This window comes from Streptomyces sp. NPDC003034 (genome assembly GCF_053591375.1).
Window position 1 is genome coordinate 167,691 of the sequence record NZ_JBSFTS010000001.1, and the last position, 57,671, is coordinate 225,361.

Sequence of the window (57,671 nt, forward strand, 5' to 3'; positions counted from 1 at the left end):
ATGTCGGCGGACTCCTCCCTGCCGGTCACGGAGCCGCACGTGCCGGGGGTCGCTCCCGCCGAGCCCCACGACCACGCCAACGCCAACGCCCACGGTCAGGGTCATGGGCACGGGCATGATCACGACCACGTGCACGAGCTGAGCAAGGACAACCTGTACTGATGAGCACGGTCGCGCTGATGTGGGAGGCCCGGGCCGCCGACGGCCGGGGCAACGAACTGCTGGAGTGGGCCCGCTCGCAGGTCCTCGCCCGGGAGCCGGTGCGCCGCGAGGTGTTCCGGGCCCCGCAGGACCGGGTGCTCGTGATCACCTGGTGGGATACGGACAAGGGGGTCCAGGCGGACCTGCCCGAACTGCCGGAGCCCTCGGCCGACTTGATCGCGCGGGCGGTGCACCGCTGGCGGTTCGAGTCGGTGGAGACGGGCCCGGACGCGGTCTAGACCGTTCGGACGGTCCCCTCCGGTCCGGACCGGTCCCAAGGGGACCGGTCCTGATCGGGATCACGGATGCTGCCCGGCCCCGTCCGCCCGCCTTGAGGTCCCGGCGGGGATTGCGGCATGCCCGGAAGGCGGGGCTATGGTCATGCCTGCGCCTGCGCCTGCTGCTGCGGGCGTGGGCCGGGGCGGACCGGGATCCGGCGGCCGACCGCCGGGTGCGCGCGCCGGGCGGAGCCTGCTCTGGCTGCCGGCTTCCCCGGGGCTGTGCGCGGCCGGGCTGTGGGTGGGCTTCGGGTTCCCGGAGCCGGCCCGGCCGGGCGAGGTGACGTACGGCGAACTCGCGTACCGCACGGGCCTCGGCCTGATCCTGTGCATCACCGGGCTGCTGGGCGCCGGGAAGGCGGGGTCGCGCTACCGCTGGGCGGTACGCGCCTTCCGCGGGCCTACGGCGTAGTGCCCGCATCGCAAGGCGGCGGGGCGCCCGGGTACGGGACGTACTCGGACGCAACGACAACCCGGGGGCCCTCCCTGCGGTAGCTGGGGGAGAGGTGGGGTGCCAGACGCCCGGGCCAGGCGGGACTGTGACGACAGGGCCTACGGGCTCGGACGCGCGGCCGCGGGCTCCGGCGCGGGAGCGGCCGCCGGTGAGCCGATCAGCATCGAGGGAGCCCCCGCCACCCGCGTCAGAAACACCGTCGCCGCGTTCGGCCCCTGCGGCTTGACCCTCCTGCGCAGCTCCTCCGGCTCGATCGCCGAGCCGCGCTTCTTCACGGTCAGGACGCCCACACCGCGTTCGCGCAGCAGCGCCTTGAGCTTCTTCAGCCCGAAGGGCAGCACGTCGGTGATCTCGTACGCGGTCGCGTACGGGGTCGCGCGCAGCTCGTCGGCGGTGATGTAGGCGATGGTCGGGTCGATCAGTCGGCCGCCCAGCCGCTCGGCCACCTCGGCGACGAGGTGGGCCCGGATGACGGCGCCGTCGGGCTCGTAGAGGTAGCGGCCGACCGGCCCGGCCTGCGGGTCGGGCAGTGGATCGGCGGTGTGCAGGGCGCGCGGACCGGGCAGCAGGGTGGCGCGGACCGTCCCCGGCGAGGTCCCGAACCAGAGCACGGCCTCCTTGACGTCCCCGTGGTCGGAGATCCACTCGGCCTCGGCCCGCGCGGGCACGGCCTCGTGCGGAATGCCCGGGGCGATCTTGATGGCGGCGTGCGGCACCGTCCCGGCGGTGCGGACGGCCCAGGACAGCGGCGGCGAGTACGACTCCGGGTCGAAGACGCGCCCGCGCCCGCCCCGCCGGGCCGGATCGATGAAGACGGCGTCGTAGGCGCAGACGTCCACCTGGGTCACATCAGCCTCCCGGACCTCGATCAGCTCAGCCAGCCCGAGGGCCTCGGCGTTGGCCCGTGCGACGGCGACCGTCAGCGGGTCGTGGTCCACCGCCAGCACCCGGATGCCGAGCCGTGCCATCGCGAGGGCGTCACCGCCGATACCGCAGCACAGGTCGGCGAGGGAGCGTACGCCGAGGGCCGCGAGCCGCTGCGCGCGGTACGAGGCCACGGAGGCGCGGGTGGCCATCTCGCCGCCGCCGGGGGTGAAGTACATCCGGAAGGCGTCTTCGGCGCCGAACTTCGCCACCGCGCGCTGCCGCAGGCGGGCCTGCCCGAGCGCGGCGGAGACCAGGCCGGCGGGGTGCTCGCGGCGCAGCCGGGTGGCGACGGCGATCTCCTGGGCGGGGTCGTAGGCGCGGAGCGAATCGAGGAGGGCGCGGCCCTCGGGGGTGAGGAGGGCGGCGAAGTCTTCGGGGGTCACGGGACCCATTGTCGGCGACCGGCGACCGGCGACCGGCGACCGGCGACCGGCGACCGGCGACCGGGCGGGGTGGTCGGGGCGGGGTGGTCGGGCGGTGGGCGGTGTGGGCCACTGGAGGGAAGGTCGGCGGCCGCTCGCGGTGTCGTCGGGGGTCCGGGGCGTGTCCGGTGCCAGGATCCGCAGTTATGCAGCTAGTACGACAAAAGGAAGATAAGAAGCAACACGGTCACCGGTACGCGGCGCGCCCGCGCGGCCGGTTCGGGGTGACGGGAACGGCAGTGGTCGCGACTCTGCTCGCGGCCCTCGGTACGGCCTGCGGCTCGGCGGAATCCGGAGCACCGGACAAGGCCGAGAAGGTGAAGGCAGAGCAGGCGAAGGCGGAGAAGGCCGGCAAGGGCGCGGCCGGCGCGCTCGGCACCAAGGCGGAGCGGCTGAAGGCGGCCCAGCAGGCCCGCGTCCTCGCCGCGAAGAAGTGGGGCCTGGCCAAACTGCCGCTCGCCGCCCCGCCCGCGCCGAAGGAGAAGCCCGAGATCACCACCCGGGAGGGCTTCGAGGTGGAGGACGGCGAGAACCTGCCGCCGATCTTCACCACCGTCCCCACGGAGGACAAGGTCGTCTTCCTGACGATCGACGACGGCGCGGAGAAGGACCCCGAGTTCCTGAAGATGATGCAGGAACTGCAACTGCCGTACACGGCGTTCATCAGTGACTACCTCGTGCGCGAGGACTACGCCTACTTCAAGAAGATGCAGGCGGCGGGCGTCACCCTGAACAACCACACCCTGAACCACCGCTACATGCCGGCGCTGTCGTACGAGAAGCAGCGCCAGGAGATCTGCGGCATGCAGGACGTGATCCAGAAGCGGTTCGGCAAGCGGCCGACGCTCTTCCGGCCGCCGTACGGGAACTACAACGAGGACACGCTGCGCGCGGCGAAGTCCTGCGGCATCAAGGCGGCTCCGCTGTGGAACGCCGAGGTGTTCCCGAACCGGATGGACTACCGCGAGTGGGACCGGGACCTGCACCCCGGCGACATCATCCTCACGCACTTCCGGGGACGGGAGGACTGGAAGGGCACGATGCCCGACATGATCCGCCATCTCATGAAGACCGTCACGGACAAGGGGTATGCCGTGGCCCGCTTGGAGGACTATCTGTGAAGCCCGCGCGCCGGGCGGTAGCCGGAACCCCGGCCGCCGGCGCGCTCGCGCTGTCCCCGACGGGGTACGGGGACAGCGCGGACCCCGTCGCCCTGCTCCCCGCCCGCCCCTGCTCCCCGCCCGCCGCTACGCCGCCCGCTCCTACGCCGCCCGCGCCGGGGCGTTCTCGGTCGCCGCCGGGCCGGGGGCGTCCGCCTCGCGTTGGCGTTCCGCGCTGTCGCTGAGGCGCAGCAGCAGGGCGATCATGATCCAGTTGGCCAGGAGGGACGAGCCGCCCTTCGCCAGGAAGGGCAGCGCCTTGCCGGTCAGCGGGATGAGGCCCGTGACGCCGCCCGCGACCACGAAGACCTGGAGGGCCAGCGCCGAGCCGAGGCCCACCGCGAGCAGCTTGCCGAAGGGGTCGCGGGCGCCGAGCGCCATGCGCAGGCACCGCTGCACGAGGAGTCCGTAGAGGATCAGGACGGCCATGACCCCGGCCAGCCCGAGCTCCTCGCCGACCGTGGTGAGGATGAAGTCGCTGCGGCCCGCGAACTTGATCAGCTCCGGGTGGCCCATGCCGAGACCCGTACCGGACAGGCCGCCCGTGCCGAAACTGAAGAGCGCCTGGGCCGCCTGGTCCGAGTTGACCCCGGGCGGGCGGTTCGGCCAGTAGTACGAGAGCGGCTCCAGCCAGGCGGCCACGCGGGCCTTGACGTGCGGCTGCGTCGAGCCGACCACGAAGGCGCCCACCGCTGCCATGAGCACGCCGAACACGATCCAGCTGGTGCGCTCCGTGGCGACGTACAGCATGACCACGAAGACGCCGAAGAAGATCAGCGAGGTGCCGAGGTCGCGCTCGAAGACCAGCACGAGCATCGACACGATCCACACGGTGATGATGGGGCCGAGCTGGCGCATGGGGGGCAGCCGCATGCCCAGGAACCTGCGGCCCGTCAGCGCCAGGGAGTCGCGGTGCACGACCAGGTAGCCGGCGAAGAAGACCGCGATCATGATCTTCACGAACTCGCCGGGCTGGAGCGAGAAGCCGAAGAGGATGATCCAGCGCTTGGCGCCGTAGGTGTCCGCGCCGAAGAACGCCGGCGCGATCAGGAGCACCAGCGCGACGGCCATCGTGATGTAGATGAACCGCTGCAGCAGCCGGTGATCGCGCAGCAGTGCCACCAGCAGGATGCAGGCGGCCACCCCGACCACCGTCCACATCAGCTGTCCGGGCGCGTTCGCGTCCGAGTTGTACCGCTCGATGTACCCCTGGTCGAGCCGGTGCAGCAGGACCAGCCCCAGCCCGGTCAGCAGCATGGCGAGGGGGAGGATCAGCGGATCCGCGTAGGGGGCGAAGCGGCGCACGCCCAAATGCGCCACCAGCGACAGCAGGGTCAGGCTGATCGCGAATCCGGCGAGGTCGGGCGGCAGCTCGTCGTTCATCGCGAGGCCCGCGCAGGCGTGGCCGAACACGGCGATGACGACGACGAAGGCCAGCAGCAGCGCTTCGGTCCGGCGCCGGGTGCCCGCCGAGGTCACGGGCCTCAGTCCGCGCACGGGCCGCCGCCGTCCGTGGGGACGGGGCAGGTCGGCGGTGGTGGAGAGGCCCGGGGCGCCCGCCGTGATGAGGAAGTGGCGCCCGCTGCGTCGGGGCTTGCGGAAGCCTTGAGTCCGATCTGCTCGGCAATGAGGCGCTTTATCTTCATATCAACTACGACGACGAGGCCCGGCCCGTGGTTCCTGCGGGGTCGCCGCGCGCCGCCGCCGCACCCGGTGCCGAAAAAGATCAAGACCCGCCGAAACCCCCGGAAACACGGGCTGCGGGCCCGCTCCGCGCAACGCCCGAGGGGCGGGAATTGGCACTCCGCTTGACCGAGTGCTAATCGCCGGAATAGTCTCGCACCTGGCACTCGCCCCTGGTGAGTGCCAATAGCGACAGGGCAGGTCCGGCACCCGCGACGACGGATCGACCTGGTCGCCCCCTCAGACAGTTAACCCCGCATCTCCGAAGGGGGAGGTCGGATCGTGACGACCGCCAGCTCCAAGGTTGCCATCAAGCCGCTTGAGGACCGCATTGTGGTCCAGCCGCTCGACGCCGAGCAGACCACGGCCTCCGGCCTGGTCATCCCGGACACCGCGAAGGAGAAGCCCCAGGAGGGCGTCGTCCTCGCGGTTGGCCCGGGCCGCTTCGAGGACGGCCAGCGTCTCCCGCTGGACGTCAGCGTCGGCGACGTCGTGCTGTACAGCAAGTACGGCGGCACTGAAGTGAAGTACAGCGGCGAGGAGTACCTCGTCCTCTCGGCTCGCGACGTGCTCGCGATCGTCGAGAAGTAATTCGCTTACCAGTTTTGTTTGAGCTACGCCCCTGGTCACCCTGCTGATGCCGGGCGGCGAGGGGCGTAGTTCGTTCTAGGCGGTGGCGGTCGCGGTGAGCGGCCGAGGATCGCAACGAGAGGACTGAACCGCTCCCATGCCGAAGATTCTGAAGTTCGACGAGGACGCCCGTCGCGCCCTTGAGCGCGGCGTCAACAAGCTTGCCGACACGGTGAAGGTGACGATCGGCCCCAAGGGCCGCAACGTCGTCATCGACAAGAAGTTCGGCGCGCCGACCATCACCAACGACGGTGTCACCATCGCTCGCGAAGTCGAGCTGGACGACCCGTACGAGAACCTCGGTGCCCAGCTCGTGAAGGAGGTGGCGACCAAGACCAACGACATCGCGGGTGACGGCACCACCACCGCCACCGTGCTGGCGCAGGCGCTGGTCCGCGAGGGTCTGCGCAACGTCGCCGCGGGTGCCTCCCCGGCCGCCCTGAAGAAGGGCATCGACGCGGCTGTCAAGGCCGTCTCCGCCGAGCTCCTCGCCACCGCCCGTCCGATCGAGGACAAGTCCGACATCGCCGCCGTGGCCGCGCTCTCCGCGCAGGACCAGCAGGTCGGCGAGCTCATCGCCGAGGCGATGGACAAGGTCGGCAAGGACGGTGTCATCACCGTCGAGGAGTCCAACACCTTCGGCCTGGAGCTGGAGTTCACCGAGGGCATGGCCTTCGACAAGGGCTACCTCTCCCCGTACATGGTCTCCGACCAGGAGCGTATGGAGGCCGTCCTCGACGACCCGTACATCCTGATCAACCAGGGCAAGATCTCCTCCATCCAGGACCTCCTGCCGCTGCTGGAGAAGGTCATCCAGGCCGGCAGCTCCAAGCCGCTGCTGATCATCGCCGAGGACGTCGAGGGCGAGGCGCTCTCCACCCTCGTCGTCAACAAGATCCGCGGCACCTTCAACGCGGTGGCCGTCAAGGCCCCCGGCTTCGGTGACCGCCGCAAGGCGATGCTCCAGGACATGGCCACCCTCACGGGTGCCACCGTCATCGCCGAGGAGGTCGGCCTCAAGCTCGACCAGGCCGGTCTGGACGTACTGGGCACCGCGCGCCGCGTGACCATCTCCAAGGACGACACCACCATCGTCGACGGTGGCGGCAAGTCCGAGGACGTCGCGGGCCGCGTCAACCAGATCAAGGCCGAGATCGAGTCCACGGACTCGGACTGGGACCGCGAGAAGCTGCAGGAGCGCCTGGCGAAGCTCGCCGGCGGCGTCTGCGTCATCAAGGTCGGCGCCGCCACCGAGGTGGAGCTCAAGGAGAAGAAGCACCGCCTTGAGGACGCCATCTCGGCGACCCGCGCCGCGGTCGAGGAGGGCATCGTCTCCGGCGGTGGCTCCTCGCTCGTCCACGCCGTCAAGGTCCTCGCGGACAACCTGGGCCTGACCGGCGACGAGGCCACCGGTGTCGCGGTCGTTCGCCGCGCCGCGGTCGAGCCGCTGCGCTGGATCGCCGAGAACGCCGGCCTGGAGGGTTACGTCATCACCTCCAAGGTCGCCGAGCTCGACAAGGGCCAGGGCTTCAACGCCGCCACCGGCGAGTACGGCGACCTGGTCAAGGCCGGCGTCATCGACCCGGTCAAGGTCACCCGTTCCGCGCTGGAGAACGCCGCCTCCATCGCCTCCCTGCTGCTCACGACCGAGACCCTGGTCGTCGAGAAGCCGGCGGAGGACGAGGGCGACGCCGGTCACGGCCACGGTCACGGCCACAGCCACTGACGCTGTCGCCCGCACACGAGAGGCCCCCGGTCCGCCGTTTCGTACGGCGGGCCGGGGGCCTTCCCGTTGCCCGTGGGGGAGGACGGGGTCAGGCCGTCATCCCATCTGCTCCATCAGGCCCAGCTGCCGCATCACGTTCATGATGTCGTAGTGCCACCAGCCCTCGGCGATCATGCCGTCCTTACAGCGGAAGGTCGTCGAGCCGGTCGTGGTCACCTTCTTGCCGGTCGGCGCTTGACCCATGAACTCGCCCGTGTGCGTGGCGTTCCAGGTCCACAGGGTGGTGACGAAGTCGCCTTCGGCGATCTGGTGGTCCTTGGTGAAGGACATGTCGTCGAAAGAGGACCGCCACATGGCGAGGTCCGCCATCAGGCCGTCGATGCCCTCGGCCGCGGGGTCCGCCTTGAGGATGTCGTGGTCGACGTAGTCGGAGGCGAAGAGTTCCTCGGCCATGGAGCGGTCCCCCGTGGCGGCCAGCTCGTCGAACATCCGGGCGGCGAGCATCTTGTTGAGGTTCTCGTCGCGGACCACGTCCAAGTTGGTGAAGGTCGGCATCCCCTCGCACAGCGCCACCATCTCCTGGAACATCCTGTCCGTCTCCGGGAGGTGGGAGTTCTTCATGGCGTCTTCGTACGAGGGGAATTCGACCACGTCCACGTAGTGGTTCTCCGCGTCGCGGTCCCTGGCCACGATGCTGTGGGTAACCGTGCGCCTGCCCTGGCTCTGCGAGACGTACCGGTCCAGCAGCTGGTTGAGGTCGTCCTGCCGACTGGTCTTGTAATCGATTATCTGTACGAATGTCATGGCACCTCCCGGACTGGATGGGGCATGTCCATTTTAGGAGGATTTCACTCGTGTGGGGGTTTACTCGCGAGTTACCGGGGCCCGTACTTGCGGCCCGTGCGGGAGGTCACGCCGCCCAGGAGCCCGCGCGGCGTCAGCTTCACGACGCCCATCAGCGCCTTGTACCGGGGGTCGGGGACCGACACCGTCTTGCCCCGGGCCAGGTCGGCCAGGGCCGCGGCGACGAGCTTGTCGGCGTCCAGCCACAGCCAGTTGGGGATGTTGTCCGTCCCCATGCCGGCGCGCTCGTGGAACTCCGTCCGTACGAAGCCCGGGCACAGCGCCATCAGCCGTACCCCGGACCCCGCCAGGTCCTTCGCCGCGCCCTGGGTGAACTGCACGACCCACGCCTTGCTCGCGCCGTACGTGCCGCGCGGCACGAAGGCCGCCACCGAGGCCACGTTGATCACGCCGCCGCGGCCGCGCGAGCGCATCGGCCCGGCCGCCGCCGAGGTCAGCCGCAGGACCGCCTCGACGTGCACCTTCAGCATGGTGAGCTCATCGGCCATCGGGACTTCGAGGTAGCGGCCCTTGTTGCCGAAGCCCGCGTTGTTGACCAGCAGGTCCACCGGGTGCGTGCGGTCGGCCAGGCGCCGCTCCACCGCCGCGATGCCCTCCTCTGTGGAGAGGTCGGCGGCCAGTGTCCCGGCCTCGATGCCGTGCCGGTCGTGCAGTTCGGTGGCCTGCTCGCCCAGGCGCTTGTGGTCGCGCGCCACCAGCACCAGGTTGTGGCCCTGGGCGGCGAGCCGCCGGGCGAAGGCGGCGCCGATGCCCGCCGTGGATCCCGTAATCAACGCAGTCGTCATAGGCGCAACCTAGCCGCCCGCGATGTCAGGTCAGCGCGTGCCCGTGCTGCCGCGCGTACGCCAGCGCCTTTTCCCGGACCTCCGGCGCCAGTGCTTCGCCCGCCGCCAGGACTTGGGGCAGCAGCGCGCGCTCGGTGGTCCAGGCGCGGAACAGGAAGGCCGAGGTCACCCCGTGCGCCGGGCGGTGGGTGACCTCGACCCGGTCGCCGGGGGAGATCCGGCCCTCGCGGACCACCCGCAGGTACGCGCCCGGCCGCACCTCCCGGGTGAACCGCTTGACCCAGCCCCTCTCGCCCAGGGCGCCCTGGAAGGTCCGGCACGGGATGCGGGTGGAGGAGACCTCCAGCTCCAGTTCGGGGCCCACCCGCCAGCGCTCGCCGAGCAGCGCGCCGCTCAGGTCCATGCCGCTGGTCGTGAGGTTCTCGCCGAACAGGCCGGGCGGCAGTTCGCGGCCGAGCTCGCTCTCCCACCAGTCCAGGTCCTCGCGGGCGTACGCGTAGACGGCCTGGTGGTCGCCCCCGTGATGGCGGCGGTCGCACACGGCGTCGCCCTCCAGGCCGCTGCCGTGGCCGGTGTCCTTCGGGCCCGGGGCGAAGACGCGGACCGGCCCCTGGACGGGGGTCTTGCCGATGCCGGTCAGCCCTCCCCGCGCGTCGGTGTAGTCGACGGCCGTCGCACGGCCGGTGTTCACGGAGACCAGATGTATGGGCGGCATGGGAGGACACGCTAGCCGAGCGGCCCGGCCTCAAAGAGGGGAAATAATCTTCGCGTCCCACTCAAAGCAAGCCTTATGATTCGAGGGTGATCGAGGCACGTCATCTCCGGGTCCTGCGCGCTGTCGCCGGGACCGGGTCCTTCTCCGCCGCCGCCCGTGAGCTGGGCTGCACGCAGCCGGCCGTCTCCCAGCAGATGAAGGCGCTGGAGCAGTCCGCCGGCACCCCGCTGCTCATCCGCAGCGGCCGCGAGATGCGGCTCACCCAGGCCGGCGAGGCCCTGGTCCGGCACGCCGCCGGGATCCTCGCGGGGCTGACGGCCGCCGAGGAGGAGGTCGCGGCCATCGCCGGGCTGCGCGCGGGCCGGGTGCGGCTCGTGTCCTTCCCCAGCGGCAGCTCCACCCTGGTGCCGACCGCGCTCGCGGCGATGCGCGCCGCTCACCCGGGCACCCGTATCTCGCTGGTCGAGGCGGAACCTCCGCGTTCGGTGGAGATGCTGCGCGAGGGCGACTGCGACGTGGCCCTGGCCTTCCGCTACGCCGGGGACGGCGGCTCGGAAACCGCCGCCGAGTGGGAGGACCTCGTGGTGCGCCCGCTGCTGACGGACCGGCTCGTGGGGCTGGTCCCCGAGGGGCACCGGCTGACGGGGGCCGAGCGGGTGCGCATGGCGGAACTGGCGGACGAGCCGTGGATTGCCGGCTGCCCGCGCTGCCGCCGCCATCTGGTGGAGGTGTGCGAGGCCGCGGGATTCACCCCCCGCATCGACTTCGCCACCGACGACTACCCGGCGGTGGTCGGTCTGGTGGGGGCGGGGCTGGGCGTCGCGGTGCTGCCGGAGCTGGCGGTGGAGTCCGTACGGGCCAAGGGCGTGAGCACGGTCGTCGTGGAACCGGCCGTCGAGCGGGAGGTCGTGGCGCTGACCCTGCCCGACCTGGCCCGGGTGCCGGCCGTGGCGGCGACCCTGGCCGAGCTGGAGCGGGCCGCCACGCGCTGAGGCCGGGGCTCCCCCGGGGCCCGGGGAGCCGGCGCAGCCGAGCGGCAGGTGCGGCCGAACGCGTGACGCCCCGGGCCCGGCTGCGACTCGCCCGGGCGGATTGGTCCATCCGTGTGTCGGTCAGTGCGTTGAGGAAACGTTCCTTCGGTCGTTTCCGAGCCGGTCGGTGCGGTGGTCGGCGCGGTGACGGGTGCGGCGATCGGTGCGGTGGTCGGCGGCGGTCAGTGCGGTGCGATCGGTCCGATCGCACTCGACGCGGGGATCAGGCGATGCCGGGCGCGGCCCATCAGTTCCTCGCGCTCGTCCTCGGTGAGGCCGCCCCACACCCCGTAGGGCTCGCGGACGGCGAGTGCGTGCGCAGCGCATTCCGAACGCACCGGGCAACGCATGCAGACCTCTTTAGCCGAGGCCTCGCGCGCGCTCCTGGCCGCGCCCCGCTCGCCTTCCGGGTGGAAGAAGAGGGAGCTGTCGACCCCCCGGCAGGCAGCCAGCAGCTGCCAGTCCCAGAGGTCGGCGTTCGGTCCGGGGAGGCGGGAGAAATCTGCCATTGGTAGTCCTCTTGGTGCCGGTACTGAGGCGGATACGGTCCATGTCTCCACACCTACTGTCCTAGTAGATGTAAATATGACTCATTCGGAATCTAGCCTCAGACACATGCCAAACGGAAGGAAAGCCGCCAAATAGGGCATAGCTCCAGATGGAGGACAGCTGGCTTGTGGCGCCTGCGCCGTGTTCGCTTCCTCACGTAGAGTGCTGAAGGTGTCCGTCCGACCCGTAACTCTTTCGAGTGACCATCGTTGAGTGTGCGAAGGCGGTTGAACCAAGAAGTTCTCGGACAGGTGTCCGGGGGCATCGACCGCACAGGTGACGATACGTACCAGCCTGGAGGCTCAAGGTGACGCGCATCAGCAGCTGCGGAGGGCGGTCATGACATCCGTCCTCGTCTGCGACGACTCCCCGCTTGCCCGAGAGGCGCTCCGTCGCGCGGTTGCCACCGTGCCCGGCGTCGAGCGTGTGACGACGGCTGCCAACGGCGAGGAAGTCCTCCGCCGCTGGGGTGCCGACCGCTCCGACCTCATTCTCATGGATGTACGGATGCCCGGGCTCGGCGGTGTGGAGACGGTCCGGCGGCTGCTCTCGGCCGACCCCGGGGCCCGCATCATCATGCTGACGGTCGCCGAGGACCTGGACGGCGTGGCCCTCGCGGTCGCCGCCGGCGCCCGGGGCTATCTGCACAAGGACGCCTCGCGTGCCGAACTGCGGGCCACGGTCACCCAGGCCCTCGCCGACCCGACCTGGCGACTGGCCCCGCGCCGGCTCCGCTCGGCCGAGATGGGCGCCGCGCCCACGCTCACCGCGCGTGAGATCCAGGTACTGGAGGGCATGAGTCACGGCCGGTCCAACGCGGAGATCGGGCGCGAGCTCTTCCTCTCGGAGGACACGGTCAAGACGCACGCCCGCAGGCTGTTCAAGAAGCTGGGCGCCTCCGACCGGGCCCACGCCGTGGCCCTCGGATTCCGCTGGGGCCTCGTCCGCTGACCTCCGGGCGACGGCCCGGGTCCGCCGGCGCGGCCACGGCATCGTCCGCCGCGACTCCGTCCACCGCGACCCCGTCCGGCGCGGCCGCCGGCCGCGCGGAGCGGTCCCGTCCGCCATCGGCGGGCGGGGCGGCGCGGCCCGGCCACGGCTGGGATGCGCCCGGCTCACGGGAGTACCGGGCCTTGCCCCGCCCCGGTGGGTGCCTTTCCCGTCCTGCCCGACCCGGTGCGCATCCGGGGATTGGCGGGGCACAATCCGGGGGACGTGTCGCTTCGCGGGCGATGCCGCATCCTTGAGGGTGTGCCGCATCCTTGGAGATGTGGAGTCCCCGGGGAATCCCCGGGGGCGATTCGGCCGAGCGGGAGGGGAGGGCGCAGACCATGAGCTCCGGCGCACCCGCTCATAACGCTTCGACGCACAACACGGGACACGGTGCCGCGGATGCCGCGGCGCCGAGGCACCATGGATCGATGCGCGAGGACGAGGCCCTGGGGTCACCTGCGGCCACGGGCCCCACAGGCCCCACAGCCAGCGGCGCCGCCAAAGGCGGCAGCCGCGGTGGCGGCAGTGGCAGCAGCGGTGGTCCCGGCACCGGGCCGGTCAGCGCGCTCGTACGCCGCGCGGTGGAGGGTGACGAGCAGGCCACGCACGATCTGCTCGCCTTCGTGCACCCGCTGGCCATCCGCTACTGCCGCACCCGGCTCTCACGGCTTCCCGGTGACGCTCGTCACTTCGTGGAGGACCTGGCGCAGGAGGTCTGCGTCGCCGTTCTGATGGCCCTGCCGCGCTACCGGGACACCGGGCGCCCCTTCGAGGCCTTCGTCTTCGCCATCGCCGCGCACAAGGTCGCCGACCTCCAGCGCGCCGCCATGAGGCATCCGGGCAGCACGGCCGTGCCCTCCGACGAAATGCCCGAGCGGCCCGACGACTCGCTGGGTCCGGAAGAGCGCGCACTGCTCAGCAGTGACGCCGCCTGGGCCAAGAAGCTGCTGGCCAACCTGCCGGAGAACCAGCGCGAGCTCCTCGTCCTGCGGGTGGCCGTCGGGCTGACGGCGGAGGAGACGGGGCAGATGCTCGGCATGTCCCCCGGCGCGGTCCGCGTGGCCCAGCACCGGGCGCTCAGCCGGCTGCGGGCGCTCGCCGAGCAGTAGGGGCGCGGTGGGAGCGTCGTAGGAGGAGGCGTGATCGTAGGAAGCGACGAAACTTCCCCCGCGCCTTAGTGGTGGAATGAGACGCTGCGGGATCCCGTTAGCATGGACATCCGCGCTGAGCAAGACCATTTGGGAAGGTGTCATGACTGACAGCGGTTCGACTGGAGTGCCCGACAAATTCGCCACGCTCGGACTGACCTACGACGACGTGCTGCTGCTGCCGGGCGCGTCGGACATGTCGCCGGAGGCGATCGACACCTCCTCCCTCATCTCGCGCAACATCCGGGTGAACGTCCCGCTGCTGTCCGCCGCCATGGACAAGGTCACCGAGGCCCGCATGGCCATTGCGATGGCCCGTCAGGGCGGCGTCGGCGTGCTGCACCGCAACCTCTCCATCGCCGACCAGGCCAATCAGGTCGACCTGGTCAAGCGCTCCGAGTCCGGCATGGTCACCGACCCGATCACGGTGCACCCGGACGCGACGCTGGGCGAGGCGGACCGGCTGTGCGCGAAGTTCCGTATCTCCGGTGTCCCGGTCACCGACGCGGCGGGCAAGCTGCTCGGCATCGTCACCAACCGCGACATGGCCTTCGAGTCGGACCGCAGTCGCCAGGTGCGCGAGGTCATGACGCCGATGCCGCTGGTCACGGGCAAGGTGGGCATCTCCGGTGTGGACGCGATGGAGCTGCTGCGCCGCCACAAGATCGAGAAGCTTCCGCTGGTCGATGACGCGGGCATCCTCAAGGGCCTCATCACGGTCAAGGACTTCGTCAAGGCCGAGCAGTACCCGAACGCCGCCAAGGACGGCGAAGGCCGCCTGCTGGTCGGCGCGGCCGTCGGCGTCGCCGGTGACGCCTACGACCGCGCCCAGGCCCTGATCGAGGCGGGCGCCGACTTCATCGTCGTGGACACGGCCCACGGGCACTCCCGGCTCGTCGGCGACATGGTCGCCAAGATCAAGTCGAACTCGGGCGTCGACGTCATCGGTGGCAACGTCGCCACCCGCGACGGCGCCCAGGCGCTCATCGACGCCGGCTGCGACGGCATCAAGGTCGGCGTCGGACCCGGCTCCATCTGCACCACCCGCGTGGTCGCCGGCATCGGCGTCCCGCAGGTCACCGCGATCTACGAGGCCGCGCTCGCAGCGAAGGCCGCCGGGGTCCCGGTCATCGGCGACGGCGGCCTCCAGTACTCGGGCGACATTGCCAAGGCCCTGGTCGCGGGCGCCGACACCGTGATGCTCGGCTCGCTGCTCGCGGGCTGCGAGGAGTCCCCGGGCGAGCTGCTCTTCATCAACGGCAAGCAGTTCAAGTCCTACCGCGGCATGGGCTCGCTCGGCGCGATGCAGTCCCGCGGCGAGCAGCGCTCGTTCTCCAAGGACCGCTACTTCCAGGAGGGCGTGGGCGGCGACGACAAGCTCATCCCCGAGGGCATCGAGGGCCAGGTGCCCTACCGCGGCCCGCTCTCGGCGGTCGTGCACCAGCTGGTCGGCGGCCTGCGCCAGTCGATGTTCTACGTCGGCGGGCGCACCGTCGCGGAGCTGCAGGAGCGGGGCCGCTTCGTCCGGATCACCTCGGCGGGGCTCAAGGAGAGCCACCCGCACGACATCCAGATGACGGTCGAGGCGCCGAACTACTCCCGCAAGGGCTGAGCGGACGGCGCAGTGCGACGGCGGTGAAGGGCGGTCCCGGGCGAACCGGGCCCGCCCTTCCCCCGTACGTGCCCGTCTTTCCCGTGCGGGCCCGCCGGGGCTACCGTCGGGGGCCGCCGGACCCGCCGTTCGCGGCCGCCCGTGGTGGGCCGTGACGGCCCGGCCGCGCGCGAGCGGCGTCCGTACAGCGGTCACCGGAACGCGGCCCCCCGGGGTTCGGGGATACTGGACGGGCAGACCCACAGGAAAGGCCACCACACGTGACTGAGATCGAGATCGGGCGCGGCAAGCGCGGCCGCAGGGCGTACGCGTTCGACGACATCGCCATCGTCCCGAGCCGGCGGACCCGGGACCCGAAGGAGGTCTCGATCGCCTGGCAGATCGACGCGTACCGCTTCGAGCTCCCCTTCCTGGCCGCCCCCATGGACTCGGTCGTCTCGCCGCAGACCGCGATCCGCATCGGCGAGCTCGGCGGCCTCGGCGTGCTGAACCTCGAAGGCCTGTGGACCCGGTACGAGGACCCGCAGCCGCTGCTCGACGAGATCGCGGAGCTGGACGAGGCGTCCGCCACCCGCCGTCTCCAGGAGATCTACGCCGCGCCGATCCAGGCGGACCTGATCCGCCGGCGCATCAAGGAGGTGCGGGACTCGGGCGTCGTGACGGCCGCCGCGCTCTCGCCGCAGCGCACCGCCGAGTTCTCCAAGGCCGTCGTGGACGCGGGTGTGGACATCTTCGTGATCCGCGGCACCACCGTGTCGGCCGAGCACGTCTCGGGCGCCGCTGAGCCGCTGAACCTCAAGCAGTTCATCTACGAGCTCGACGTCCCGGTGATCGTCGGCGGCTGCGCCACCTACACCGCGGCCCTGCACCTGATGCGGACCGGCGCCGCGGGCGTCCTGGTCGGCTTCGGCGGCGGCGCCGCGCACACCACGCGCAACGTGCTCGGCATCCAGGTCCCGATGGCGACGGCCGTCGCGGACGTGGCCGCGGCCCGCCGCGACTACATGGACGAGTCCGGCGGCCGCTACGTGCACGTCATCGCGGACGGCGGCGTGGGCTGGTCGGGCGACATCCCGAAGGCCGTCGCCTGCGGCGCGGACGCCGTCATGATCGGTTCCCCGCTGGCCCGCGCCACCGACGCGCCGGGCAAGGGCAACCACTGGGGCATGGAGGCCGTCCACGAGGACGTGCCGCGCGGCAAGAAGGTCGACCTCGGGACCGTGGGCACCACCGAGGAGATCCTCACCGGTCCCTCGCACAGCCCCGACGGCTCGATGAACATCTTCGGCGCGCTGCGCCGCTCGATGGCCACCACGGGCTACAGCGAGCTCAAGGAGTTCCAGCGGGTCGAGGTCACGATCGCGGACTCGCAGCACAGCCGCTGATCGCACGGACGCGCACGCCGGAGGGCCGGCACCCCGCTCGGGGTGCCGGCCCTCCGGCGTCGTCCGGGCGCACCGGCTCAGAGGCCCAGGTACAAGGTGACGGCGTGTTCCACTTCCGCCATCTCGAAGTGATGGAGGAAGTGCACCGGGTCGCCGTGGATGTATGACACGTCGACGGTGCGGATCTGATCGACGAGGAGGCGCGTCAGAACGCCTGCGAGTTCCAGTTGCGGCCGGAACGCGGCCTGCTGGGCGCTGGTCGAAGCGGGGATGACCGTCGCCACGTTCCAGCGCATGGAGCTCGGGCTGAGCACTAGTCCGTACCGCTTGCCGCGCTGTTCATGCCCGCGCTTGGCGTCCCCGAAGTCGACCCGGTAGACAGCACCCCGGATCACCAGGCGTCCGCTTCGTCGCTCAGATCCTCGTCGGCGAGACGCTCGGCGTCCGCGCGTGCTGTGGTGAGCCATGCTTCGCGCTCCAGCAGTCGCAGGGCCCGCCGGATCACGTCACTCGTACGCTCGCCCTCGCGCATGGCGGCAGCGATGATGCGCTCGTCCTCCTCGGTGGGCCGAAACCCTATGGTCGTCGCCATACCGCCAGCCTACCGCCGTGTGCAACATCCGTCCAACGTATGTTGCACAGCGGCGGTAGTGGTCAGAGGCGGTGGGCCGCGCCCGCCGGACTGGCTCCGCGGGTGTCGAGCAGCAGTTGGGCCTTGACCGCGAGGCCCTGCATGTCGTAGGTGCGGTGGTGCTGGAGCAGGATCGTGAGGTCGGCGTTGGCGGCGGCCTCGTACAGCGACTCGGCGCGCGGGACCGGCCGGTCCCGGACCCGCCAGCCCGCGATGTAGGGGTCGTGGTAGCTGACCAGCGCGCCGAGGTCGAGCAGGCGGCTGGCGATCTCGCAGGCCGGGGAACCCTCCTGGTCGGCGAGGTCGGGCTTGTACGTGACCCCCAGCAGCAGGACGCGGGCCCCGCGGGCCGATTTTCCGTGCTCGTTCAGCAGGGTGGCGGAACGCTGGATGACGTACTGGGGCATCCGCGTGTTGATCTCCTGCGCCAGGCCGACCATGCGCAGGGGGTGACCCGGGGTGCGCGTGGTGTGCGGGAGGTAGTTGGGGTCGAGGGGGACGCCGTGGCCGCCGACTCCCGGGCCGGGGCGGAAGGCCTGGAAACCGTACGGCTTGGTCTCGGCGCAGCGGATGACGTCCCACAGGTCCACGCCGAGGTCGTGGCAGAGCACCGCCATCTCGTTCATCAGGGCGATGTTGACGTGCCGGTAGTTGGTCTCCAGGAGCTGTACGGTCTCCGCCTCGCGCAGGCCGCGGGCGCGGACCACCTTCTCGGTGAGGCGGGCGTAGAAGGCGTGCGCGGACTCCGTGCAGGCGGGGGTGAGGCCGCCGATCACCTTGGGGGTGTTCGAGATGCCGTGCGTGCGGTTGCCCGGGTCGAGGCGGCTGGGGGAGTAGGCCAGATGGAAGTCCCGGCCGGCCCGCAGTCCGGAGCCCTCTTCGAGGATCGGGCGCAGGTAGTCCTCGGTGACACCCGGATGGGCGGCGGATTCGAGGATCACGGTGGTGTGCGCGCGCAGGCGGGCGGCGAGCGCGCGGCCGGCCTCGCCGACGGCGGTGAGGTCCAGCGCGCGATCGGCGCCGAGCTGCGTGGGGGCGCAGATGACGGCGGTGCGCACCCGGCCGAGCTCGGCGGGGTTGGTGGTGACCCGGAAGCCGGCCGCCGACATGCGGCGGATCTCGGCGGCGGTGAGGGTGGAGTCCGTGACCGGACCGCTGTCGTAGCCGACCGTCTCGATTCCGGCGGCCACGGCCGCCTGGGCGAGTGGCAGGCCGAGATGGCCGAGTCCGATGACGGCGAGATCTGCGGGCATGGGGGTGCCGTCCCTTCCCTGACATGAGGGGGCTGCCGCGCAAGTCCTCCGGGGTTCCTCCGGCCGAAGTGTGGGGGAACAGGGGAGCTGGCGCAATGTCAGACTAGGCGTATATATGACAGATATGTCGCATTCTGAGGCGGCGGTCGCCGTTGTGTTGTCCACAGGCGGTGGCTGATGTGGGTGCGGGCGGTCAGAATCATGAACGGGGAATGTGAGCGGGATCACCCGTGGACGCGGGGATCCGTCGCACGACGCGGGGATCACCCGCACCAACGGGAGGCAGCCGTGAGGACAGCGACACTGGGACCGGCGCAGCGCGCCGAGGCCCTCGCCCGGATGGCCGAGCGGGAGCTGGACGTACTGGTCGTGGGCGCGGGAGTGGTCGGTGCCGGCACCGCGCTCGACGCGGTGACCAGAGGCCTCGCCACCGGTCTGGTGGAAGCGCGCGACTGGGCCTCGGGCACCTCCAGCCGGTCGAGCAAGCTCATCCACGGCGGCCTCAGATACCTGGAGATGCTCGACTTCGCCCTCGTCAGGGAGGCGCTGAAGGAGCGCGGGCTGCTCCTGGAGCGGCTGGCGCCGCACCTCGTGAAGCCGGTGCCGTTCCTGTACCCGTTGCAGCACAGGGGCTGGGAGCGGCTCTATGCCGGCTCGGGCGTCGCCCTGTACGACGCGATGTCGGTCTCCAGCGGTCACGGGCGGGGGCTGCCCCTGCACCGGCACCTGTCGCGCAAACGGGCCCTGCGGGTGGCGCCGGCGCTGCGCAAGGACGCGCTGGTGGGCGCCCTGCAGTACTACGACGCCCAGATGGACGACGCCCGGTACGTCGCCACCCTGGTCCGCACGGCGGCGGCGTACGGGGCGCACTGCGCCAACCGGGCGAGGGTGATCGGCTTCCTGCGCGAGGGCGAACGGGTGGTCGGCGCGCGGGTGCGGGACGTGGAGGGCGGCGGCGAGTACGAGATCCGCGCGAAGCAGATCGTGAACGCGACGGGGGTGTGGACGGACGACACCCAGGCGCTGATCGGGGAGCGGGGGCAGTTCCACGTGCGGGCCTCGAAGGGCATCCACCTGGTCGTACCCAAGGACCGGATCCATTCGAGCACCGGACTGATCCTGCGGACCGAGAAGTCCGTGCTGTTCGTCATCCCGTGGGGGCGGCACTGGATCGTGGGCACCACCGACACCGACTGGGACCTGGACAAGGCGCACCCGGCGGCGTCGAGCGCGGACATCGACTACCTGCTGGAGCACGTGAACTCCGTGCTGGCCGTGCCGCTGACGCGCGACGACGTCCAGGGGGTCTACGCGGGCCTGCGGCCGCTCCTGGCCGGGGAATCGGACGCGACGAGCAAGCTCTCGCGCGAGCACACGGTGGCGCACCCGGTGCCCGGGCTGGTGGTCGTGGCGGGCGGCAAGTACACGACGTACCGGGTCATGGCGAAGGACGCGGTCGACGAGGCGGTGCACGGGCTGGACCAGCGGGTGGCGCAGTGCGTGACGGAGGACGTGCCGCTGGTGGGCGCGGAGGGCTACCGGGCGCTGTGGAACGCGCGGGCCCGGATCGCCGCGGGGACGGGGCTCCATGTGGCGCGGGTGGAGCACCTGTTGAACCGGTACGGGGCGCTGACGGAGGAACTGCTGGACCTGGTCGCGGCCGATTCCGGGCTGGGGGAGCCGGTGTCCGGGGCGGAGGACTACCTGAAGGCGGAGATCGTGTACGCGGCCTCGCACGAGGGCGCGCGGCACCTGGACGACGTGCTGACGCGGCGGACGCGGATCTCGATCGAGACCTTCGACCGGGGGACGCGGTCGGCGCGGGAGTGCGCGGAGTTGATGGCTCCGGTTCTGGGCTGGGACGAGCAGCAGATCGAGAAGGAGGTGGAGCACTACGAGAAGCGGGTACAAGCGGAACGTGAATCGCAGCGCCAGCCGGACGATCAGACGGCGGACGCGGCGCGGCTCGGAGCGCCCGACATCGTTCCGTTGTAAGTCCGGGATGCGGAAGGGGGAACCACGGACCCGGGGGGTCCGTCCGTTGCGTAGTGAGGAACAATGAGGGTTCTGCCGGGGAGGGTTACCGTGCACCCCGGCCGCTGCCGGGGCAGCCGGAACGGGCGGCACGATCGCAGAGGGGACGCATGTCGAAGCCGGAGCACATCGAGCCGCCTGTGGCGAAGCCCGAGGCCCAACCGCCTGCCGAACCGCCTGCGTCGAAGCCCGCGGTGGAGGGTGCGTCGCCCGTGACGGCTGATGCGGAGCCCGAGGGTGCGGAGCCCGGGGAGAAGTCTGGCGGGGCGATGGCCGGGTTGGAAAAGGCCGAGTCCGGCGTGGACGGTGCGTCGCCCGTGGCGGCTGATGCGGAGCCCGAGGACGCCAAGTCCGACGCCAAGGCCGGGGTGGGTGCGGTCAAGGATGAAGGGCGGCTGCTCGCCGGGCGGTACCGGTTGGGGGACGTGCTCGGCAAGGGCGGGATGGGCACGGTGTGGCGCGCCCAGGACGAGACCCTGGGGCGGACCGTCGCCGTCAAGGAGCTGCGCTTCACCGGCGGCGTCGACGAGGACGAGAAGCGCCGGCTCATCACCCGTACCCTCCGTGAGGCCAAGGCCATCGCCCGGATCCGCAGCAGCGGCGCGCTCACCGTCTACGACGTCGTGGACGAGGACAGCCGGCCGTGGATCGTGATGGAGCTCATCGAGGGCTCCTCGCTCGCCGAGTTCGTACGGGAGAACGGCCCCCTGACCCCGCGCCGCGCCGCCGAGGTCGGCCTCGCGGTGCTCGACGTACTGCGTGCGGCGCACAGCCAGGGCATCCTGCACCGGGACGTCAAACCCTCCAACGTGCTCATAGCCGGCAACGGCCGCGTCGTCCTCACCGACTTCGGCATCGCCCAGGTCGAGGGCGACCCCTCCGTCACCTCCACCGGCATGCTCGTCGGCGCCCCCTCCTACATCTCGCCCGAGCGGGCCCGCGGTTACAAGCCCGGTCCGCCGGCCGACATGTGGTCACTCGGCGGTCTGCTCTACGCCGCCGTCGAGGGCGTGCCCCCGTACGACAAGGGGTCCGCGCTCGCCACGCTCACCGCCGTGATGACCGAGCCGGTGGACCCCCCGAAGAACGCCGGTCCCCTGACCGAGGTCATCTACGGGCTGCTCGCGAAGGATCCCGCCCAGCGCCTCGACGACAAGAGGGCCCGGGCCATGCTCACGGCCGTGCTGAACGCGCCCGAGACGGCCACGGCCCCCGTCCTGGCCGCGGCCGCCGAGAAGACCCGGCAGGTCTCGCTGGCGGACGCCCAGGAGGCCGCCGAGAAGGCCGCCGCCAAGGCCGCCGCGGACAAGGCCGCCGAGAAGGCCGAGAAGGCGGAGAAGAAGGAACGCGAGCGGCGGGAGCGCGAGCAGCGCGAGCTGGCCCGCGCCGCGCTGAAGTCGGCCCGCAAGGCGGCGGCCGTCGCTGCCACGGCCGCCTCCACCGCGCAGGCGCCCCCGTCCAAGCGGGCGCCGGTCGCGGCCTCGCTCACCGATGTCGTGCCGCGCCGGACCATCGCACTGGCGATAGCCGGCGTCATCGTGGCCCTCGCGGTGATCGGCTCGCTCATCGCCTACGCGGTCAGCGGCGAGAAGACGGACGGCCGCAAGGACGAGGGCAAGGGCGGCCCGAGCCAGGGCGCCCCCTCCGTGTCCGGCAGTGCTTCGCCGGGCTCCCCGGGCGGAACCGGGCAGTCCCCGAACCCCGCCCAACCGGGCGCCAGCGCGGGCGGTGAGTCCGGCCAGGGCCAGCAGACGCCCGGCGCCGACCAGGGCCAGAACCAGGGTCAGGGACAGGGACAGAGCCAAGGTCAGGGCGTCCCTCCCGGCGCTCCGGGAGCCGGACTCCCGGCCGGATACGCCGTGGTGACGGACGCCGGGTTCCACTTCTCGATGGCGATGCCCGAGGGTTTCAAGCGGACCGGCACGGCGGGCAAGAACTCCGGCGGCATATACAGCAGGGACGGCGGTTTCCCGCGGATCCAGGTCGACCACACCAGCAAGCCGGGCGACGACGCCCGCGCCGCCTGGCTCGCCCTGGCCCCGGCCGTGGCCTCCAGCAGCACGGGCTACCGGCTCATCTCGATCGAGCCGAGGGACTACCGGGGCTATCCGACCGTCGCGGACTGGGAGTTCGAGCGCGAGCAGGACGGCATGAGGGTCCGGGTCCTCAACCGCGGCTTCAAGATGGACGCGACGCACGGCTACGCCATCATGATCAGCTGCGCCGCCGACCAGTGGGACGGCCCCGAATGCACGCAGATGCGCACCACGGCATTCGAGACCTTCCAGCCGCTGGGCTGACCCCGGGACGCGGGCGGCCCGGGAGACGTATCGTGTCAGCGGGGCCATGGGGGGCCCACCGCACTCGGGGGAGGCGATGTGGAGGACTACGCGGGCCGGATCCTGGCCCACCGCTACCGTCTGCCGCTGCCGCCCTCGGACGACTTCGAGCTGGTCGAGACGCGGGCCTTCGACACGCGCAGCGGGCAGGAAGTCCTGGTACGGCAGGTGCCGTTGCCGGAGGTCGTGGACGCCGAGCTGCTCGACGGTGACCGGGTCCCGGCGGCGGGGGGCCGCTCGGCGGCGGACCTGCCGGCCGTGCGCCGCGCGATCGAGGCGGCGCAGGCCGCGGCGTCGATCCCCGACCATCCCCGGCTGGACCAGGTCTTCGACGTGTTCGCCGAGGGCGGGTCCCTGTGGATAGTGAGCGAACTGGTCCCGGCCAGGCCGCTCGCGGCCCTGATCGCCGATCAGACGCTGACCCCGTACCGGGCGGCGGAGGTCGCGTCGGACGTGCTGACCGCGCTGCGCGTGCTGCACGCGCACGGCTGGACGCACCGCAACATCACCATCAGGACCGTCCTGGTCTGCGATGACGGGCGCGTCGTACTCACGGGCCTGGCGGCGGGAGCCGCCGAGGAAGCCTTGTGCGGTTACGACCCGCTCCCGCCGAGCGCGACCGGCGGCGAAGCGGCGGCGGGCTGGGGCGCCGTCCCCGGCCCCACGCCGCCGCCCTCCGGCCAGGAGCCGGGCGGCGGTCCGGGAGTCGACGCGGCTGCCGCGCCGGGCGGCAGGAGCGGTCCCGGCGCGGGCACGGCCGTACGGGATCCTGCCCTGCCCGCGGATACCGGCCGGGACGGCGGCGGCTTCGGCCCGGCCGGGCCGCACGGCGGCGGTGCGGCGGGCGCGGAAACCCCCGAGTACGCGCCGCTGGTGGCTCCCGGCTACGACACCGGGTCCCGGTACACCGACCACATCACCCCCGGGCGGCCCGAGGAGCGGCCCGACACCAAGGCCGCCGCGCGCGCCGGGGCCATCGCGGCCTACCGGGCCGGGGCGCGGGCCGCCGCCGCGCGGGTCACCGAGCAGCGCGGGGCCGGAGCCGATCCCGGGCCGGAGCCGCGGCCCGAGGGGTCGGCCCTCCCGCAGGGGTACTCGTACCCGTACGGCGGTCCGCGGACCGGCGGCGCCGCGCCCTGGCACGGGACGACCCCGCGCCGCCAGGCCGCCCTTCCGGCGGCGGACCAGCACCCGGAGCCCGAACCCGGGCCGGAGCCCCGTCCGGAGCAACACCGGGGACCCCGGCACCCGGAGCCGGTGAGCCCGCCGGCCCACTCCGCCCACCCGGCGCTGCCCGCCCAACTCGCCCTGCCCCGGGGCTACCGCCAGGCCGAGGCCCAGGGCACGGCCCCGGCTCAGGCCCCGGCTCCCGCCCCGGCTCAGGCTCAGGCTCCGGTTCCGGCTCCGGTTCCCGCCAGCGGCGGCTGGGCCGGCGGCCCCCGGACCGGCCTCGACGCCGAGCGCGCCCGGCAGACGCGCATGGCCGTCGTCGGGGCCGTCACCGAGCGCTGGGCTCCCGAACAGGCCGGCCCCGTGCGGGGGCACTGGCAGCTGGCGCCCCCGGTGGGGCCCGCCACCGACCTCTGGGCGCTCGGCGCGCTGCTGTTCCGCGCCGTGCAGGGCCATGCCCCGTATCCGGAGGACAGCGTCGCCGAGCTCGTCGAGATGGTGTGCGCCGAGCCCCCCGCCTTCGCGGAGGAATGCGGAGCACTGCGCCCGGTCGTGGAGTCGCTGCTGCGTCAGGACCCCACCGAGCGCCCGGACTTCGAGGAGCTCCGCGGCTGGCTGCGCTCGCTCGTACGCTCCGCCCCCGAGCCGGAGGGGGCCGGTTTCGTCATGCTCCCGATGGCGGACCCGGATCCGGCGCGGCTGCCCGTCGTCCGCAGGCGCGGCGATCTGCACGGGCGCCACCGCAATCCGACGTCACCCCGCAAGCCCCGCGCCCTCGGCCTGACCCTGCTCCTCGGCATCCTGGCCCTGCTCGCCGGGGCGGTGGCGTACGCGGTGCTGTTCATGCCCCGCTCCGCGCCCGAGGGTCCGGGCGGATCCGCCGGGACCCCGCAGGGGCAGAGCCCGGCGGGCAGCCCCAGCGCATCCGCCAACGCCCCCACCGGAACACCGGAGTCCAGGCCCGCGCCGCAGACGGCCTCCCCCGCCACCCTCCCGGCCGCCTCCTCACCCGCCGCCCCGGCTCCGCCCGGCTACACCGCCCAGCAGGATCCCGAGCACTTCGAGATCGTGGTCCCCAGCGGATGGGAGCGGCGCGGCATCAACGAAGCCGGTCAGGTGCGGTACACCGACGGGCAATTCGTGCTGACGGTCGTCCCCGGCCGGGACAAGGTCGAGGGGAACCCTGACCCGGCGGCCTACCAGAAGGACAAGGAGCAGGAGCTGAGCCCGTACCGCACCTCCACCTGGTCCACCGTCAGCGAGGTCAAGAGCACCAAGGTCGGCCAGCAACTGCGGGCCACCGGCAAGTACACGTGGATCGACGGCACCGGCCGCAACGTCGTGGCCCGCAACTACGTGGTCGCGCTCGGCGGCAGCTATCACGTCGTCATCGTCACCGGCCCGCAGGACGAGGACGGCAAGGTGACCGATGTCTTCGAGAGGGCCACGGCCAGTTACCGGGCGGGTGGTTGAGCAGCGGCTGACGGGTGCTCAGTACGGCAATTGCGTCACAGTGCTGTCTCACCGCGCCCGCTTGGTTCCGGCAGCACCCGAGGGCTCCGTAATCTGGCCCGAAGTGCACAGAGCGGCGGGGTTTCGTGGAACAGCAGACAGGTGCGGGCGCCGTGCTCGCGAGCCGGTACCGGCTCGTCGAGTCCATCGGCAGAGGCGGCATGGGCAGAGTGTGGCGCGCGCATGACGAGCTGCTGCACAGGACGGTCGCCGTCAAGGAACTGACGGCGGGCCTGTACGTGGCCCAGGCCGACCGGGAGGTCCTGCACGCCCGGACGCAGAAGGAGGCCCGGGCCGCGGCGCGGATCCAGCATCCGGCGGTCGTCACCGTGCACGACGTACTGGAGCACGACGACCGGCCGTGGATCGTCATGGAGTACATCGACGGCCCCTCGCTGGCGGACGCGGCCAAGGCGGCCGGGCGGATAGAGCCGCGCGAGGCGGCCCGGATCGGGCTCCACGTGCTCGGAGCGCTGCGTGCCGCCCACGCGGTCGGTGTCCTGCACCGGGACGTGAAGCCGGGCAACGTGCTGCTGGCCAAGGACGGCCGGGTGCTGCTCACGGACTTCGGGATCGCCGCGATCGAGGGCGACTCGTCCATCACGCGCACCGGCGAACTGGTCGGCTCCATCGACTACCTGGCGCCCGAGCGGGTCACCGGCGGGGCTCCCGACCCCGCCTCCGACCTGTGGTCGCTGGGCGCCACGCTCTACACGGCCGTGGAGGCCCGCTCGCCGTTCCGCCGCACCTCGCCCATCTCCAGCCTGCAGGCCGTGGTGAACGAGGAACTGCCGCCCCTGCGCCAGGCCGGCGTACTGGGCCCGGTCATCACGGCCCTGCTGCGCAAGGATCCCGCCCACCGGCCCTCGGCCGGGGAGGCCGAGCGGATGCTGCTGGAGGCGATGGAGGGGCGGGAGCCGAAGGCGGCGCAGGCGTACGTACCGACGCGGGCGCTGACCGCGCAGGAGCTCTCCCGGGCGCAGGGGCCGAGCGCTCCGCCCGCCGAGGCCGCGGAGCAGGTGCCTCCGGCGGCGTCCGCCCCGTCCGCGTCGGCGTCCGCGCAGACGCCCGCACCCGGGCCCGCGCATGCAGCCGATTCCGCGGACCACGCCCGGGGCCGGATCCGGCGGGCCGCCGCCGTGGCCCTGGTGGCGGCGCTGCTCGGTGGCGGCGGTGTCTTCGGGGTACTGAAGTACACCGGCGGGGCGGGCGCGAAGGGCTCCGACAAGAGCGCGAGCGCGCCGGACGGGCAGGCGGACGGTGGCGCCGGGCAGCAGCCGGGCGGTGCCGCCGACGCGCGTCCGGCGGCGGCGGCGCCGGCGGGCTGGCGGAAGGTCACCGACCCGGCGGGCTTTAGCCTCTTCGTCCCGGACGGCTGGACGCGCCAGATGGACGGCAATCAGATCGACTACACCCCGGACAACGGGAAGCACTTCATCCGGATCGCCGTCGACAAGCAGCCGGACTTCGAGAACCCGTACACGCACCTGCTCGATCTGGAGAAGCAGGTGCGCCTGCGGATGGACTACAAGCGGGAGCGGCTGAACCAGAACACCTTCCGGGACACCGAGAAGGGCGCGCTGTGGGAGTTCACCTGGACGGAGAAGGGGACCCACGCCGGCCCGCGACGGGCCATCGAGCAGATGTACATCGGCCCGGACGGCGCCGAGTACGCGGTGTACATGTCGAGTCCGGCCGCCGACTGGGCCACGACCCGCCAGCAGTTCGACATCGTGCTCAGCGGCTGGGAGCCGCCCGCGGGAGCCCACTGACCGCCGCGGCGTCCTGATCCGACGACCCACCTCGTCCGCGACCCACCTCGTCGGCGACCCGCCTGATCCCGCCAGCGATCACTGGCGGACATGGCAAAATCCGGTTACCCACGGGTACCCAAAGCCCCCTCCGGCGCAATACGCTCACCGCCATGACGGACTCGCAGGCCCCCGCCGCCCCCCTCCGCGCCACGCCACAGCCCACCAACCCGGTCGCCCCGGCCCCGGCCGGCGCCCGCACCGCCGCCGACGTGGTGACTCCCGACCTCGTCGCCCGGCTGACCCGCGGAGTGATCGGCTCCGGCCGCACCGCCAATCACGCGCCCTTCACCGGGGACGTACTGGCCGAGCTCCCCGAGGCCAACCCCGAAGACGTCGCCGAGGCCTTCGCGCGGGCCCGCGCCGCCCAGCCGGCCTGGGCGGCCGTCCCCGTACGCAAGCGGGCAGCGGTCCTGCTCCGCTTCCACGACCTGGTCCTGGCCCGGCAGGCGGAGGTCCTCGACCTCATCCAGCTGGAGACCGGCAAGGCCCGCCTGCACGCCCACGAAGAGGTCCAGGCGGTAGCCGTCGGCGCCCGCCACTACGGCCGCAAGGCCCCCTCCTACCTGCGCCCCAAGGGGCACACCGGCGCCATACCCACGCTCACCAAGGTCACCGAGCTGCGCCAGCCGCGCGGCGTCGTCGGCCAGATAGCCCCCTGGAACTACCCGCTGGAGCTGTCGGTCGGCGACGCGCTGCCCGCCTTCGTCTGCGGCAACGCGGTCGTCATGAAGCCCGACACCGAGACCGCGCTGACTGCCCTGTGGGCCCGGGAGCTGCTGATCGAGGCCGGGCTGCCCGCCGAGGTCTTCCAAGTCGTCCTCGGCGAGGGTCCGGTCGTCGGCCCCGAGGTCGTCCGCCACGCCGACTACGTCTCCTTCACCGGCTCCACCCGCACCGGCCGCGAGGTCGCCCAGGGCGCGGCCGCCCGCCTCGTCGGGGTCTCCCTGGAGCTCGGCGGCAAGAACGCCATGCTCGTCCTGCACGACGCCGACATCGAGAAGGCCGCGGCGGGCGCCGTCCGCGCCTGCTTCTCCTCCGCCGGCCAGCTGTGCATCTCCATCGAGCGGCTGTACGTCCACACCTCGATCGCCGACGCCTTCGTGGAGCGGTTCGCCGCCCGGACCAAGGCCATGCGCCTGGGCAGTTCCCTCGCCTACGGCGCGGACATGGGCTCGCTGGTCGGCGAGCGCCAGCTGGAGACCGTACAGCGGCACGTGGACGAGGCCATAGCCAAGGGCGCCACGCTCGTCGCGGGCGGGACCGCGCGCCCCGACATCGGCCCGCTCTTCTACGAACCCACCATCCTCGACGGCGTCGAGGCGCCGATGGCGGTGTGCGGCGAGGAGACCTTCGGCCCCGTCGTGTCCGTCTACCGCTTCACCGACGAGGACCAGGTGATCGCGGAGGCCAACGCCACCGCCTACGGCCTGAACTCCAGCGTGTGGACCAAGGACGCCCGCCGCGGCCACGCCGTCGCCGCCCGCCTGCGCACCGGCACCGTCAACATCAACGAGGGCTACGCCCCCGCCTACGGCAGCGCCCAGGCACCCATGGGCGGCATGAAGGACTCCGGCCTCGGCCGCCGCCACGGCTCCGAGGGCATCCTCAAGTACACCGAGGCGCAGACCGTCGCCCATCAGCGGCTGCTCCCGATGGCTCCCTCGCTGGGCATGGACGACGAGAAGTACGCCGCGTTCATGACCCGCAGCCTCCAGGTCATGAAGGCCCTCCGACTGCGCTAAGGGGTATCCGTGCCGCACGACGACGCATACGAGGACCCGCACGGCGACGCGTACGACTACGACGTGATCGTCGTCGGATCCGGCTTCGGAGGATCGGTCTCGGCGCTTCGCCTCACCGAGAAGGGCTACCGGGTCGGCGTCCTGGAGGCGGGACGCCGCTTCACCCGCGAGAGCCTGCCGAAGAACAGCTGGGACCTGCGCAACTACCTCTGGGCTCCGGCCCTCGGGCTCTACGGGATCCAGCGGATCCACCTGCTCGGCCAGGTGATGGTGCTCGCCGGCGCCGGGGTGGGCGGCGGCTCCCTCAACTACGCCAACACCCTCTACGTGCCGCCCGCCCCCTTCTTCGAGGACCGGCAGTGGGCGTCGATCACCGACTGGCGCGAGGAACTCGCCCCGTACTACGACCAGGCCAGGCGGATGCTCGGGGTCAGGCTCAACCCGACGATGACCCCCTCCGACGTCCACCTGAAGGCGGTCGCCGAGAAGATGGGCGTGGCGGACTCCTTCCACATGGCCCCGGTCGGCGTCTTCTTCGGCGACGGGAAGGACGCCGAGGGGCACGCGAAGGTCCGGCCCGGCGAGGAGGTCGCCGACCCGTACTTCGGCGGCGCGGGACCCGCCCGCACGGCGTGCACCGAATGCGGCGAGTGCATGACCGGCTGCCGGCACGGCGCGAAGAACACCCTGAACGAGAACTACCTGCACCTCGCCGAGCGCGCGGGCGCCGTCATCCACCCCATGACCACGGTCACCGCCGTCCGCGAACACCCCGACGGCGGCTACCGGGTCGCCACCGTCCCCACCGAAGCCCGCCGCAAGGGCCCGGTCAAGGTCCTGCGCGCCGCGTACGTGGTGCTCGCTGCGGGCACGTACGGCACCCAGACCCTGCTGCACACCATGAAGGACCGGGGCGACCTGCCCCGCCTCTCGGACCGGCTCGGCGACCTGACCCGTACGAACTCCGAGGGACTGGTCGGCGCCCTGACCGACGACCGCCGCTACCGCGCGCGGCACGGCGGTCAGGCGCGGGCGGACTTCACGCGGGGCGTGGCGATCACCTCCTCGGTGCATCCCAACGCCGACACCCACATCGAGCCCGTCCGCTACGGCAAGGGCTCCAACGCCATGGGGTTCATGACCGTCCCGCAGGTCCCCTACGGCAAGCACCGCGTCCGCGCCTGGCTGGCCAGGACCGTGCGGCACCCGGTGCAGCTGGTCCGGTCGCTGTCCAACCGGCGCTGGTCGGAGCGGACCATCATCGGCCTGGTCATGCAGTCGCTGGACAACTCACTGACGACCTACCGCAAGCCCGGCGGGATCGGGAAGGGCCTGCTGACCGCCCGCCAGGGCCACGGCGCCCCCAACCCGGTCCAGATCGCGGAGGCCACGCGGGCCGCGACCCTGCTGGCCGAGGAGATCAACGGCTTTGCGGGCAGTAACGTCGGCGAGCTGATGGGGACCCCGCTGACCGCGCACTTCCTCGGCGGCTGCCCGATCGGGGCCTCGGCGCGGGAGGGCGTGGTGGATCCGTACCACCGGCTCTACGGGTACCCCGGCATCTCGGTGGTGGACGGCTCGGCGGTTTCCGCGAACCTCGGCGTGAACCCGTCACTGACGATCACGGCGCAGGCCGAGCGGGCGATGTCGTACTGGCCGAACAAGGGCGAACGGGACCCGAGGCCTGATCAGGGCGGCGCCTACGTCCGCCTGGCCGCGGTCGCACCGGTCCGGCCGACGGTTCCGAAGGACGCCTTCGGCGCGCTGCGGCTGCCGTTCCTGGCGGTACCGGAGATCCCGCGGCGCGGTCCGCAGCCGGCGGAATGACGGCGGCGGGGTCTGCGCTCCCCCTCCGAGCGCAGAACCCGCCGCAGTACATACGTGACAGATGTTCAACCCCGATGGTTGTACCGGAATCCCGTCTGCCGGTCTGTGGTGTCGATCACATACCGAAAGGTGCAACGGTGACGGGCCGTCGGGGGACGGGGCTGCGGAGCACGGGGACGCGGCTGCGGTCGCGGGCGCGGTCGCGGGACGGCGGCGACGAGAACGGCCGGCCCGGGGCGTCCCCCGGTCCGGCCGTCTCTTTCAGGGGTGACCGGGCTGCTGTCCCCTGCCGTCCGGTCACGATGGAGCGAGGTCCCACGACGTACGCTCCGAAGGGGGGTGCACGTCTCATCGCTCCAGCGGAGCCACGCGTGGTGCTGCGGTCCCGCACCTGGCTGGCGCGGACACATGCACCAACGAAGCGCCCCGGGGGCGGTCACGGTCCGGACGAGTGACGAACGGCCGATCGTGTGCCGTGTGCCGTGTGCCGTGTGCCGTGTGCCGTGTGCCGGCTGCCGGGCCGAGGTCCGCGCCGGGCGCGAGGCGGCTCAGACTCGGCCGCGGCACAGTTCCAGCAGGGTCATGGCGAGGCTGGTTCCGGGCTTCCCGAGGGCGTCGCTCCAGTGCGACAGCACCTCCATCTCGCGCGACAGGTGCACCCGGCGGCCGCCGGAGGCGATCCTCGCGTCCTGGATGACCGCCGAGACGGCCATCCGCTCCTGGATCAGGCCGATGATGCGGTCGTCCAGGGCGTCGATGCGGGTGCGGGAGTCGGCGATCAGCTGCTCGGGGGTGGTGACGCTCATGGTGTTCGCTCCTGTGGTCGTGTCTGCGGGGTGGTGCCCGGGGCGGGGACCGACGGGAGCGGAAACGCGGAGCGCCCCGGTCCTGTCGGACCGGGGCGCTCTGGGAAGTCAGCGGCTCAAGCGAGCATCACGCGTACCCATGGCGACCGGACCGGCCGGTGCCATAGGTAAAGAGGAAGCTCAGCTGCTTGCGCATGGAGTGGATTATTGCCTTCCGTCCCGCTCCGTGCCAAGGCGGTTCGGATGGTGAGACGAAGGGGACCTGGCGTCCCCCGTTAGAATCGACAAAACAGCCACTCTTCCGCCGGAAGGCCGTCCCGTGCCAGAAGCACCCTCCGCCGCCCACGACAGCGCCCCGGACACGGTTCTCGTCGTTGACTTCGGCGCCCAGTACGCCCAGCTCATCGCCCGCCGCGTCCGCGAGGCACGGGTCTACAGCGAGATCGTCCCCAGCACGATGCCGGTGGCCGAGATGCTGGCCAAGAACCCCAAGGGGATCATCCTCTCCGGCGGTCCCTCCTCCGTGTACGAGGAGGGTGCGCCGAGCATGGACCCGGCGCTCTTCGAGGCCGGTGTCCCCGTCTTCGGCATGTGCTACGGCTTCCAGCTGATGGCGGTCACCCTCGGCGGCCAGGTCGACAACACCGGTGCGCGCGAGTACGGCCGCACTCCGCTGGCGGTCTCCAAGTCCGGCTCCACCCTCTTCGAGGGCACCCCCGACCAGCAGTCGGTGTGGATGTCCCACGGAGACGCCTGCTCCGCCGCCCCCGAGGGCTTCACCGTCACCGCCTCGACCGACGTCGTCCCGGTCGCCGCCTTCGAGAACGACGAGAAGAAGCTGTACGGCGTGCAGTACCACCCCGAGGTGATGCACTCCACGCACGGCCAGCAGGTCCTGGAGCACTTCCTCTACCGCGGCGCCGGCCTGGCCCCCGACTGGACCACCGGCAACATCGTGGAGGAGCAGATCGCGGCCATCCGCGAGCAGGTCGGCGACAAGCGCGCCATCTGCGGCCTCTCCGGCGGCGTGGACTCCGCGGTCGCCGCGGCGCTCGTGCAGAAGGCCATCGGCTCCCAGCTGACCTGCGTGTACGTGGACCACGGTCTGATGCGCAAGGGTGAGACCGAGCAGGTCGAGAAGGACTTCGTCGCCGCCACCGGCGTGCAGCTGAAGGTGGTCGACGCGCAGGAGCGCTTCCTGAACGCGCTGGCCGGCGTCTCCGACCCCGAGACCAAGCGGAAGATCATCGGCCGCGAGTTCATCCGCGTCTTCGAGCAGGCCCAGGCCGAGATCATCGCCGAGGGCGGCCCCGACGTGGCCTTCCTGGTGCAGGGCACCCTGTACCCGGACGTGGTCGAGTCCGGTGGCGGCACGGGCACCGCGAACATCAAGTCGCACCACAACGTCGGCGGGCTGCCCGACGACATCGAGTTCGAGCTCGTCGAGCCGCTGCGCCAGCTGTTCAAGGACGAGGTCCGCATGGTCGGACAGGAGCTGGGCCTGCCGGACGAGATCGTCCACCGCCAGCCCTTCCCGGGCCCCGGCCTCGGCATCCGCATCGTCGGCGAGGTCACCAAGGACCGCCTGGACCTGCTGCGCGAGGCCGATGCCATCGCCCGCCACGAGCTCACCGCGGCCGGCCTGGACCGCGAGATCTGGCAGTGCCCGGTCGTCCTGCTGGCGGACGTGCGCAGCGTCGGTGTCCAGGGCGACGGCCGGACCTACGGCCACCCGATCGTGCTGCGCCCCGTCTCCTCCGAGGACGCGATGACCGCGGACTGGACGCGCATGCCGTACGAGGTGCTCGCGCGGATCTCCACCCGCATCACCAACGAGGTGCCGGGCGTGAACCGCGTGGTCCTGGACTGCACGAGCAAGCCCCCGGGCACCATCGAGTGGGAGTAGCCCCCACCCGTACGTGACGAAGCCGCCCCCGGCCTCCACCGGGCGGCGGCTTCGCCGTTTCTCGGCCGTCGAAGGAGCGGCCATGGCCGAGGGGCCCGCGTCACCGTCATCGTCACCCCCGCGGCCCCGGCCGCAGCGGCGCCGCGAGGGGCGCCCCAGCGCGTGGCGTCAACATCATGAACCGTTAATCACCTGCTCTGACATCGTGCGCAATCCGGAGCACTGCCGCAGTGGTGCACAATTCGCTGGCATCGCACCGAAGTTCAGAGAGGCGGCACGCACGTGGCTGTCCAAGAGATCTCCCGAAGCACCCACGGCGGCGGCTGCACCTGCGAGGACTGCCCGCACGGAGCACAGGAGGGACACCGGCGCGCCGTCGCCGCGTTCCTTGAGAAGCGGGACGAGTTCGCCGCCGGGCAGGGGCTGCCGGCCGCGGTCGCCCGGTCCGCCGGGGCGTCCCGGCAGTGGGTTTCCGACGAGCTGACCCTGTCGGCCCGTACCGTCGCCGACCGGGGACGGGACGCCGGGATCTCCTGGCTGTACCTGTTCTCGCGGCGGGTCGTGCTCGCCGTGTGGATCGCCGCCGGGGTGCTGCTGCTGGTGCAGGTCGGCACCGCGCTGGGCACCGGCTGGTCCACCGCACGCACCGCCGGACTGCTCGCCGCCCTGGTCCTGGCCGGGCTGCTCACCGTCGCGGCCCGGGCCCAGTCGCTGCGCGGCGGGCTGCTGGCCCCGCTGGTCGGCGAGGACAACCGGCTCTCCACCTCCAAGGCGGTGCCGAGCGCCTGGGTGGTGCTCACCGCGTTCGCCGCGCTGCTGCCCGCGCTGCGGCTGGCCGCCTCGGCGCCCGGCCCGGACCGGCAGGCGCTGTACGCGGGCCTCGCGCTGGGCCGGGCGCTGCCCCTGCTGACGGTGGTCGCGCTGACCTCGGGCGTGGCGGTGCTGGTGCGCCGCGTGGTCTGCGTACGGATCATGGGCCAGCGGCTGCAGAAGCTGCCGGCGGATCGGCCGCGCGGGGTGGACCTGCTCACCGACGACGCGGGGCGCGGGAGTTTTCCGGACGCGCAGTACGTACTCGTCTCCACGGTGGTGCTGGGCTACGCGGCGGTGTCGCTGGCCCGGTTCCCGGACCGGCTGCCGCAGCTGCCGTGGGCGCTGGCCCTGCTGGTGGCGCTGTCGGCCACGGTGTACCTGGCGGCGAAGTACGCCGAGGGCACGCGCCCCCTGGTGCTGTCGGTGGTGCGCAGACGCGAGCCCGGGGACCTGGACGCGGCCGTCCGCCCCGGGGACGACATCGAGATCCGGGGCGTGGGCTTCGTACCGCCCGGGGCGCAGACGCCGGAGATGATGGCCCGGCTGGTGGTGCGGATCGGGACGCTGCACGTGCACGTACCGCTGGTTCCGGTGGCGGGCGGCTTCGCCAACCCCTCGGACGCGGTCCTGACCGTCCCCGTGCCGGCGGAGGTGGAACCGGGCCGCGTCGAGATCCAGGTGGTGACCGCCGCCGGAGTGGAATCCAACCGGTGCACCATCGAGGTCGCCGAGTGACGTGGGCACACGATGGGGGTACACATGGGGCGTGACCCGAACTGACGTCCCTTCCCCCGGCGCTCCGGGTGCCCCTGGTGCTGCCGGTCCCGGTGCCCCCGAGGCCGCCGTCACCCGCACCCGTACCGGCACCGGCACCGGCGGCCTGCGAGAACGCGCCGCCCGGTACGCGCTCCTGCCCCTGCGGATCTTCCTGGGCGTGACCTTCGTCTACGCGGGCCTGGACAAGCTGACCGACCCGGCGTTCCTCTCCGCCACCGGCGAGGGTTCCATCGGGGAGCTGATGCGCGGGGTACGGGACTCCTCGGCCCTCCCCGCCCTGGTGGACCTGGGGCTGAAGTCACCCGTCGGCTTCGCCGTGGTCCTGGCCGTCGGGGAGCTCCTCGTCGGGCTCGGAGTGCTGGCCGGGCTGCTGACGCGGATCGCGTCAGCAGGCGGAGCGCTGATCTCGCTCAGCCTGTGGCTGACGGTGTCCTGGGCCGTGACCCCGTACTACTACGGCAACGACCTGATCTACCTGATGGCTTGGACCCCGCTGCTCCTCGCCGGGGCGCCCTACCTGTCGCTGGACTCGCTGATCCGCTCGCGCCGGTCCCGGCGTACGGCGTAGACCACCATCCCCACCAGCGCGGCGAGACAGAGCCCGCCCATGGTGAGCGGGATGACCGCGAACCAGGCCACATCCGTCCCGCCGTTGCCGTCGAGCAGGTACAGCACGCCCGCCAGCAGCAGGAACAGCCCCGCGATCAGCCGTCCTGGCTGGAACTCATGACGCCGCACGGGCCACCTCCACCTGTCCCACACCCGCGGTCAGGTGCAGCTCGATCGTCCCGCCGGCCTCGGTGCCGGCGGCGGGGGGCAGGCTCGCCACCCGGTTCTGGTCGCGGACGCCCTCGATGCGGTCCGCGCGGTCGCCCGGCAGCTGTACGTCCCCCAGCCGGACCCGTACGTCGGCCCGCGCGGTGACCTCGCGGGGCACCACCACCTTGAGCCGGCCCGCGTCGAGGGAGACCCGGACGGCCACGGTGGTGCCCTTGGGCACGTCGAGGCGGCTGAGGTCCAAGGTGGCCAGCCCGGTGTCCGCCTCGTACACGGGCCGTACCGCCGCGACCGCCGCCGGCCGCCAGTCGACCCGCTGCCAGTCCGTACCGATCTCCCGGGGCAGCGCGGCCGCACCCGCGAGCAGCCCCGAGGCCAGCACCGCCAGCAGGACCGTACCCAGGCCGGTCCGGCCGAAGAGGGAGCTCACCGCGAGGCCCAGCCCGAAGACGACCAGGGCGGCGGCGAGCCCGGCCTGCAGGGCCTCGCCCAGGGGGCGGCCCTGCCAGTGCGCCGCCGCGCCGACGGCCCCCGCGAGCACCGCCAGCAGGAAGACCCGGCCGCCGATGCCACCGCGCGGACGGACCGGGGCGGCAGGGGGCGCCACCACCGCGGCCGCAGCGCCATCCGGCGCCGGGCCCGCCGCCGCGGCGCCGGCGGGACCCCACAGGTAGCCCGTCCCGCCCACCGGGCCCGTCGTGCCGTCCTTGACCAGCGGATCGCGCCACCAGGACGGGCCGCCGGGGGTGGGCGGAGCCTTCGTCTCCGGCGGGACGGGCGGGTGCGCGGGCCGCTGCGAGGCGGGCGCCTCGGCCTCCGGATCGAGGGTCCCGCGCCGCTGCCGCGACCAGTACGAGGCCCCGGCCAGCGCCAGGATCACCAGGACGGAGAAGGTCCCCAGCCCGCCGCTGCCCAGCATCGACAGGAACACCGCACAGCCGGCCAGCGCGGCGAACACCGCCGCCAGCGTGGCGCCCTCCACCCTGCCGGTCAGCAGCTTCTTGGCCTCGCTGTCCTCCTGGCCCTCCTGCGGCAGCAGCAGCCACGCGAAGCCGTAGAAGACCAGGCCGGCGCCACCGGTGACGGCCAGGACGCCGAAGGTGATCCGGAAGATCACCGGGTCCAGGCCGAAGTACCGGCCCAGGCCCCCGCACACGCCCGCGATCAGCTTGTCGCGCTTGCTCCGGCGCAGGGGCAGCCGGTCGTCGGCTGCCCCGAGGGCCGCCGGGTCCGCCGGCGGGGCGTCGTGTCCGTCCGTCATGGGTCCATGGTGACCTTCCGCGGTAGCCCGTGGCATCCGGCCCGACCCTGGCGCAACCCTGATATCCCCCGGGGCGGACTGGGGGGCTGCCCTGATGCCGCGGCGCCCCCGCGCGTGTGACCATCGGTGGCATGCCCGTAGCCGCCACCCAGCGCACCCCGCACCCAGCGGACCCCCCGCCCGAGCCCGTGCCGCAGCGCAAGCTCTACCGCAGCGCCGACGGCCGGATGCTCGGCGGGGTGGCGCGCGGACTCGCCGGGCACCTCGGGCTGCCGGTGATCTGGGTCCGGCTGGCCTTCCTCGGCCTGTTCCTCTTCGGGGACGGCCTCGGCGTGCTCCTGTACGCCGCGTTCTGGGTGTTCGTGCCGCTCGGCGTCGGCGGCCGCGCCGGGCACCGCTCCTTCTACGAGACCCTCGCCGACGGCGGCCGCCGCCTGCGCAAGCCCGACCGGGGGCAGATCATCGCGCTGATCGCCCTCTTCGCGGGCGCCGCCAGCTTCATCTCCAAGGTCCAGTCCGGCGGCGAGGCGGGCCGGTACGTATGGCCGACGCTGCTGGTCGGAGCCGGGGTGGTCCTCGTATGGCGGCAGGCGGACAACGCCCGCCGCGCCCACTGGAGCGCCGCCGCCGCCGGTCGGGACGGGCGGCTGCTCCACGCGGCCCGGGCGCTGGCGGGCGTCGCGCTGGTCGGGGTGGGCCTGACCCTCTTCATCGTCGTACGGGGTTCCGCCGCGCAGCTGGGTAACGTACTCACCGCCACCCTCGCCGTCCTCGTCGGGGTCGCCCTGCTCGCCGGACCCTGGCTGATCCGGATGACCCAGGACCTCTCCGAGGAGCGCCTGATGCGCATCCGCGCCCAGGAACGCGCCGAGGTCGCCGCCCACGTGCACGACTCCGTCCTGCACACCCTCACCCTGATCCAGCGCAACGCACAGGACGCGGGAGAAGTACGCCGCCTCGCGCGGGCCCAGGAGCGGGAGCTGCGCAACTGGCTGTACAGACCCGAGGGCACCGGCAAGGAGGAGGCGGAGGAAGCGGCCACCCTGGCGGAGGCCGTGAAGAAGACCGCCGCCGAGGTCGAGGACCACCACGGGGTGCCCATCGAGGTCGTGGTCGTCGGCGACTGCCCGCTGGACGACGGGCTGGCGGCGCAGGTCCAAGCCGCGCGCGAGGCGATGGTCAACGCCGCCAAGTACGGTGGCGACGGCGGACCGGTGCAGGTGTACGCCGAGGTGGAGGGCCGCACCGTGTTCGTGTCCGTACGGGACCGGGGACCGGGCTTCGACCTCGACGCGGTACCGGACGACCGCATGGGCGTACGAGAATCGATCATCGGCCGGATGCGGCGCAACGGCGGGACCGCACGGCTGCGGTCCGCGCCCGACGGCGGCACGGAAGTCGAGCTGGAGATGGAGAGGGCGGCATGACCGAGGACAGCGCTGTGACGCGGGCCGGGGGCACCGGCGGAGACCGGGGGAGGGTCCGGGTGGTGCTCGTCGACGACCACCGGATGTTCCGCACGGGCGTGCAGGCCGAGATCGGCGAGACCGCCCGGACCGGCGTCGAGGTCGTCGGCGAAGCGGCCGACGTGGACCAGGCCGTCACCGTCATCACCGCCACCCGGCCCGAGGTGGTCCTGCTCGACGTGCACCTGCCCGGCGGCGGCGGGGTCGAGGTGCTGCGGCGCTGCGCCCCCTTCATGGCGGCGGCCGAGAATCCGGTGCGCTTCCTGGCCCTTTCGGTGTCGGACGCCGCCGAGGACGTCATCGGGGTCATCCGGGGCGGTGCGCGCGGGTACGTCACCAAGACCATCACCGGCGCCGACCTGGTGGACTCGGTCTTCCGGGTGCAGGACGGGGACGCGGTGTTCTCGCCGCGGCTGGCGGGTTTCGTCCTCGACGCCTTCGCCTCGACGGACGCGCCGCCGATCGACGAGGACCTGGACCGGCTCACGCAGCGCGAGCGCGAGGTGCTGCGTCTGATCGCCCGCGGGTACGCGTACAAGGAGATCGCCAAGCAGCTCTTCATCTCGGTGAAGACGGTGGAGTCGCACGTCTCCGCGGTGCTCAGGAAGCTCCAGCTCTCCAACCGCCACGAACTGACCCGCTGGGCGACGGCCCGCCGGCTGGTCTGAACGGGCCGGGCTGGCCTGAACGGCGGGGCTGGTCTGAACGGGCGGGTCTGAACGGGCGGGTCTGAGGAGGCCTGTCCGGGCGGGGCTGGTGGGGCCGGTGTGATCAACGCCGCAGGCGGGTGGAGCAACCGGGCCGCACGGCGGCGCCCTCTTGGGTGGCGTGATGAGCCTGACCGGGATCCCCCTCTTCGCGACGGCGGTCGCCCTCGCCCTGACCGCCGTCGTCCTGCCGCTCGCGGTGTGGAGCAAGGTGCGCGGCCCCGCCGTCGTACGCGTTCTGTCGCGGTGCCTGATGATCGTCTTCGCCCAGGTCACGGCCATCGCCCTGGTCTTCATCGCGGTGAACAGGGACCAGACCTTCTACGCCTCCTGGGGTGACCTCTTCGGCACCGGCACGTACGTCACGGCCGCTCCCGACCTCGGCCCGGACGGCCTCGGCGGCAAGAAGACCGCAGCGGCGCCGAAGGTGCGCCAGGAGTTCCAGCCGGTCGAAGGCCTCGGCGGCCGGGTCCGCAAGACCGAGCTCGACGGCAAGATCTCCGGGGTCAAGGGGGAGGTCATGGTGTGGCTGCCGCCGCAGTACGACGAGCCCGCCTTCAAGGACAAGAAGTTCCCGGTGGTCGAGCTGATCCCGGGCATTCCGGGGACGGGCAAGTCCTGGTTCCAGGGGCTCAAGGCCCACGAGATCCTGGAGCCGCTCATGAAGAGCGGCAAGGTGCAGCCGTTCATCCTGGTCTCACCGCGCGCCATGCTGCTGGGGAACGCCGACACCGGATGCGCCAACCTCCCGGGCAAGGTGAACGCCGACAGCTGGTTCAGCGTCGACGTCCGCAAGATGGTCGTCGACAACTTCCGGGCGTCCGACGAGGCCCGTACCTGGGGCGTCGCCGGATACTCGGCCGGCGCGTACTGCGCGGCCAAGCTGGCGATCTCCCACCCCGACCGCTACAGCGCCGCCGTCTCCCTGTCCGGCTACAACGACCCCGGCCAGGAACCCTCCTCGCTGGTCGCCCAGGACCCGGAGCTGCGCCGCACCCACAACCTGCTGAACGTGCTCAAGGCCGCGCCGGCGCCGCCGCCGGTCTCGCTGTGGATGTCGGGCGCCCAGCACGACGGCTACCTGTCGGGCCTGGACCTCAAGGGCGCCTCGCACAGCCCGACCGTGGTGCACGCGGAGAAGGTGACCGGCGGCCACAACCTCGAATCGTGGTCGCGGCAGCTGCCGCAGACCTTCGGCTGGCTGAGCACGCAGGTCAAGGCCCCGTAAGTCGCAGGGGGGAGGGCTGGCGGGCTGGCGGGCTACGCCGGGCGGGACGCGCCGGCCCAGGGCATCGAGTCGATCGGGGCGACCCGGACCGTCGATCCGGGGCGGGGGGCGTGGATCATCTGCCCGTTGCCGATGTAGAGGCCGACGTGCGTGATCCCGGAGTAGAAGAACACGAGGTCGCCCGGGGCCAGCTGCTCGCGCGAGACCCGCCGCCCGGCGTTGATCTGGGTGTAGGTGGTGCGGGGGAGGGAGACCCCGGCCGAACGCCAGGCCGCCTGGGTCAGGCCCGAGCAGTCGAAGGCCCCCGGGCCCGTCGAGCCCCACCCGTACGGCTTCCCGATCGCCCCGTGCGCGAAGGCCACGGCGCGGGCCGCGCGGGAGCCGTCGGAGGGCGGCGGGGGGGCGGGCCGCGGGGTCGCTTCCGGCCGGCCGGCCGGGGTGGTGCCCGCGGCCGGGCCGCCGGCCGACCGGGCCTCGTACGCGGCGCGCTCCTCGGCGGTGAGCCGGTCCAGCAGGCGCTGCGCGGTGGTGAGCTTCTTCTGGATCTCGGCCTTGTGCCCGGCCAGTTCCGTCTGCCGGGAGCGGAGCTCGGCGAGGTGTCCGGCCGCCTTGTCCCGCAGCTGCCCGACCTCGTCGAGGCGGCGGCGTACGGCGGTGACCCCTGCGGCGTTGCGGTCCCCGGCGCGGGCGACGAAGGAGGCCTGGCTGAGGTACTCCTGCGGGTCGGCGGCGAACGCGAGCCGTACGGCGGTGCCCAGGGAGCCGCTGCGGTACTGGCTCGCCGCCAGTGAACCGAGGGCGCTGCGGGCGGCGTTGAGCTGTTCCGTCTTGCGGGCGGTCTCGTCGCGCAGGCCCGTCAGGGCGCGCTGGGCCTCGTCCGCCTTCTCCTTCGCCCCGTTGTACCGCTCGGTCACCGCCTCGGCCTCCTCGTAGAGCCGGTCCACCTCCGACTCCACCTGGGAGGGGCTGAGCCGGGGGTCGGCCTGTGAGGTGCCTTCGAAGGCGGTGGCGGTGGCAGCGCCCGCGAGGGCGATGGTGGCGGCGGTCCGTACCGAGCCGCCGGCGAGCGTGCGCTGCCTGGGCTTTCGATGACTGGCCACGAGGGCCTCACGTCCTTCCTCTGTCGGTGCTTGGAGGAGGACGCTAGACCGCAAGGTAACGGGCAGATGACGGGATGATCGTAAGTGCCCTGATGTGACCGTCAGATGGCTGCTGGGGACCGGTGTGGATCAGCCCCAGAGGACGGCGATGAAGATATTGACCACGGTCAGGCCGCCGACCGCCCCGAACAGGGCTTTCTCCACCCGCTCCTCGTCGCGCTTGACGTAGACGAGGGCGAGGATCACGAAGAGGAGGGCGAGCTTCACGCCGATCTTGATGTTGTTGACCGGATCGCCGTCCATCTCGCGGAACCCGACGAGGAGTACGCCGGTCACCAGCATGGTGAGCGCGCCGTGCAGCATGGCGGGCACGAAGCGGGCGGTGCCGGCGCTCATCGCCTTCATCTGGGTCAGGAAACCGCCGAGGAGCGAGGCGATCCCGATGATGTGCAGGCCGACGAAGACATTGATCAGTACGTCCATGGCACCGAGCGTACGGGGTGGCCACCGGCCGGTTCCGGCCAGGCGGGCCCCGGCGGGGACGGGCTCGGGGCGGCGGCCGCGGGCGGCTCGGCGGGGCGGTGGCGCGGGTCGGGGCGGGCCCCGGGGAGCGGCCCGCCAGCGCGCCCCTCGTCCTTACGGGTTGTGCGTACAGTGGCCCCATGGCCGCCGAAGAGCCGCACCACCCCGACGCCTCGCGGATCGAACTGGTTCAGGTCCTGGCCGCCCTCGGCCATCCCGTACGGCTGGAAATCGTCCGCGCCCTGGCCGCCGGGGAACTCACCTGCTGCGGCGAGGTGGTGCCCGGCCTGCCCCGCTCCAGCGTCACCCACCACGTCCGCGCACTGCGCGAGGCCGGCGTCATCCGCCAGCGCCGCGAGGGCCGCAAGCTCTTCCTGACGCTCCGCGCCGAGGACCTGGACCTCCGCTTCCCGGGTCTGCTGGCGATGGCCGTGAACGCCTCCGCGCCGCGTACGCCGCCGCCCGCTCCGGCCGAAAACGCCTTCGATTTTCCGGGCCCGGGGCCGAGTGTCGGTCTCGCCCCCTAGACTCGGAAGGCGATGAGCAGCCTCTTTGACGACAGTTTCCTGGCGGACTTCACCCCCTCCGACGAGGTCCCCCCGCCGCCCGAGGACCACGCCGCCCCCGAAGCGGGCGCGGACGATCTCTTCGGGGGCAGGTTCGACGTACCCATGAGCGGGGACGCGTACTACCGGGACGGGGCGCGCAAGCCCGTCATCGACCCGGCCACGCTCCTGGAAGGGCTCAATGAGCAGCAGCGCGCGGCCGTGGTGCACGCGGGCTCGCCGCTGCTCATCGTCGCCGGCGCGGGCTCCGGAAAGACCCGGGTGCTGACCCACCGCATCGGACACCTGCTGTCCGCGCGGAACGTCCACCCCGGCCAGATCCTGGCGATCACCTTCACCAACAAGGCCGCCGGTGAGATGAAGGAACGCGTCGAGAGCCTGGTCGGCCCGCGCGCCAACGCCATGTGGGTGTCCACCTTCCACAGCGCGTGCGTCCGCATCCTGCGCCGGGAGTCGAAGCGGCTCGGCTTCACCTCCTCGTTCTCGATCTACGACGCGGCCGACTCGAAGCGCCTGATGGCGCTCGTCTGCCGCGATCTGGACCTGGATCCGAAGAAGTTCCCGCCCAAGGCCTTCAGCGCCAAGATCTCCAACCTGAAGAACGAGCTGATCGACGAAGAGGCCTTCGCCGACCAGGCGGCGGCGGGCCAGTCCGGGGGAGGCTTCGAGCAGACGCTGGCCCAGGCGTACGCGATGTACCAGGGGCGGCTGCGCGAGGCCAACGCGCTCGACTTCGACGACATCATCATGACCACGGTCCACCTGCTCCAGGCGTTCCCGGAGGTCGCGGAGCACTACCGGCGCCGCTTCCGGCACGTCCTGGTGGACGAGTACCAGGACACCAACCACGCCCAGTACACGCTCGTGCGCGAGCTGGTCGGCACCGGCTATCCGGATCTGCCGCCGGCCGAGCTGTGCGTGGTGGGTGACGCCGACCAGTCGATCTACGCCTTCCGCGGTGCGACCATCCGCAACATCCTCCAGTTCGAGGAGGACTACCCGAACGCGACGACGATCCTGCTGGAGCAGAATTACCGCTCCACCCAGACGATCCTCTCCGCCGCCAACGCGGTCATCGAGCGCAACGAGAACCGCCGTGCGAAGAACCTGTGGACCGAGGCGGGCAGCGGTGCGGTGATCACGGGGTACGTCGCCGACACCGAACACGACGAGGCCCAGTTCGTCGCCGACGAGATCGACCGGCTGACGGACGCCGGCGAGGCCAAGGCGGGCGATGTCGCGATCTTCTACCGGACCAATGCGCAGTCGCGCGTGTTCGAGGAGATCTTCATCCGGGTCGGCCTGCCCTACAAGGTCGTCGGCGGTGTCCGCTTCTACGAGCGCAAGGAGGTCCGGGACGTCCTCGCGTACCTGCGCGTCCTCGCGAACCCCGAGGACACCGTCCCGCTGCGCCGCATCCTGAACGTGCCCAAGCGCGGCATCGGCGAACGCGCCGAGGCGATGATCGACGCGCTCGCGATGCGCGAGAAGATCAGCTTCCCGCAGGCGCTGAGGCGCGTGGACGAGGCCTTCGGCATGGCGGCCCGCTCCACCAACGCCGTCAAGCGGTTCAACGTACTGATGGAGGAGCTCCGCACGATCGTCGACTCGGGCGCCGGCCCGGCGGTGGTGCTGGAGGCGGTGCTGGAGCGTACGGGCTACCTCGCGGAGCTCCAGGCTTCGACCGACCCGCAGGACGAGACGCGGATCGAGAACCTCCAGGAACTCGCGGCGGTGGCGCTGGAGTTCGAGCAGGCGCGGGAGGCCGCCGCGGCCGAGGGCGCTGGTGCGGGTGCTGCCGCGGGCGTGGATGCGGGCGCGGGTGCGGGCGCGGGTGCGGGAGCTGACGTGGGGGCTGACGCGGAAGCGGCCGGTGCGGACGCGGCCGCCGCTGCGGGCCCCGGCACGCTCGCCGAGTTCCTGGAGCAGGTGGCGCTCGTCGCCGACTCCGACCAGATCCCGGACGAGGAGACGGAGGGCACGGGCGTCATCACGCTCATGACCCTGCACACCGCCAAGGGCCTCGAATTCCCGGTGGTGTTCCTGACCGGCATGGAGGACGGCGTCTTCCCGCACATGCGGGCGCTGGGCCAGACCAAGGAGTTGGAGGAGGAGCGGCGCCTGGCGTACGTCGGCATCACGCGGGCGCGCGAGCGGCTGTACCTGACCCGCTCCGCCATGCGCAGCGCGTGGGGGACGCCTTCGTACAACCCGCCGTCGCGCTTCCTGGAGGAGATCCCGGACCAGTACCTGCGGTGGAAGCGCACGGGCGGGTCCCAGAAGCCGGCGGGCCCGATGCGCAGCTCGGGCTACGGCTCGGGGTCCGGCTCGGGCTACGGGTCCGGGTCCGGCTACGGGTCCGGTTCTGGTTCCGCTTCAGGAAAGGCCACGTTCGGCACCTCGCCGGAGTCGTTCCTGTCCTCGTCGCGTACGAAGGCGGGCCCCTCCGGTTTCGCGACGCGCCGGGCCACCGACAAGCCGGTCGTCGCGCTCGTGGTCGGGGACCGGGTCACGCACGACCAGTTCGGGCTCGGCACCGTCATGGAGGTCAAGGGAGCGGGCGCGGACGCGCAGGCCACCATCGACTTCGGGGACGACAAGCCGAAGCGGCTGCTGCTGCGCTACGCGCCGGTGCAGAAGCTGTAGCGCCGTCGGCGTTACGGCGCTGCGGCGCCGTAACGCTCCCGCTACGTGGGATCCAGGCCGTGGCTGCGCAGCCACGGCAGGGGGTCCACCGCGGCCCCGCCGCCGGGCCGTACCTCGAAGTGCAGGTGCGGTCCGGTGGAGTTGCCGGAGTTGCCCGAGTAGGCGATGACCTCGCCGGCCTTGACCTTGCCGCCGCGGATCTTGGTGCTGCTGAGGTGGCAGTACCAGGTCTCGGTGCCGTCGGGCGCGGTCACTATGGCCATGTTCCCGTAGGCGCTGTTGTACTGCGTGCGCACGGTGCCGTCGGTGGCCGCCATGACCGGGGTTCCGTAGGAGACCGGGAAGTCGATCCCGGTGTGCACGGACATCCACATGCCGCCGGACTGGCCGTAACTGGCGCTGAGGCCCTGGCGTTCGACGGGGATCGCGAACTTGGGGCGGGCCGCCTCCTTGGCCGCGGCCTCCTCCGCCTTCTTCTTCTTCTCCTCCTCCTGGCGCTGACGCAGGTCGATGCGCTCCTGCGTACGGCTCGCGCGGTCCGCGAAGTCGCCCGCGTCGGCGCTGAGCGCGGCCAGTTGGGTGTCGAGCTTGGTGTTCGCCGCGACCGGCTCCACCGAGGCCGCATCGGGCGCGGCCATCGTGGTGGTGTCCTCGGCGGTCTTCTCCGTGCCGGTGAGTCCGCCGACGGAGGCGGCCGCGACGCCGGCGACGCCCATCACACAGACGGAAGGCATGGCCACGGTCAGCAGGGCGGAACGCTTCGCCGGGCTCCGGCGGCGGCTGCTGCCGCCCGCCTTGGCGGCGGCGGCCTGGGTGTTCGCCTTGGCGCCGGCCTTTCCGGTCGCCTTTCCGTTCGCCTTGGCGGCGGTCCGGCGCGCGGCGCGCGGCTCGTGGACCGCCGACGGCGAGGCCGCGCTCACGGGCATGGTCTGGGTGGGCAGGTCGTGCGCCCCGGCGGTGGGGCCCGAGTCCCCGGCCTCTTCGTCGGGGACGGCCTCGAAGACGGTGGTCGCGCTGTACGACGTCTCGGGCTCGGCGGCGGCCGGAGCCTCGTAGGCGTAAGCGGCGGAGGTGGTGGAGTCGGTGGCCGAGGCGTCGTAGCCGTACTGCTGCGGCTCGTACGCGTTCTGCTCGTACGGCTGCGGTTGCTCGCACGGCTGCCCCTCGTACGGCTGCTCGTACTGCTGCGCGGGCTGGTACTCGTACGGGTAAGCGGCTTCGGCCTGCGCCTCGGGGCCGCTCTGGGCCTGGACCTGGGTGTGGGTCTGGGCCTGGTGGTCGGTACCGGTGACGGTGTTCCAGGCGGTGGCGTCGTAGGCGCCGGTCTCGGTGCCGGTGGTGCCGTAGCCCGGCATCGCCCAGTGCCCGGTCTGTTCGGCGGAGGCGTCGTAGCCGAAGGAGGCGGGCTGCGGCTCGGCGTAGGCCTGGTACGGCGCGCTCGGCGTGTTCCAGGCGCTCGCGTCGAACTGCCCGGTGCTGTCCTCGGACATCCCCTGGTGGGGGACCGTGGACAGGTAAGTGTCTTGCGAGGCCCAGGCGGCGGTGTCGTACGTGCCCGTCTCGTAGGAGCTGTAGGCGGCGTAATTGACGCCCTGGCCCTGCGTTTCATAGGAGACGTACGGGGTGTCACCAGCGAAAGTGGTGGTGGAAAGGCCTTCATACCCATTATCCGGGTACGGGCCCGACGAGGGGCGGTCGTTCACCAACTTCTCTTTCGCCTCGGCAGTGGGGGCCTGGGTGGCCGGGAACTCGAAGTTCACCGGAGGAGAGCAGTGGCGTGACTGTACCCGGCGGTTACTCGCAACGACAATCTTCGCCGGATCCCCGCATGACCGGAACCGGGCATTCGGCCGTCTTTCGGTCGCCGGAAGACGCAGCCTTGGCCTTGAGTTCGATATCCGTTCGAGTGATCGCCGTTCGGCGGCTACGCAACGGAAGCGGCGCCCGAGCCCTCGACCCCCGTGGGGCCCGGTCCGTCGAGCACGCGCCGGACCTCCGCGCTCACGGTGGGATGCGCCGGCAGCGCCAGGTGGCCGATGCCGGTGACCTGCACGTTCTCCGCGATCAGATCCGGATGCACGATGCGCGCCGTCCCCACCGGAGTCATCAGCGCGTCGAACTCGCTCCAGAACGCCACACACCGGGTCCGGCAGCCGGGCGCGGGCGCGGCGAGCTCGACGATCACCTCGGAGTCCGGTCGCATCTGGCGGATGACGGGGTGCGCGCTGAGGAAGGGTGCGACCAGCGTGCCCGAGTGCGGGGTACCGAGCGTGACGAGGGTGCGGACGCGGGAGTGACCGCCGAGCCGCTGGACGTAGTACCGGCCCACCAGCCCGCCCAGGCTGTGCCCGACCAGGTCCACCTGCTCCTGCCCGGTGCGGTCGCAGAGCTCCTCGACCCGCCGGGCCAGATGGCGGGCGGTGACGCGCAGGTCGCGGGTGAAGGGGGAGTAGTTGTACGCCTCCACGTGCCGCCGGCCTTCCGTCATGAGGGTGCGGCGCAGCAGGACGAAGACGGAGCGGTTGTCGGTGAACCCGTGGAGCAGGAGCACGGGCGGCCGGGTCGCGGGCGGGCCGGCGGGGAGCGCCTTCTCCTGGAGCACCCCGGTGGGGTAGAGCAGCAGGTGCCCGCCGAGGACGACGGCCTCCAGCACGCCGGCCCGCAACGCGGCGCCGGAGAGAGCCGCGCAGAGCGGTGCGGAGAAGGATGCGGGAAACGGTACGGACAGCCCCATGGACGGCCTCCCCAAAGCCTCTTGGCGCGGCGGCCGGACACGCCCCGACCTACCGCGCCGCCGTGCCGTGCGGCTGTCGGCACGGTGGCGCGGTCTCTCGATGGCGGTGATTCAACGCCGTCCCACGTGTGATTTCCCCCTCCTGGTTGACCGTGAAACGGTGGCGTGCGCAATGCTGTACTTAACGTTCGTTCACTCGGGAGGCAGTGCGATGGGTGTGACCGGTCCGATCCGTGTGGTGGTGGCCAAGCCGGGTCTCGACGGCCACGACCGCGGCGCCAAGGTGATCGCGCGGGCGCTGCGGGACGCGGGCATGGAGGTCATCTACACCGGCCTCCACCAGACCCCCGAGCAGATCGTGGACACCGCCATCCAGGAGGACGCCGACGCGATCGGCCTCTCGATCCTGTCGGGCGCGCACAACACGCTCTTCGCCCGGGTGATCGAGCTCCTGAAGGAGCGGGAGGCGGAGGACATCAAGGTCTTCGGCGGCGGCATCATCCCGGAGGCCGACATCGCCCCCCTCAAGGAGCAGGGCGTGGCGGAGATCTTCACCCCCGGCGCGACGACGACGTCCATCGTGGACTGGGTCCGCACCCACGTCCGCCCGTAGCCCCCGGCGGATCCCGCATCCCCCACCCCGCCCGGCGCCGGGTCGCGCGGCGGCTGCGGCTGCCCCGCGGGGATCCGCTGCCCCTGGGCGGTGGTGCCGGTCAGGTGCGGGCATGGTGGGCAGGCCGGGGGCGCAGGGTCAGGCCGGGGTCAGCTCCGAGAGCATCGCCGCGCGGAGGTGGAGGGTGGACACCAGGCGTTGGAAGGCTTCCGCCCAGTACGCCGCCGCGCCGGGGGACGCGTCCGGCGGGTCTTCCGGGGCGGCGGTGAGGGCCTCCAGACGGCCCGCCTCCGCAGGGTCCAGGCAGCGTTCCGCCAGGCCCATCACCCCGCTGAAGCTCCACGGGTAGCTGCCCGCGTCCCGGGCCGTCTCCAGCGCGTCCACCACCGCCCGCCCCAGCGCCCCGGCCCACGGCACCACGCACACGCCGAGCAGCTGGAACGCCTCCGACAGCCCGTGCGCCCGTATGAACCGCGCGACCCACTGCGCCCGCTCCCCCTCCGGCAGCGTCTCCAGCAGCTTGGCCCGTTCCGCCAGCGACGCGGTGCCGGGGCCCGCGGCGGGCGGCGCCGACGCCTCCCCGAGCAGGGCCCGCGACCAGTGCGCGTCCCGCTGCCGGACGGCCGCCCGGCACCACGCCGCGTGCAGTTCCTCCGCCCAGCCCTCGCCGGAGACGACCGGCAGCGCCACGATCTCCGCCGGCCCGAGCCCCCCGAACCGCTCCCGCCAGCAGGACAGCGGCGCCGCCTCCACCAGCTGGCCCAGCCACCAGGCCCGTTCCCCGCGCCCGGCCGGCGGCCGCTTGACCACCCCGTCCCGCAGCATCCCCGCATCGCACTCGGCCGGCGGCGTCACCCCCTCCGGGCCCACACAGGGCAGCGCCCGCTGCGCCATCCGCCCCGCCAGCGCCGAGCCCGGCAGCGCGGACAGCAGTTCCGCGGCCGTCGCCCGGACATTGCGGCTGCGGTCGCCCAGGGCCGCCTCCAGGAACGGTTCGTCCTCCTGCGACAGCCCCGCCCTCAGCGAATCGAGGAACATCAGCCTGTCCTCGGCCCGTTCCGTGGCCCACGTCGTCGCCAGCAGCCGTGGCGCGGCCGCCGGCTCATGAGCCCGTACGGCGCCCAGCAGCGCCACCCGCTCCGCGAACAGCCCCTCCTGCCACAGCCGTTCCACGCCCTCCCGGTCCGTCACCTCCGGCAGCTGTCCCGCGCCGCCGGCCCCGCCGCGCAGGGCGAACCTCCACTCGGGATTGAGCCGCGCCAGCCACAGGCCCCGCGGCCCGGCCAGGGCCAGTGCCTGCGGCCGCAGATCCGTACGGGCCCGGGCCGCGTCCAGCAGGTCCGGCACGAGCGCGGCCGGTGCGCGGTAGCCGTGCCGGCCCGCCGCGGCCAGCCACTGCGGCAGGAGCTCCGTCAGATCCGGGGCGGCCCCGCGCCGCCCGCCCCCGCTGCCCGCGCCGGTCCGGCCGGCCAGCAGCTGCGCGAGCCGCCGCCGGGCCGGCTCCGGTGGCGCCGGACGCGGGTCCCGCGCCGCGGGCTCCGGCCGTGGGCCGGCCTCCGCGGGCCGCAGCCCGGCCCGGCGCCGCACCGTGTGCAGGGCCGCCGCGTCCAGCAGCGCCTCCGGCGAGCCGCCCGGCCCCGCGCCGCGCCGCCGCTCGGTGCCCAGCAGGGCGGCGCCGACCAGCTCCTCCCAGTCCCCGTACCCCTCGTCACGTTTGCTCATCAGGCCCCTCCCTCGTCGATTACCGCGCTCCGGTCCCGTCCCCTCCACGGGACCGGAGCTGTCGGTGCACCCCTCAAAAAACGCGCTCAGCTGGCATGGTTGTCGTTCACAAAAGCCCCCCGGCTTCTCGTCGCCACGTGCCGACGCCCCCGCGCCGCCACGGCCCGCGCCCCTCCCTACGACGCCCCCGCGCCCTTCCGCTCCCTCCCTCGCTCCGTCCCTCGCTCTCTTCCTCGCTCCCTGTCGTGAGCGCCCCCCGGCGCTCCGGCAGGCCTTTCGGTCAGCTCAGCGCCACCGGTTCCGCCCGGCCCGGCTGCCAGGCCGTCAACGGCGTGAAACCGCGGTGGCCGCACTCGCCGAAGACGGTGACCGGTCCGCCGCCCGAGAGGGCGGCGAGCTGCCACAGTCCGGAACGCGAGCGCCCCCCGGCGCCCGCGACGGGCAGGGCGGACGTGCCCTGCGCGTCCGCCAGCTGCCAGCCGGCCTCTCCCGGTATCGGGATCACCGGGCCCAGGACCACCGGCCAGGAATCCAGCCACGGGTCCTCCCGCAGCGCCGTCCCGTAGGCCTCCAGGGCGGCTCCGGCACTGATCCCGGCCGGAACCTCCGCGCAGGGGGCGGCCGGGGCGAACCGCTCGCCCAGGTCCCCACGCAGCCCCGCCGAGCCGGGCCGGAAGCGGATCTCCGCCTCCAGTACCAGCCCCACCGGCAGCGCCAGCCCCGGCGGCCGCCCCGGCGGTCCGAAGTCCAGCACCAGCGCGGGCCGGCCGCTCGCCTGCCCGCGCAGCCATATCCGGCGGGTGGTGAGCCGGCCGTCCGGTGACACCGAGTCGTACTGGGCCAGCACGAGCCAGCGGTCCCGTACGGCCTCCCCCTCCCCGGAGACCGGCAGCCCCACCCGGCCGCGGACCGTGGCGGCCAGCGGTTCCGGCAGCGCCGACACCCCCAGCCAGGCCCGGTCCAGCAGGTGCAGCAGCGCCGCCTCCTCCAGCATCCGGGCGGGCCAGCCCGGGCCGCAACTGGGTATCGTCCCCAACTCCCTTACGCGTGCGGCCAGTCCGGGTGCCTGCGCGTCGACCATCCGGGCGGCGGTCTCCTCCCAGGCCGCGTACCCGGTCTGCTCCTGGCCGGCGAGGCCGCCCCGGAGCAGATCGGCGAGCCTCTGTTCGAGCTCGCTGACACCCGCGCCGACGCGGGCGGCCCGGCGCTCGGCCCGCCGCCGGGCCGCCTCCTCGTCCACCGGCCGGCCCGCCCCGGCAGCCGCCCCCACGGCCTTCGCCGCCCGCTCCGCCAGCCACTGCGCGGCCCAGTCCGGCGCATCGCCGGGCTCGCCCACGCCCTCCGCGGCCCAGAGCAGCAGCAGCCCGAGGGCGTGCTTGCACGGGAACTTCCGGCTCGGGCAGGAGCACTTGTACGCCAGCCCCGTCAGGTCCACGACCGTCCGGTACGGCTTGCTGCCGCTGCCCTTGCACAACCCCCACACAGAACCGGAAGCGGAACCTCCGATCTGCGACCACGGCCCCGCCCCGCCGAGCCTGCCTCCCGCCTTGCGTGAGGCATCGTCAGGAGCCAGAGCCAGTACTTGTTCCGCCGTCCAGCGGACCCCCTGCTCAGTCATGTGAACCACCGTAGAGACCCCCACTGACAATCCTTCTGACCTGCAACAACCGCTCGAACAGAGCCCGTTGTCAGTGGCGTAGGGCACCGTGGTCACAGCAGTCGGAAGCGGCTGCGGAGCATAGGAGGGGGACCATGACCATGCCCGAGAACAGCCTCGGCGCCGAGGTGCTGCGACCGCACGCCGAAGACGCCTTCGCACACGAACTGAAAGCCTTGGAAGCGGCTGACGACCGGCCCCGCCCCACCCGTTGGAAGCTCTCCCCCTGGGCCGTGGCGACGTATCTGCTCGGCGGTGAACTGCCCGACGGGACGGTGATCACGCCCAAGTACGTCGGGCCGCGCCGCATCGTCGAAGTCGCCGTCACCACCCTGGCGACCGACCGCGCCCTGCTCCTGCTCGGCGTCCCCGGCACCGCCAAGACGTGGGTGTCCGAACATCTCGCCGCCGCCGTCAGCGGCGACTCCACCCTCCTCGTCCAAGGCACCGCCGGCACCCCCGAAGAAGCCATCCGGTACGGCTGGAACTACGCCCGGCTGCTGGCCCACGGCCCCAGCCGCGAAGCCATCGTCCCCAGCCCCGTCATGCGCGCCATGGCCGAGGGCATGACCGCGCGCGTCGAGGAGCTCACCCGCATCCCCGCGGACGTCCAGGACACCCTCATCACCGTCCTGTCCGAGAAGACGCTCCCCATACCGGAGCTCGGCGAGGAGGTGCAGGCCGTGCGCGGCTTCAACCTCATCGCCACCGCCAACGACCGCGACCGCGGGGTCAATGAGCTCTCCAGCGCGCTGCGCCGCCGCTTCAACACCGTCGTGCTGCCCCTGCCCGCCACCGCCGACGCCGAGGTCGACATCGTCGCCCGCCGCGTCGACCAGATGGGCCGCGCCCTCGAACTGCCGGCGGCGCCCGAGGGGCTGGAGGAGATCCGCCGCGTCGTCACCGTCTTCCGCGAGCTGCGCGACGGCGTCACCGGGGACGGCCGTACGAAGGTGAAATCGCCCAGCGGCACCCTCTCCACCGCCGAGGCCATCTCGGTCGTCACGGGCGGCCTGGCGCTGGCGGCCCACTTCGGGGACGGCGTGCTGCGCCCCTCCGACGTGGCCGCGGGCATCCTCGGCGCCGTGATCCGGGATCCGGCCGCCGACAAGGTCGTCTGGCAGGAGTACCTGGAGGCCGTGGTCCGCGAGCGGGACGGCTGGAAGGACTTCTACCGTGCCTGCCGGGAGGTGACCGTATGAGCCCGACGCCGCAGGCCGTGACGGACCGGTCTCCCGCAGCGGCCGGACCACCGGCGACCGGAACCTCGGCGAGGGCGGCCAGGAGCTCAGGGGCCGGGAGTTCGGCGGCGCGCGGACCGCTGCTCCTGGGCGTACGGCACCACGGGCCCGGCTCGGCCCGCGCGGTGCGGGCCGCCCTGGAGGAGGCCCGGCCCGCGGCCGTGCTCGTCGAAGGACCGCCCGAGGGCGACGCGCTGCTGGGACTGGCCGCGGATCCCGGGATGCGGCCGCCCGTGGCGCTGCTCGCGCACGCGGCGGACGATCCCGGCCGGGCGGCGTTCTGGCCGCTGGCCGACTTCTCCCCCGAGTGGGTGGCGATCCGCTGGGCGCAGCGGGCCGGGGTACCGGTGCGGTTCATCGACCTCCCGGCCGCGCACTCGCTGGCCACACCGGCTCCGGCCGCCCAAGGCGGCCCGGACCACGCCCCGGACCCGGACCCGGACCCGGACACGCGCGATGTGCCCGAGGCGCCGGAAGCCGACCGGGGGCGGCTGGACCCGCTGGCGGTGCTCGCCGAGACCGCCGGGTACGACGACCCCGAGCGCTGGTGGGAGGACGTGGTCGAGCACCGGGGCACCGGAGGCCCGGGGGAGAGTGCGCTCGGCGCGTTCGAAGCGCTCGCCGAGGCCATGGGCGCCCTGCGGGAGGCGTACGGGGACGGCAGCCACACCCGGGACCTGGTGCGCGAGGCCCACATGAGGCAGCGCATGCGGGCCGCCCGCCGGGAGTTCGGTGATTCCTACGCGGTGGTGTGCGGCGCTTGGCACGTCCCGGCGCTGGCGGCCAAGACCACCGCGGCCGCCGACAAGGCCCTGCTCACCGGGCTCCCCAAGGTCAAGGTGGAGACCACCTGGGTGCCCTGGACCCACCGCCGGCTCGCCCGGGCCGGCGGATACGGCGCCGGTATCGCCTCCCCCGGCTGGTACGCACACCTCTTCTCGGCCCGGGACCGGCCCGTCGAGCGGTGGCTCACCAAGGTCGCGGGCCTGCTGCGGGAGGAGGACCGGCAGGTCTCCTCGGCGCACGTCATCGAGGCGGTCCGGCTGGCCGAGATCCTGGGCGCCATGCGCGGGCGTCCGCTGCCCGGGCTGACGGAGACCCTGGAAGCGGTCCGGGCCGTGATGTGCGACGGCTCCGAGGTACCCCTCGCGCTGATCGAGGACCGCCTCGTCGTCGGAGACGTCCTCGGGGAGGTCCCCGACGCGGCGCCCGTCGTACCGCTCCAGCGCGACCTGACCCGGCAGCAGCGCTCGCTGCGGCTCAAGGCGGAGGCGCAGGACCGCGAGCTGGAGCTCGACCTGCGCAAGGACACCGACACGGCGAAGTCCCTGCTGCTGCACCGGCTGCGGCTGCTCGGCATCGAGTGGGGCACGCCGGCCGCCTCGCGGGGGAGCACCGGAACCTTCCGGGAGACGTGGCGGCTGCGCTGGGAGCCGGAGCTGTCGGTGCGGGTCGCCGAAGCCGGGATCTGGGGCACCACCGTCCTCGCGGCGGCCACCGCCAGGGCCGAGGCGGACGCGGCGGGAGCCGAGGAGCTGGGCGAGGTGACGTCGCTGGCGGAGCGCTGCCTGCTGGCCGGGCTCTCGCAGGCGCTGCCCGCCGTACTGCGGGCGCTCGCGGACCGGGCCGCGCTGGACACCGATGTGGCGCGGCTCGCCAAGGCCCTGCCGGCGCTGGCCCGCTCACTGCGGTACGGGGACGTCCGCGGGACCGATGCCGCGGCGCTGGGCACCGTCGCGGCCGGGCTGGCCGAGCGGATATGCGTGGCCCTGCCGCCGGCCTGCACCGGCGCTCTGGACTCCGACGCGGCGGCGGAGCTGCGGGGCCACGTGGACGGGGTGCACGGGGCCGTCGGCCTGCTGGCCGAAGCCGGGGAGGGGCTGCGGGAGCGCTGGTCCGCGGTGCTGCGCACGCTGGCCGGCCGGGACACCGTCCCGGGCCTGATCCGCGGGAGGGCGGCCCGGCTGCTGCTCGACGACGGGCGGCTGCCGGCGGAGGAGACGGCGCGGCTGATGGGGCTCGCCCTGTCCCCGGCGTCCGCCCCCGCCGACGCGGCGGGCTGGATCGAGGGCTTCGCCGACGGGCGTTCGGGCGGCGGCACGCTGCTGGTCCACGACGACCGGCTGCTCGGCCTGATCGACACCTGGCTGGTGGGAGTGCCGGAGCGAGCCTTCACCGACGTACTGCCGCTGCTGCGGCGGACGTTCGGGGCGTACGAACCGGGCGTGAAGCGCACCCTGGGCGAGCTGGTCCGCCGGGGCCCCGGCGGCTCGGCCGCGGCGACCGGCCCCGGTTCGGCGCCCGAGGGCTTCGCCGCCGAACTGGACCGGGCCCGCGCGGACGCGGTGGAGGACCTGGTCCGCATGCTCCTGGCCGGCCCACGGCCCGAGCCGATACCGACCCCGCCGTCCCCGCATCCCGCATGCCCGTGACGGCCGGGCCACGGGGTACGGCGGGTCCCGGCCGGGCGGTGCCGGACGTCGGATGCGGCGGCCGGGAGATGTCAGTGAGTCAGTGGAACGAGGGGGCAGGGCGCATGGGCAGGACGGGTGGGGACGGTCTCGCGGTGGCGGCCGGTACGGACGGGGCCGCGGATGAGCGGCTGCGGCGGTGGCGGCTGGTGCTCGGCGGGGGAGAGGCCGACGGGACCGGGTGCGTGCTCGCCGGCCGGGACGCGGCCATGGACGCCGCGCTCGGCGCGCTGTACGGGGCCGCCGGGGCCGATGGCGGGTCCCGCAAGGCGGCGGGGGAGCGGTCGGCCGGCCTCGGCGGTTCCGCGCCGCGGGTGGCCCGCTGGCTCGGGGACATCCGGACGTACTTCCCGAGCTCGGTGGTCCAGGTCATGCAGCGGGACGCGATCGAGCGGCTCGGCCTGGCCGGTCTGCTGCTGGAGCCGGAGATGCTGGAGGCCGTCGAGCCCGACGTCCACCTCGTCGGGACCCTGCTCTCGCTGAACAAGGCGATGCCGGAGACCACGAAGGAGACTGCGCGGGCGGTGGTCCGCAAAGTGGTCGACCAGTTGGAGAAGCGGCTCGCGACCCGCACCCGGGCCACACTCACCGGCGCTCTGGACCGTTCTGCCCGGGTGAGCCGTCCCCGCCACCACGACATCGACTGGAACCGCACGATCCGGGCCAACCTCAAGAACTACCTGCCCGAATACCGCACGGTCGTTCCCGAGCGGCTGATCGGATACGGCCGGGCGGCGCATTCGGTCAAGAAGGAGGTGATCCTCTGCATCGACCAGTCGGGTTCGATGGCGGCCTCCGTCGTCTACGCCTCCGTCTTCGGCGCGGTCCTCGCCTCCATGCGTTCGATCGCCACCCGCCTCGTCGTCTTCGACACCGCCATCGTGGACCTGACAGATCAGCTGGACGATCCGGTGGACGTGCTGTTCGGCACCCAGCTGGGCGGCGGCACCGACATCAACCGGGCGCTGGCCTACTGCCAGTCCAAGATCACCCGTCCCGCCGACACCGTCGTCGTCCTGATCAGTGATCTCTACGAGGGCGGCATACGGAACGAGATGCTCAAGCGGGTGGCGGCGATGAAGGGAGCGGGAGTCGAGTTCGTGACCCTGCTCGCCCTGTCCGACGAGGGCGCCCCGGCCTACGACCGCGAGCACGCCGCCGCCCTCGCGGCGCTGGGCGCCCCGGCCTTCGCCTGCACCCCCGACCTGTTCCCCGACGTCATGGCCGCCGCACTGGAGAAGCGGCCCCTGCCGGTGCCGTAACCGGGGGAGCGGTGCTCGTTCTCCTGCGAAACGGCCCGCGCGGGGGCCTCGTACAACCCTCGCCGACCCCCGAACGGGCGCACGTACCGCTGCGCGGAGGGGCACGCCCGAGGGCGCGCGAACGGGTGCGCCCGCGGCTCGTGGAAATGGGCAGATCGCACGAAGTTCCAGCTCAACCGTGAGGCGATCTGTGACAGGTATCACCGCTCAGGTGTGATCTGCGATTTAGGGACCTACGGTCCACGGGGATAACCTGCGGGACGGACATGCCGCGTCCACGGTCACCGTGTGCGCCTTCCTTGTGACAGCGCCGTCACGTTGCCCTCGCGGCACGCCCACGCAGATAGCAGATAACCGCGAATCACTGCGAATCTTTAAAAAAGACAAGGGACGGACGCGCGTGGACCTGTTCGAGTACCAGGCGAGGGACCTCTTCGCCAAGCACGGTGTACCGGTGCTGGCCGGTGAAGTCATCGACACGCCTGAGGCGGCTCGCGAGGCCACCGAGCGG

At 72.6% G+C, this 57,671-nt stretch carries 48 protein-coding genes (2 of these 48 cut by a window edge); 30 read left to right on the forward strand and 18 right to left on the reverse strand.

The window, feature by feature from the left end:
* From tsaD to ACWDX7_RS00885, 3 genes are all read left to right on the forward strand, one after another.
* On the forward strand, positions 1-162 hold the final stretch of the coding sequence (tsaD, locus tag ACWDX7_RS00875) for a tRNA (adenosine(37)-N6)-threonylcarbamoyltransferase complex transferase subunit TsaD (RefSeq protein WP_451488939.1). It extends 993 nt beyond the left edge of the window; the window shows 162 of its 1,155 coding nt (coding positions 994-1,155); the start codon falls outside the window, past its left edge; its stop codon occupies positions 160-162.
* A complete protein-coding gene (locus ACWDX7_RS00880; protein ID WP_451488938.1) occupies positions 162-440 on the forward strand; it encodes a hypothetical protein in 279 nt (92 codons plus the stop codon). Before tsaD ends, ACWDX7_RS00880 begins: the two co-directional genes overlap by 1 nt.
* Before the next feature lie 142 nt (positions 441-582).
* Entirely contained in the window at positions 583-891 is a 309-nt protein-coding gene (locus ACWDX7_RS00885; protein ID WP_451488937.1) for a hypothetical protein, read from the forward strand.
* Positions 892-1,031: 140 nt separating this feature from the next.
* Here the strand turns inward: ACWDX7_RS00885 and ACWDX7_RS00890 are convergent, their stop codons facing one another.
* Entirely contained in the window at positions 1,032-2,252 is a 1,221-nt protein-coding gene (locus tag ACWDX7_RS00890) for a class I SAM-dependent methyltransferase (protein ID WP_451488936.1), read from the reverse strand.
* 176 nt (positions 2,253-2,428) lie between these two features.
* On the opposite strand from ACWDX7_RS00890, the gene ACWDX7_RS00895 reads away from it, so the two are divergent.
* Positions 2,429-3,403 carry a polysaccharide deacetylase family protein gene (locus ACWDX7_RS00895; RefSeq protein ID WP_451488935.1) on the forward strand — a complete coding sequence of 325 codons (975 nt, stop codon included), beginning with the start codon at positions 2,429-2,431 and terminating at the stop codon, positions 3,401-3,403.
* Positions 3,404-3,544: 141 nt separating this feature from the next.
* Here the strand turns inward: ACWDX7_RS00895 and ACWDX7_RS00900 are convergent, their stop codons facing one another.
* On the reverse strand, positions 3,545-4,939 hold the full coding sequence (locus tag ACWDX7_RS00900) for an FtsW/RodA/SpoVE family cell cycle protein (protein WP_451488934.1): 1,395 nt from the start codon (positions 4,937-4,939) through the stop codon (positions 3,545-3,547).
* 468 nt (positions 4,940-5,407) lie between these two features.
* Here ACWDX7_RS00900 and groES point away from each other — a divergent pair, with 468 nt between their 5' ends.
* Together groES and groL are read left to right on the forward strand one after the other, a co-directional pair.
* On the forward strand, positions 5,408-5,716 hold the full coding sequence (groES, locus tag ACWDX7_RS00905; protein ID WP_266934835.1) for a co-chaperone GroES: 309 nt from the start codon (positions 5,408-5,410) through the stop codon (positions 5,714-5,716).
* 136 nt (positions 5,717-5,852) lie between these two features.
* Entirely contained in the window at positions 5,853-7,481 is a 1,629-nt protein-coding gene (gene groL, locus ACWDX7_RS00910; protein ID WP_451488933.1) for a chaperonin GroEL, read from the forward strand.
* Between the two features lie 96 nt (positions 7,482-7,577).
* On the opposite strand, the gene ACWDX7_RS00915 is transcribed toward groL, so the two are convergent.
* From ACWDX7_RS00915 to ACWDX7_RS00925, 3 genes are all read right to left on the reverse strand, one after another.
* Positions 7,578-8,285 carry an ester cyclase gene (locus ACWDX7_RS00915; protein ID WP_451488932.1) on the reverse strand — a complete coding sequence of 236 codons (708 nt, stop codon included), beginning with the start codon at positions 8,283-8,285 and terminating at the stop codon, positions 7,578-7,580.
* A 71-nt stretch (positions 8,286-8,356) separates the two neighbouring features.
* Complete coding sequence (locus tag ACWDX7_RS00920; RefSeq protein ID WP_451488931.1) at positions 8,357-9,130, reverse strand: SDR family NAD(P)-dependent oxidoreductase; 774 nt, start codon at positions 9,128-9,130, stop codon at positions 8,357-8,359.
* A 25-nt stretch (positions 9,131-9,155) separates the two neighbouring features.
* A complete protein-coding gene (locus ACWDX7_RS00925; protein ID WP_451489148.1) occupies positions 9,156-9,836 on the reverse strand; it encodes an MOSC domain-containing protein in 681 nt (226 codons plus the stop codon).
* Between the two features lie 95 nt (positions 9,837-9,931).
* Between ACWDX7_RS00925 and ACWDX7_RS00930 the strand changes: the two genes are divergently transcribed.
* A complete protein-coding gene (locus tag ACWDX7_RS00930) occupies positions 9,932-10,837 on the forward strand; it encodes a LysR family transcriptional regulator (RefSeq protein ID WP_451488930.1) in 906 nt (301 codons plus the stop codon).
* A gap of 221 nt (positions 10,838-11,058) precedes the next feature.
* Here the strand turns inward: ACWDX7_RS00930 and ACWDX7_RS00935 are convergent, their stop codons facing one another.
* The gene (locus tag ACWDX7_RS00935) at positions 11,059-11,385 is read right to left on the reverse strand and encodes a WhiB family transcriptional regulator (protein WP_030027725.1); all 327 of its coding nucleotides are present in this window, start codon (positions 11,383-11,385) and stop codon (positions 11,059-11,061) included.
* A 379-nt stretch (positions 11,386-11,764) separates the two neighbouring features.
* Here ACWDX7_RS00935 and ACWDX7_RS00940 point away from each other — a divergent pair, with 379 nt between their 5' ends.
* The 4 genes from ACWDX7_RS00940 (at position 11,765) to ACWDX7_RS00955 (ending at position 16,563) form a co-directional block, all read left to right on the forward strand.
* Positions 11,765-12,376, forward strand: a complete 612-nt coding sequence (locus ACWDX7_RS00940; protein WP_003948568.1) for a response regulator transcription factor — start codon at positions 11,765-11,767, stop codon at positions 12,374-12,376.
* A gap of 470 nt (positions 12,377-12,846) precedes the next feature.
* Positions 12,847-13,527, forward strand: coding sequence for a sigma-70 family RNA polymerase sigma factor (locus tag ACWDX7_RS00945; protein WP_451488929.1), 681 nt, complete (start codon positions 12,847-12,849; stop codon positions 13,525-13,527).
* A gap of 142 nt (positions 13,528-13,669) precedes the next feature.
* A complete protein-coding gene (gene guaB, locus ACWDX7_RS00950; RefSeq protein ID WP_451488928.1) occupies positions 13,670-15,178 on the forward strand; it encodes an IMP dehydrogenase in 1,509 nt (502 codons plus the stop codon).
* 260 nt (positions 15,179-15,438) lie between these two features.
* The gene (locus ACWDX7_RS00955; protein WP_451488927.1) at positions 15,439-16,563 is read left to right on the forward strand and encodes a GuaB3 family IMP dehydrogenase-related protein; all 1,125 of its coding nucleotides are present in this window, start codon (positions 15,439-15,441) and stop codon (positions 16,561-16,563) included.
* A 77-nt stretch (positions 16,564-16,640) separates the two neighbouring features.
* On the opposite strand, the gene ACWDX7_RS00960 is transcribed toward ACWDX7_RS00955, so the two are convergent.
* From ACWDX7_RS00960 to ACWDX7_RS00970, 3 genes are all read right to left on the reverse strand, one after another.
* The gene (locus ACWDX7_RS00960) at positions 16,641-16,958 is read right to left on the reverse strand and encodes a type II toxin-antitoxin system PemK/MazF family toxin (RefSeq protein ID WP_451488926.1); all 318 of its coding nucleotides are present in this window, start codon (positions 16,956-16,958) and stop codon (positions 16,641-16,643) included.
* Complete coding sequence (locus ACWDX7_RS00965) at positions 16,955-17,155, reverse strand: hypothetical protein (RefSeq protein ID WP_451488925.1); 201 nt, start codon at positions 17,153-17,155, stop codon at positions 16,955-16,957. The genes ACWDX7_RS00960 and ACWDX7_RS00965 overlap by 4 nt, the downstream gene beginning before the upstream one ends.
* Positions 17,156-17,217: 62 nt before the next feature.
* A complete protein-coding gene (locus ACWDX7_RS00970) occupies positions 17,218-18,447 on the reverse strand; it encodes a nucleotide sugar dehydrogenase (RefSeq protein WP_451488924.1) in 1,230 nt (409 codons plus the stop codon).
* Between the two features lie 288 nt (positions 18,448-18,735).
* Here ACWDX7_RS00970 and ACWDX7_RS00975 point away from each other — a divergent pair, with 288 nt between their 5' ends.
* The 6 genes from ACWDX7_RS00975 to ACWDX7_RS01000 all read left to right on the forward strand — a co-directional run bounded on the left by ACWDX7_RS00975 (position 18,736) and on the right by ACWDX7_RS01000 (position 30,885).
* Positions 18,736-20,442 carry a glycerol-3-phosphate dehydrogenase/oxidase gene (locus ACWDX7_RS00975; RefSeq protein WP_451488923.1) on the forward strand — a complete coding sequence of 569 codons (1,707 nt, stop codon included), beginning with the start codon at positions 18,736-18,738 and terminating at the stop codon, positions 20,440-20,442.
* A gap of 251 nt (positions 20,443-20,693) precedes the next feature.
* A complete protein-coding gene (locus tag ACWDX7_RS00980) occupies positions 20,694-22,781 on the forward strand; it encodes a serine/threonine-protein kinase (RefSeq protein ID WP_451488922.1) in 2,088 nt (695 codons plus the stop codon).
* Between the two features lie 78 nt (positions 22,782-22,859).
* Entirely contained in the window at positions 22,860-25,463 is a 2,604-nt protein-coding gene (locus tag ACWDX7_RS00985) for a protein kinase (protein ID WP_451488921.1), read from the forward strand.
* A gap of 125 nt (positions 25,464-25,588) precedes the next feature.
* Complete coding sequence (locus ACWDX7_RS00990) at positions 25,589-27,274, forward strand: serine/threonine-protein kinase (protein WP_451488920.1); 1,686 nt, start codon at positions 25,589-25,591, stop codon at positions 27,272-27,274.
* 152 nt (positions 27,275-27,426) lie between these two features.
* A complete protein-coding gene (locus tag ACWDX7_RS00995; protein WP_451488919.1) occupies positions 27,427-29,058 on the forward strand; it encodes a succinic semialdehyde dehydrogenase in 1,632 nt (543 codons plus the stop codon).
* 9 nt (positions 29,059-29,067) lie between these two features.
* Positions 29,068-30,885: a GMC oxidoreductase gene (locus ACWDX7_RS01000; protein ID WP_451488918.1), complete on the forward strand. Its 1,818-nt coding sequence runs from the start codon at positions 29,068-29,070 to the stop codon at positions 30,883-30,885.
* A gap of 548 nt (positions 30,886-31,433) precedes the next feature.
* Here ACWDX7_RS01000 and ACWDX7_RS01005 read toward each other — a convergent pair.
* On the reverse strand, positions 31,434-31,691 hold the full coding sequence (locus ACWDX7_RS01005) for a chorismate mutase (RefSeq protein WP_451488917.1): 258 nt from the start codon (positions 31,689-31,691) through the stop codon (positions 31,434-31,436).
* 319 nt (positions 31,692-32,010) lie between these two features.
* Here ACWDX7_RS01005 and guaA point away from each other — a divergent pair, with 319 nt between their 5' ends.
* From guaA to ACWDX7_RS01020, 3 genes are all read left to right on the forward strand, one after another.
* Entirely contained in the window at positions 32,011-33,597 is a 1,587-nt protein-coding gene (gene guaA, locus ACWDX7_RS01010; protein ID WP_451488916.1) for a glutamine-hydrolyzing GMP synthase, read from the forward strand.
* A gap of 282 nt (positions 33,598-33,879) precedes the next feature.
* The gene (locus ACWDX7_RS01015) at positions 33,880-35,145 is read left to right on the forward strand and encodes a hypothetical protein (RefSeq protein ID WP_451488915.1); all 1,266 of its coding nucleotides are present in this window, start codon (positions 33,880-33,882) and stop codon (positions 35,143-35,145) included.
* A 145-nt stretch (positions 35,146-35,290) separates the two neighbouring features.
* A complete protein-coding gene (locus ACWDX7_RS01020; RefSeq protein ID WP_451489147.1) occupies positions 35,291-35,755 on the forward strand; it encodes a DoxX family protein in 465 nt (154 codons plus the stop codon).
* Here ACWDX7_RS01020 and ACWDX7_RS01025 read toward each other — a convergent pair.
* Entirely contained in the window at positions 35,701-35,925 is a 225-nt protein-coding gene (locus ACWDX7_RS01025; RefSeq protein WP_451488914.1) for a hypothetical protein, read from the reverse strand. The genes ACWDX7_RS01020 and ACWDX7_RS01025 overlap by 55 nt on opposite strands.
* Positions 35,912-37,225, reverse strand: coding sequence for a PspC domain-containing protein (locus ACWDX7_RS01030; protein ID WP_451488913.1), 1,314 nt, complete (start codon positions 37,223-37,225; stop codon positions 35,912-35,914). The genes ACWDX7_RS01025 and ACWDX7_RS01030 overlap by 14 nt, the downstream gene beginning before the upstream one ends.
* A 131-nt stretch (positions 37,226-37,356) precedes the next feature.
* Here ACWDX7_RS01030 and ACWDX7_RS01035 point away from each other — a divergent pair, with 131 nt between their 5' ends.
* From ACWDX7_RS01035 to ACWDX7_RS01045, 3 genes are all read left to right on the forward strand, one after another.
* A complete protein-coding gene (locus ACWDX7_RS01035; RefSeq protein ID WP_451488912.1) occupies positions 37,357-38,652 on the forward strand; it encodes an ATP-binding protein in 1,296 nt (431 codons plus the stop codon).
* Positions 38,649-39,359, forward strand: a complete 711-nt coding sequence (locus ACWDX7_RS01040; RefSeq protein WP_451749110.1) for a LuxR C-terminal-related transcriptional regulator — start codon at positions 38,649-38,651, stop codon at positions 39,357-39,359. The genes ACWDX7_RS01035 and ACWDX7_RS01040 overlap by 4 nt, the downstream gene beginning before the upstream one ends.
* Before the next feature lie 163 nt (positions 39,360-39,522).
* Positions 39,523-40,626, forward strand: coding sequence for an alpha/beta hydrolase (locus tag ACWDX7_RS01045; RefSeq protein ID WP_451491564.1), 1,104 nt, complete (start codon positions 39,523-39,525; stop codon positions 40,624-40,626).
* A 32-nt stretch (positions 40,627-40,658) separates the two neighbouring features.
* Here ACWDX7_RS01045 and ACWDX7_RS01050 read toward each other — a convergent pair whose 3' ends face one another.
* Together ACWDX7_RS01050 and ACWDX7_RS01055 are read right to left on the reverse strand one after the other, a co-directional pair.
* Positions 40,659-41,726 carry an NlpC/P60 family protein gene (locus ACWDX7_RS01050; RefSeq protein WP_451491563.1) on the reverse strand — a complete coding sequence of 356 codons (1,068 nt, stop codon included), beginning with the start codon at positions 41,724-41,726 and terminating at the stop codon, positions 40,659-40,661.
* A 129-nt stretch (positions 41,727-41,855) separates the two neighbouring features.
* Entirely contained in the window at positions 41,856-42,209 is a 354-nt protein-coding gene (locus ACWDX7_RS01055; RefSeq protein ID WP_451491562.1) for a hypothetical protein, read from the reverse strand.
* Positions 42,210-42,388: 179 nt separating this feature from the next.
* On the opposite strand from ACWDX7_RS01055, the gene ACWDX7_RS01060 reads away from it, so the two are divergent.
* The gene (locus ACWDX7_RS01060) at positions 42,389-42,775 is read left to right on the forward strand and encodes an ArsR/SmtB family transcription factor (RefSeq protein WP_451491561.1); all 387 of its coding nucleotides are present in this window, start codon (positions 42,389-42,391) and stop codon (positions 42,773-42,775) included.
* Between the two features lie 12 nt (positions 42,776-42,787).
* Positions 42,788-45,460 (forward strand): ATP-dependent DNA helicase, encoded by a 2,673-nt coding sequence (locus ACWDX7_RS01065; RefSeq protein WP_451491560.1) that lies wholly within the window; start codon positions 42,788-42,790, stop codon positions 45,458-45,460.
* Positions 45,461-45,501: 41 nt separating this feature from the next.
* Here the strand turns inward: ACWDX7_RS01065 and ACWDX7_RS01070 are convergent, their stop codons facing one another.
* Both ACWDX7_RS01070 and ACWDX7_RS01075 read right to left on the reverse strand, forming a co-directional pair.
* Positions 45,502-47,220, reverse strand: coding sequence for a peptidoglycan DD-metalloendopeptidase family protein (locus tag ACWDX7_RS01070; protein WP_451491559.1), 1,719 nt, complete (start codon positions 47,218-47,220; stop codon positions 45,502-45,504).
* Positions 47,221-47,384: 164 nt separating this feature from the next.
* Positions 47,385-48,194, reverse strand: coding sequence for an esterase/lipase family protein (locus tag ACWDX7_RS01075; RefSeq protein ID WP_451491558.1), 810 nt, complete (start codon positions 48,192-48,194; stop codon positions 47,385-47,387).
* A 211-nt stretch (positions 48,195-48,405) separates the two neighbouring features.
* On the opposite strand from ACWDX7_RS01075, the gene ACWDX7_RS01080 reads away from it, so the two are divergent.
* Positions 48,406-48,807: a cobalamin B12-binding domain-containing protein gene (locus ACWDX7_RS01080; protein ID WP_451491557.1), complete on the forward strand. Its 402-nt coding sequence runs from the start codon at positions 48,406-48,408 to the stop codon at positions 48,805-48,807.
* Between the two features lie 138 nt (positions 48,808-48,945).
* On the opposite strand, the gene ACWDX7_RS01085 is transcribed toward ACWDX7_RS01080, so the two are convergent.
* Together ACWDX7_RS01085 and ACWDX7_RS01090 are read right to left on the reverse strand one after the other, a co-directional pair.
* On the reverse strand, positions 48,946-50,529 hold the full coding sequence (locus ACWDX7_RS01085; RefSeq protein ID WP_451491556.1) for a DUF5691 domain-containing protein: 1,584 nt from the start codon (positions 50,527-50,529) through the stop codon (positions 48,946-48,948).
* A gap of 280 nt (positions 50,530-50,809) precedes the next feature.
* The gene (locus tag ACWDX7_RS01090; RefSeq protein WP_451491555.1) at positions 50,810-52,147 is read right to left on the reverse strand and encodes an SWIM zinc finger family protein; all 1,338 of its coding nucleotides are present in this window, start codon (positions 52,145-52,147) and stop codon (positions 50,810-50,812) included.
* A gap of 134 nt (positions 52,148-52,281) precedes the next feature.
* Between ACWDX7_RS01090 and ACWDX7_RS01095 the strand changes: the two genes are divergently transcribed.
* From ACWDX7_RS01095 to sucC, 4 genes are all read left to right on the forward strand, one after another.
* Positions 52,282-53,388 carry an ATP-binding protein gene (locus ACWDX7_RS01095; protein ID WP_451491554.1) on the forward strand — a complete coding sequence of 369 codons (1,107 nt, stop codon included), beginning with the start codon at positions 52,282-52,284 and terminating at the stop codon, positions 53,386-53,388.
* On the forward strand, positions 53,385-55,859 hold the full coding sequence (locus ACWDX7_RS01100) for a DUF5682 family protein (protein ID WP_451491553.1): 2,475 nt from the start codon (positions 53,385-53,387) through the stop codon (positions 55,857-55,859). Before ACWDX7_RS01095 ends, ACWDX7_RS01100 begins: the two co-directional genes overlap by 4 nt.
* A gap of 104 nt (positions 55,860-55,963) precedes the next feature.
* Positions 55,964-57,160, forward strand: a complete 1,197-nt coding sequence (locus ACWDX7_RS01105) for a VWA domain-containing protein (RefSeq protein ID WP_451491552.1) — start codon at positions 55,964-55,966, stop codon at positions 57,158-57,160.
* 400 nt (positions 57,161-57,560) lie between these two features.
* Positions 57,561-57,671, forward strand: the beginning of a protein-coding gene (gene sucC, locus ACWDX7_RS01110) for an ADP-forming succinate--CoA ligase subunit beta (protein WP_451491551.1). Its footprint extends 1,068 nt past the window's final position; only the first 111 of its 1,179 coding nucleotides appear in the window; its start codon is at positions 57,561-57,563; its stop codon lies off the right edge, out of view.

Bases quoted from the DNA above. Each gene is read 5' to 3' on its own strand.
- ACWDX7_RS00880 (WP_451488938.1), top strand. From the start codon at position 162: ATGAGCACGGTCGCGCTGATGTGGGAGGCCCGGGCCGCCGACGGCCGG.
- ACWDX7_RS00885 (WP_451488937.1), top strand. From the start codon at position 583: ATGCCTGCGCCTGCGCCTGCTGCTGCGGGCGTGGGCCGGGGCGGACCG.
- ACWDX7_RS00890 (WP_451488936.1), bottom strand. From the start codon at position 2,252: ATGGGTCCCGTGACCCCCGAAGACTTCGCCGCCCTCCTCACCCCCGAG.
- ACWDX7_RS00895 (WP_451488935.1), top strand. From the start codon at position 2,429: ATGCAGCTAGTACGACAAAAGGAAGATAAGAAGCAACACGGTCACCGG.
- groL (WP_451488933.1), top strand. From the start codon at position 5,853: ATGCCGAAGATTCTGAAGTTCGACGAGGACGCCCGTCGCGCCCTTGAG.
- ACWDX7_RS00915 (WP_451488932.1), bottom strand. From the start codon at position 8,285: ATGACATTCGTACAGATAATCGATTACAAGACCAGTCGGCAGGACGAC.
- ACWDX7_RS00920 (WP_451488931.1), bottom strand. From the start codon at position 9,130: ATGACGACTGCGTTGATTACGGGATCCACGGCGGGCATCGGCGCCGCC.
- ACWDX7_RS00935 (WP_030027725.1), bottom strand. From the start codon at position 11,385: ATGGCAGATTTCTCCCGCCTCCCCGGACCGAACGCCGACCTCTGGGAC.
- ACWDX7_RS00940 (WP_003948568.1), top strand. From the start codon at position 11,765: ATGACATCCGTCCTCGTCTGCGACGACTCCCCGCTTGCCCGAGAGGCG.
- ACWDX7_RS00945 (WP_451488929.1), top strand. From the start codon at position 12,847: ATGCGCGAGGACGAGGCCCTGGGGTCACCTGCGGCCACGGGCCCCACA.
- guaB (WP_451488928.1), top strand. From the start codon at position 13,670: ATGACTGACAGCGGTTCGACTGGAGTGCCCGACAAATTCGCCACGCTC.
- ACWDX7_RS00965 (WP_451488925.1), bottom strand. From the start codon at position 17,155: ATGGCGACGACCATAGGGTTTCGGCCCACCGAGGAGGACGAGCGCATC.
- ACWDX7_RS00970 (WP_451488924.1), bottom strand. From the start codon at position 18,447: ATGCCCGCAGATCTCGCCGTCATCGGACTCGGCCATCTCGGCCTGCCA.
- ACWDX7_RS00995 (WP_451488919.1), top strand. From the start codon at position 27,427: ATGACGGACTCGCAGGCCCCCGCCGCCCCCCTCCGCGCCACGCCACAG.
- ACWDX7_RS01005 (WP_451488917.1), bottom strand. From the start codon at position 31,691: ATGAGCGTCACCACCCCCGAGCAGCTGATCGCCGACTCCCGCACCCGC.
- ACWDX7_RS01030 (WP_451488913.1), bottom strand. From the start codon at position 37,225: ATGACGGACGGACACGACGCCCCGCCGGCGGACCCGGCGGCCCTCGGG.
- ACWDX7_RS01035 (WP_451488912.1), top strand. From the start codon at position 37,357: ATGCCCGTAGCCGCCACCCAGCGCACCCCGCACCCAGCGGACCCCCCG.
- ACWDX7_RS01040 (WP_451749110.1), top strand. From the start codon at position 38,649: ATGACCGAGGACAGCGCTGTGACGCGGGCCGGGGGCACCGGCGGAGAC.
- ACWDX7_RS01045 (WP_451491564.1), top strand. From the start codon at position 39,523: ATGAGCCTGACCGGGATCCCCCTCTTCGCGACGGCGGTCGCCCTCGCC.
- ACWDX7_RS01055 (WP_451491562.1), bottom strand. From the start codon at position 42,209: ATGGACGTACTGATCAATGTCTTCGTCGGCCTGCACATCATCGGGATC.
- ACWDX7_RS01060 (WP_451491561.1), top strand. From the start codon at position 42,389: ATGGCCGCCGAAGAGCCGCACCACCCCGACGCCTCGCGGATCGAACTG.
- ACWDX7_RS01065 (WP_451491560.1), top strand. From the start codon at position 42,788: ATGAGCAGCCTCTTTGACGACAGTTTCCTGGCGGACTTCACCCCCTCC.
- ACWDX7_RS01075 (WP_451491558.1), bottom strand. From the start codon at position 48,194: ATGGGGCTGTCCGTACCGTTTCCCGCATCCTTCTCCGCACCGCTCTGC.
- ACWDX7_RS01080 (WP_451491557.1), top strand. From the start codon at position 48,406: ATGGGTGTGACCGGTCCGATCCGTGTGGTGGTGGCCAAGCCGGGTCTC.
- ACWDX7_RS01085 (WP_451491556.1), bottom strand. From the start codon at position 50,529: ATGAGCAAACGTGACGAGGGGTACGGGGACTGGGAGGAGCTGGTCGGC.
- ACWDX7_RS01090 (WP_451491555.1), bottom strand. From the start codon at position 52,147: ATGACTGAGCAGGGGGTCCGCTGGACGGCGGAACAAGTACTGGCTCTG.
- ACWDX7_RS01095 (WP_451491554.1), top strand. From the start codon at position 52,282: ATGACCATGCCCGAGAACAGCCTCGGCGCCGAGGTGCTGCGACCGCAC.
- ACWDX7_RS01100 (WP_451491553.1), top strand. From the start codon at position 53,385: ATGAGCCCGACGCCGCAGGCCGTGACGGACCGGTCTCCCGCAGCGGCC.
- ACWDX7_RS01105 (WP_451491552.1), top strand. From the start codon at position 55,964: ATGGGCAGGACGGGTGGGGACGGTCTCGCGGTGGCGGCCGGTACGGAC.